Source organism: Pseudomonas sp. DW-iso17 (genome assembly GCF_058725345.1).
This window is the reverse complement of the sequence record NZ_JBZXEA010000044.1, coordinates 8419-66089: the sequence shown is the minus strand read 5'-3', so window position 1 is coordinate 66089 and position 57671 is coordinate 8419. Positions and strand designations below refer to the sequence as shown.

Below are 57671 nucleotides of genomic sequence, written 5' to 3'. Positions count from 1 at the left end.
TCAGCATCACCTTGGGTTTGATCGGTGCTGGGCTATCCGCCAGCACCATGTGGGGCAATAGGGCCAGGCCGAAGGCCAGCGAGACACGGGTCAATGCGTTCATCTACAGCTCCTTGATCAGAATTGATAGCCCACGCCGGCGTAGTAACCCCAGCCGTCTGAGCGTGCGCGGAAGTTGCCTTCGCCGAAATTCAACTCGCTGCCGTCCTCCCAGTTGCCGCCGTTGTGAAAGTAACGGCCGACCAGGGTAAAGCGCAGATGGGTAAACGAGTACAGCAACACGTTGGTGGCCACCAGGGAATTGGCGGTGCGCGCCGGGTTGTCCTTGTGCAGGTCCGAGCCGAAATCGTAGTTGGTGAAACCGATGTAGGTCAGCGAGGCGCCGTTGTCGAACTTGCCGATGGGCACGATGTACTTCATCTGCGCTCGGTAGCCGTCCCAGGAATACTCATTGCTGGCGCCGTAGTTTTCCCACTGGTAGCGCCCGTAGAAATTGGCCGACAGGTTGACCCTCGAATGGGTGTCGATATCGGTACCCAGGCCGCTGTACAGGGTGTTGGCGCGGTTTTCCTTGCGGCTGCCGTGGTCGTAGATCCAGTCAAAGGCCACATACCATTCCTTGAATGGGCCAATTGCCAGGCTGCGTCCTGCGAGGTAGTCGATGGAGATCCGCGGTTCATGCTCCATGAACACCGGCGAGCCATGGTCCCACACACCTTTGTCATTACTGTTACCGATGGTGAGGATCTTCGGTACATCGATATAGCCGTACAACTCAAAGGGGCCCTTGCGCCCGAAGTACTCGTATTCCAGGTAGACGTCATCTTGAGGCTTGGGGCCGAAACTGATGTCTTTGCTGCCGATCAGCGTGAGGTCCTGGTTGAACCACTCGGACAGATACACGCCTTTTTTCGCCGGGGGGTTGGCTTCAGGGCTGAGGGTTTCGCCCTGTGCTGAGTCATCCACGGGCTTTTCCTGCGCCAAAATGGGTGCACTGAGTACTCCCGTAACGGCGGCCAGTAGCAACGAAACGCCAAGACCGGCACGAGGCTTTGAGGTGGGGTGCATTGAAAGTCCTTATTCTTACGCGGTTTAAACCCGATTCGACGGGGAGGAGTGAACTTGGCGGTCAAGTTCGTTCCGCAAACGTTTGCACAGGTTGTACCAACTTGGGTCAATGGCTTGAACTGTTTAGAAAAAAGAGCAATTAGCCGACGCTTTGGTCAGGAAAACACTGGGATTTCTGTCATCCTGATGCGTCACCCTGTGGAGGAACCTTGATGTTCGAACACTACCTGCGTGCCTGGGAGCTGAGTGCTGATGGACAGCCTATCGTCACACCCGGCAGCGACCTGTTGCCGGTCCGCTGGAAAGGCGTGCCGGCGATGTTGAAAATTGCTCATACCCCTGAGGAAAAACTCGGCGGCCGCCTGCTGAGCTGGTGGGCAGGTGACGGCGCGGCACGGGTGTTCGCCCATGACCACACTGCAGTGTTAATGGAACGCGCAACGGGCTCAGGTTCCTTGATGCGCATGGCCCTCAATGGTCAGGACGACGAAGCCAGCCAGATCGCCTGCGCAACTCTGGCCCGGCTGCATGCGCCTCGTGTGTCGCCGCCCGAAGGGTTGGTTGGGCTGGATGAGTGGTTCCGATCCTTGTGGCACGCCGCCGAACAGGAGGGCGGTGTCTTACGCGACTGCGCGGCGACGGCCCGGACATTGCTGGCTGCGCAACAGGAGGTTGTGGTACTGCACGGTGATTGCCATCACGACAATATCCTCGACTTTGGCCCTCGTGGCTGGCTGGCGATTGATCCAAAGCGGGTGATGGGCGAGCGCGGTTACGATTACGCCAATTTGATCTGCAATCCGGACTTGCCGACCAGTAGCGATCCACTGCGTTTCAGCCGCCAGGTTGGGGTTATCGCCCTGGCGGCCGGCCTCTCACGTCCGCGTTTGTTGCAATGGGTGGTGGCTCATGCCGGGTTGTCTGCCGCCTGGTTTCTGGAAGACCAGGAGCGCGAGCGTGCCATGATTGAGTTGCAGGTTGCCCGTCTGGCACAGCAGGCACTGGCTCAAGGGGCGGACGAGTAGGGCGGCGGGTGATGGGCAACCGGGGTGAATAATTGAAGTGCGGCCTGTCGCCGGTACTCACTCGGCGTCTGGTGCATTTCGATACGAAAGTGGCGATTGAAATTCGACAGGTTGGCGTAACCCACCTCAAAGCAGATGTCCGCCACTGACATCTGGCTGTGCAACAGCAAGCGGCAGGCACGCTGCACGCGGAACTTGCGCATCAGGTCGATAAAGCCGTGGCCGGTGTTGCGTTTGAAAAACCGCGAAAAGCCAGGTTCGCTCATGTCCAGCTGCCGGGCGATGTCCGACAGGCGTACATCGCCGGTCAGTTCCCGCATCAGGTAGTCAAGCGCCTTGTTGATACGTTCGGCGCTGCGCGCATCCAGGGTCGGTGCGTAGCACGGGCTGGCCAGGGTCTTGGCCTGTGAGGGCGGGGCGTTCTTCAGCGTATCGAGCAGTTGCAGAAATAGGGTCAGGCGTTGCAGACCATGGGCATTGCCGATGGCCTCCATCAGCCTGGCGGCGTGTGTGGCGGTTGCTCCGGTGAATTCGAGGCCGCGTCGCGCCTGTTCAAACAACGCCTGTAACTCGCCCAGTTCCGGCAGGGTGGTGCGCAGAGCGAGCAGGGCGGCGCCGTCGAATTGGAGCACCACATCACGCCCGTGCAGGTATTCGCCGGGGGCCAGGTCGCCGATCCAGTCGTGAGGCAGGTCAGGGCCGATCAGTGCGACATGCCCGGCGCTGAACGCACCGATATAGTCGCCCGCCACCAGCTTGCCGCTGCCTTGGCGGATCAGGTGGATTTCGAATTCAGGGTGGTGGTTCCAGCGTGCCAGTTCATAGGGATAGTCATGTTCGAACCAGCGAAAACCATGTTCCGGTTCGGTCAGGATCACCTCAAGCTCCGCAGGGCGATGCTCGAACAGGGTGGCGGGGCTGACGGGCATGATGCTGCCTCTTGTGGTGGTGCAATTTTCCCAAAATACCCGCACTGGCAATCGGTGCGCTAGCCCCGGTTTCGCCTGAGGCTGATACTTTTTTGATCCTGTGCCTCAGGTTAAAAAAGTATCAGCCGCGCATTCGCCAGCCGTTTGTGAGGCGGCAGGCCAAGCTGCTGTAATCGAGGCTCAACAACAAAGGTCGGCAAGCTGTTCTCGGCGGTGTTCACCGGCTACCGGCAATAACCTTCACAGGAGCCCCCATGAAACGACTCGAAAGTAAAAGCGCGCTGATCACCGGATCGGCGCGAGGCATTGGCCGTGCGTTCGCCCAAGCCTACATCGCTGAAGGCGCCACCGTGGCCATCGCCGACATCAACCTGCAACAGGCCCAGGCCACCGCCGCCGAACTGGGGCCCCAGGCTTACGCCGTGGCGATGGACGTCACCGACCAGGCCTCCATCGACGCGGCGATCGCCACAGTGGTGAGCCACGCTGGCAAGCTCGATATCCTGATCAACAACGCCGCCCTGTTCGACCTGGCCCCCATCGTCGACATCACCCGCGACAGCTTTGAACGGCTGTTCTCGATCAACGTCGCCGGCACCCTGTTCACCCTGCAGGCCGCAGCCCGACAGATGATCAGCCAAGGGCATGGCGGCAAGATCATCAACATGGCCAGCCAGGCCGGGCGGCGAGGCGAGCCGTTGGTGGCAGTTTATTGTGCGAGCAAGGCGGCGGTGATCAGCCTGACGCAATCGGCGGGGTTGAACCTGATCAAGCAGGGCATCAATGTCAATGCCATCGCCCCCGGTGTGGTGGACGGCGAGCATTGGGACGCAGTGGATGCGTTGTTCGCCAGGCATGAAGGGCTGGCGCCTGGCGAGAAGAAAAAGCGCGTAGGGGATGAGGTGCCGTTTGGGCGGATGGGCACGGCTGAAGACCTGACCGGCATGGCGATCTTCCTGGCGTCGACGGACGCCGATTATGTGGTGGCCCAGACCTATAACGTCGATGGCGGCAATTGGATGAATTAGCGGTTGACGCTGACCCAACTGTGGGAGCTGGCTTGCCTGCGATAGCGTTGGTGGATTCACTCGCCTCATCGCAGGCAAGCCAGCTCCCACCTTTGAACTTCAGCGTTATTGAGAATAGGGTAAGTCAGCAACGCATCGATCCCCGCAGTAAACTGTTCCATACTTCAAGATTTCTACGCTCGCCCGGAGGCGGTCGTACGTGCAGACCACCCGAGAACGACCATGAGCCTTTCGAAAGCTGCCATCGCTTCATTCGACGTCGACGCCCAGAAGAGCTTCACGCCTTTGTGTCCCAACGAGTTGCCAGTGGCCGGTGGCGACGGCATTGGTGCCGAACTCAATTACATGGCCAGTCTCGCCGGCCACCGCATCGGCAGCAAGGACGCCCACACCCCCCACGCACCCTGGGTGGTCGGGCAGCACAGCGAGATGCTGCAACCCACCGGCCTGGCCCATGCCGATGTGACCTGGGTCAGCCACTGCGTGCCCGGCACCGAAGGGTTCACCCTGCTCGATGAGTTGCCCACCCCCTATGACTACGACTACTTCATCTGGAAAGGGGTCGAGCCCGACCTGCACCCCTACGGCGCCTGTTACCACGACCTGCACGACAAACTGTCCACCGGCGTCATCGAGTACCTCAAGGCCCACGGCGTGGCCCGCGTGATCGTCGGCGGCCTGGCGCTGGACTATTGCGTCAAGACTACCGCGTTGCAATTGCTCAAGGCCGGCTTGCAAGTGATCCTGCATTTGCCGGCGTGCCGAGGCATCAGCGAGGAGGGCGGTGTACAGGCTGTCGACGAATTGCTCAAGGCCGGTGCATACATCAGTCGCACCCGCGAAGAACTGGCCCTGATTGCGCAGGGCTGAGCCTCAACGCTCAATCGACCGACTCCACCGCGCATTCCATTGCGGCCGTGCCTGGTTGACCTGGTCCCAATCAATCGAAATGGCGGTCTGCAGATAACTCTGCATGGCCTCCACCCGCGCGCGAGTTTTGTCGGTGGTGGGGGTGGTCGGGTTCGACGGGATCTGGTCACCTTCTTCCAACGCCGGCGCCTGGGCCTCGGCAGTCAGCAAGAACGCTGCGAGCTTCTGCGCCAGTTCCGGCTGGTCATTGCGGGCGATCACGCATTCGGCCACGTTGAGCACCACCGCACCTTCTTTGGGCTGCGCGTACTCCATCGGTATGCCGAGCAGCTTTTGCGTGGCGACCTGGGTCGGGGTCAGGGGGAAGATCGCGGCCTCGCCGGTTTGCACCATCTCGGAGATCTTCGCGGAGCTGGCGATGTATTCCAGCACGTTGGGGCCCACGGTCGTAGGCCAGGCCTTGAAGCCCGGTTCCACATTGCTTTCATCGCCACCCTGGATGCGGTTGAACATCAGGAAACCATGCAGGCCGAAGGTGGAGGAGGCCAGGGACTGGAACACCACTTTGTCCTTGAAGCGCGGGTCGGCCAGGTCCATCCATGAGGTGGGCGCGGCCCAGCCTTTGTCTTTGAACATCTTGGCGTTGTAGCCAAGGCCGGTGACGCCCAGGGTCACGGCCACGGCTTCGTCCTTGATTCGGGCCTTGGCCGGGATCTGTTCCAGTGGCGGGCTCGGCGCGAGCTTGTCGCACAGGCCCATGGAGATGGCGCGGTACATGATGCCGTCGTCGAGGAACATCACATGCATCTGCGGGTTGGCCTGGTTGGCCTGGACCTTGGCAAGAATGTCCGATGAGGTGCCGGGTACGATCACGACCTTGGCGTTATTGGCCTTTTCGAAGGCGGGCAGCACCTTGTCGGCGTACACCCGTTCCATGGTACCGCCGTTCATGCCCAGGTACAGCGTGGGGGCGGCATGGGCCGTGCTGGTGAGCAAGGCGAGGGACAAGCAGGACAACGCGAGACGTGATTGCATGGGGTTTTTCCTCTCAGGCTTGGAAACGACGGATGGAAAACGCTTCGATGGGTTGGCGGCTGCTGCCGTCGCAGACGATCTCTGCCAAGGCTTCACCGACGGCGGGGCCGAGCTGGAACCCGGCGCCGGCAAAGCCGAAGCCGTGGAGCAGGCCGGGTTGGGTACTGCTGGGGCCGATCACCGGTTCGTTGTCCGGCAGGTAACCTTCGGTGCCGCTCCAGGTGCGAATGGCCTGGGCTCCCTGGAGAAACGGGTAGAGTTCGCCGGCATTGCGCAGGATCTCCAGCACCGCCGCCTGGCCCGGCCGGGCTTGGTGTGGGCCGAGGGCAAAGCCGCGCCCGCCGCCGAGGATGCAATTGCCACGGGCGACTTGCCGGGCATAGATGCCGCCGCCCTCGACGCCGGTGCTGACGGTCATCACTCCCCGCAGCGGCTCGGTGACCAGCATTGCCGGGTGCGCCGAGATAATCGGCACCGGCTCGCCCAATTGCGCGGCGACCTTGCCAGCCCAGGCGCCGGCGCAGTTGAGCAGCCAGGGCGCTTGCAAGTGCAGGCCGTTGGCGCAGTGCACCTGGAACAGTCGGCTGTCGTGCGCGATGCGGATCACCTCGGCTTGCTCGTACACCGCAGCGCCATGGCGTTGGGCGGCACGGGCAAAGGCTGGGGACACCAGCCGCGGGTTGGCATGCCCATCATCCGGGCACAACGAGGCGCCCACTGCCACGTCGCCCACCCAGGGAAAACGCTTGCGCAACTCGCTGCGGTCCAACAGCTGCAAGCCCAGGCCAAAGCCACGGGTCTGATCGGCGTAGGCTTGCAGTGCGGCAAAATCCCCGGGGCTGCGCGCCAGCTTCAAATGCCCGCAGCGCACGTATTCACCCTCAATACCAATCAACCCAGGCAGGTCGGCCCACAGTTGGTGAGCGCGCTGGGACAGCGGTAACTGATGCAAGGGCCGCCCCTGGCGCCGCACGCCGCCGTAATTGACGCCGCTTGAGTGCGAGCCACAAAAATCCCGTTCTACCAGTGCCACCCGCTGGCCTTTTTGCGCGAGCACCAAGGCCGCCGAAGCCCCGACGATGCCACCCCCCAAGACGATGACGTCGATCATGGCTGCACCTGCACGCCAAACGGCAGCGGCTTGATCGGCGCCTGGCCACGCAGACGCCCGATCTGTGGGAGGTCGCGGCCGCTGCGCTCTGCTACGATTTCCGCCGCCGCCAACCCGCACATCCGCCCTTGGCAGCGGCCCATGCCGACGCGGCAATGGGCTTTGACCCGGTTGATTTCCCAGTGGCCTTCATCCACCACGGCGCGCACCTCGCCGACGCTGACCTCTTCGCAGCGGCACAGGACCAGTTCGTCCGGCGCCTGCGCGGCCCAGTGCTCGGGGAAGGGGAACGCGGTTTCCAGGCCCTGGCGAAAGCGCTGGATACGCGCCAACTGCCGCTCCAGTGTGGCCCGGCGGTGCGGGTCGACCGCGACGCCGGTATCTTCCAGCAACGCCAGCGCGGCACATTCGCCGGCCATTTGCGCGGCATCGGCGCCCATGATCCCGGCGCCGTCGCCCGCCAGGTACACCCCTTCGACACTGCTGCGCCCGGCGCTGTCACGTTGCGGCAGCCAGGCGCGATTGAGCGGGTTCCAGGCAAACTCACAGCCGAGCAGATCGGCCAATTGCGTTTCGCTGCGCAGGGCGTGGGCGAAGGCCACCGCATCGCATGGCAGGGTCTGTTCGCCGAAGCGAATGCCACGCACCCGTTGGTCACCGTCGATCTGCTTGAGCATTGCGCCCTGATGCACGGCAATCCCGTGAGCGGTCAGCCAGGCGCGGTAATACATGCCTTTGGCCAGGGTCGCCGGTTGCCTGAGCAGCGCTGGCAAGGCCCGGCATTGGGCGCTCAGCGGCGCACTGTCAAGCACCGCCAGCACCTTGGCACCGGCCTTTGCGTATTGGTACGCGACTAAATAGAGCAACGGCCCGGAGCCACAAAACACCACGCGTTCGCCAATCGCGCAACCTTGGTACTTCAAGGCGATTTGTGCCGCGCCCAGGCTGTAGACACCGGGCAATGTCCAGCCCGGCACAGGCAGGATGCGGTCGGTGGCGCCGGTGGCGACTATCACCTGCGCGTATTCGAGGCTGTCGGCGCGCCCGTTATTGAGCATGTCCAGGCGACCGTCCTCGGCGTTCCACACCAAGGTATCGGGCCGATAGTCGATCAAGGCTGCCAGTTCATCCATGGTGCGGTGCACGGCTTGGGCCTTGCGCGCTTCAAACCCGTAGACCTGCCTGGCGGTGCGTTGAAACCCTGAAGGTTGGCGGCGATAAATCTGCCCGCCACCGCGCGGGCTCTCATCCACCAGGCAAGGTGTGATGCCGTGGTCTAGCAACGTGCGCGCCGCGCTGATCCCCGCCGGGCCTGCACCCACAATCACCACCGGCTTCATGGCTGGCGCCCCGGGTCACGGCTGATCGCCTGGCCGTCTTCAAGCTGGGTCGAACAGGCGCGCACCCGCCGCCCATCGGCCAGCCGCACCCAACAATCCTGGCACGCGCCCATCAGGCAAAACCCGGCGCGGCGCTCGGCGCTGAAATCGCTGCCGCGCAGGTGCTCGGCACAGGTCAGCATGGCGGTCAGCAGGGTGTCGCCGAGCAGCCCCGTGGCGGGTTGGCCGTCGAGGGTAAAGGCCAGGGCAGGGCGTTGGGTTTCGCTCAGTCGCTTGAACAAGGCCATCAGTGTTTCCCCACCAGTACGCGGTCCAGGCCGTAGACCCGGTCGAGCACAATCATGGTCGCTGCCGTCAGTGCGATGACCAGCGCCGAAACGGCCGCCATCATCGGGTCGATGGACTCGGTGGCGTACACGTACATGCGCACCGGCAGGGTTTGCGTGGCCGGCGAGCTGACGAAAATCGACAGGGTCACTTCATCGAAACTGTTGATGAACGCCAGCAACCACCCACCGGCCACGCCAGGCAAAATCATTGGCAGGGTGATCTGCCGGAACAGCGTAAAGCGCCCGGCGCCGAGGGATTCGGCGGCCTGCTCGGCACTGCGATCAATGCCGATGGCCGCCGCCAATACCAGGCGCAGCACGTAGGGGGTGATGATCACCACGTGCGCGAGCATCAGCCAGGTAAAGCTGCCGTTTACGCCCATCAGCGCAAACAGGCGCAGCATGGCCACCCCTAGCACCAGGTGCGGAATGATGATGGGCGACAGGAACAGCGCGCTGAAAAAATTGCGCCCCGGGAACGCATAGCGACTGATCGCCAAGGCCGCCGGCACCGCAATCAGGGTCGCCAGCGTGGCGGCGGTGAAGGCCAGGATCAGGCTGTTGTAGAACGCCTGGATAAAGTCAGCGCGTTCGAACACTGCGCGAAACCAGCGCAGGGAGAAGCCCGACGTGGGCAGGCTCAAGGTGTTCTCTGGCGTGAATGCCACCAGGCACACCACCACCAGCGGCGCCATCATGAACAGCACCACCGCTGCATGGAAACCGAGGGCCAACGGACCGTTTCTGGACATGCGCTTAAACCCCCAGGGACTTTTTGTAGCGGCCTTCGACCATACGGTTCCAGCTCAGCATGATCAGCAGATTGACCAACAGCAGCGCCACCACGAGGGTCGCGCCCATGGGCCAGTTGAGTTCCGAGAGGTACTGGTCGTACACCACGGTGGCGACCATCTTCAGGCGTCGCCCGCCCAGCAGACCGGGGATCGCAAAGGAGCTGGCGGCCAGGCCGAACACGATCAATGTGCCGGACAGCACACCGGGCATCACTTGGGGCAATACGATCTTGCGCATCACCGTGGCTTGGCTGGCGCCCAGGGACAACGCCGCCTGTTCGGCTGACGGATCGAGCTTTTGCAGGGAGGTCCACACCGGGATGATCATGAACGGCAGCATCACGTGCACCAACGCGATGATCACGGCGAAGGGCGTATACAGCAGCTTCATCGGACTGCCGCCGAGAGCCTGGATCATTTGGTTAATCAGCCCGTCGGCACCCAGCAGCAGGCTCCAGCCAAACGCGCGTACCACCACCGAGATCAGCAGCGGTGTGAGGATCACTATCAGGAAAATCGAGCGCCACGGCGTGCCCATGCGGCTGAGGATGTAAGCCTCCGGCACGCCGATCACCACGCACAGTAGCGTCACCAGGGCACTGATCCAGAACGTGCGCCAGAAAATCTCGTAGAAGTAGGCGTCGCTCAACAGCGCCCAATAATGGGCCAAGGTCCACTCATCGACCTTCACGCCCACTTGGTAGTCGAACACATTGAACGACAGCACCAGGGTCAAGCCCAGCGGCACGATCAGCAGCCCGGCAAACAGCACCAGCGCTGGCAGCGAGAGCAGGTAACCGCGACTCATGGGTGCACCTCATCGGCGGCCAGTACCCGCAGCAAATCGGCCTGCCATTGCAGGCCCACTGCCGCGCCGCCAGCCAAAGGTGCGCTGCCGTCGTTACTGCGCACCACAGTGATTTCGCCCAGGGCGGTGTGGACGCGGTACAGCCATTGGCTGCCGAAAAAGTAGCGGTCTAGCACTTTGCCTTGCATGCGCCCGGTGCCAGGCTCCACCAGTTGGATTTTTTCCGGGCGCAGGCTCAGGGTCAGTTCGCCTGCGCCGCCGTCGTGACGCACTTGGGGTGCGCCGAGCGCATCGTAGTCGCCGGCCAGCAGGTTGGCCTTGCCGACGAAGTCCGAGATAAACCGCGTGCGCGGGTGCTCATAGAGCTTGTACGGCGCGTCGATCTGGGTCACACGCCCGGCCTGCATCACCACCACACGGTCGCTGATGGACAGGGCTTCGGCCTGGTCATGGGTGACCATCAGGGTGGTGATGCCCACCGCGCACTGGATACGACGGATTTCAAATTGCATCTCTTCGCGCAGGTTGGCGTCGAGGTTGGACAGCGGCTCATCGAGCAACAACACCGGCGGTTCGATCACTAGCGCACGGGCCAGGGCCACGCGCTGGCGCTGGCCGCCGGACAGCTCACGAGGGTAGCGCTGCGCATGCTGGGCCAGGCGCACCAGCTCCAGCACGGTATTGACGCGGGTGGCGATATCGGCCGCAGGCACCTTGCGCATCTTCAGGCCGAAGGCGACGTTGTCGCGCACGCTCATATGCGGGAACAGCGCGTAGCTCTGGAACACCACGCCCAGGCCACGGCTGGCGGGTTTTGCGTGGGTAATGTCGCGACCGTCGAGCAGGATCTGGCCGCCGCTGACGTCGACGAAACCGGCGATCATTTGCAGGGTGGTGGTCTTGCCACAGCCTGAAGGGCCGAGCAGGGAAACGAACTCGCCTTGTTCCACCGCCAGGTCAGTGGCGACCACCGCATCGACGGCGCCATAGCGTTTGCTCAAGGCCTTGAGTTGGAGAAATGCCATGTTTGCGTTCCACCTTTATTCAGTCGCGTCTAAACGCGCTTTCTTGTTTTGGGCAGATGCGAAAAGTGCGGTGCCGGAGCGTTGGCGCTCGATCTCAAGTCGGCTGCCGGTTGTTGTTCAATTCGCCCCTGTGGACGCAGATTAGGACGAAGACTAGGATGGGCGGAAGCTGAAATTTCACTCAACGGACTACTATTTTTCGATTTATTCATTGAGCAGAATTACTAACGAGACTAGGTGTTATGGATTCCACTGAGCGAATTGATGGTGGCAAAGAAGTCGGTGCGGGCAGCGTCTCCCGGTTGTTTGCTGTGCTGCGAGCCCTGGGGGAGGTACCCGAGGGCGGCGAGCGGGTCACCCAGCTCGCCCAACAGGTGGGCTTGTCCCAACCCACCACCCATCGTCTGCTGCGCAGCCTGATGGACGAAGGCATGGTTGAGCAGGATGCACGCAGCAAACGCTATCGCTTGAGTCTGGAGTTCTTCGCGTTGGCGGCCAACGCGGGCAAGACCGGCAACCTGCGCGACCTGGTGCGCCCCAGCCTGTTGCGCCTGAGCGCGTCGCTGGGGGACTCGCTGTTCCTGCTGGCGCGCAGCGGCTTCGACGCCATTTGCCTGGACCGCAGCGAGGGTCCGTACCCGATTCGTACCTTCACCGGCGATATCGGTGGGCGCGTGGCCTTGGGTGTGGGGCAGGGCAGCCTGGCGATCCTGGCGTTTCTGCCGGAAGAAGAGCGCGAGACGGTGATCCGCTACAACCTGCCACGGCTCAAGGACTTCCACCTGTACGACGAAGTGCTGCTGCGCTCCGAAGTGGAGAACGTGCGCAAGCTGGGTTATGCAGCACGCAACACCGGTGTGCTGGAAGGTATGGCAGGGCTGGCGGTCCCCATCCTCAACCGCGACGGGTACGCGGTCGCGGCGTTGAGCGTGGCGACCATCAGCGACCGCCTGGGGCCAAGCCGCTTGCCGATGGTGGTGGAGTTATTGAAGCGCGAGGCGGCGGCCATCGGGCCGCGGCTCAATCCGTTTGACCCGACGTTGCGCAGGCCGTCGCAGACCTTTGGGGGTTAACCCGGGCCTTCACAACAGCATATTGGATCCAGTTACGGTATAACCCTGAGACGCTTTCGTGATTCGAGGCCCCATTTTTCATGCAAAACCCTTTGCAACGTCCGCTGTGGCAAATCTATCTGTTGTTCCTGGCACCGATGGTGCTGTCCAATTTCCTGCAGAGCTTTTCCGGCACCCTCAACGGCATTTACGTCGGCCAGATGCTGGGCACCCAGGCCTTGGCCGCGGTGTCGGGGATGTTTCCCATCGTGTTTTTCTTTATCGCCCTGGTGATCGGCCTGGGGGCGGGCGCCTCGGTGTTGATCGGCCAGGCATGGGGCGCCCAGGAGACCGGAATGGTCAAGGCGATTACCGGTGCCACCCTGACCCTGGGCGCGTTGGTGGGCCTGGTGGCCGCCGTGCTGGGCAGCCTGTTTGCGCGCCCGGCATTGCAGGCGTTGGGCACGCCGGTGGATGTGCTCGACGACGCGGTGGGCTACGCCCAGATGATGATGTTGATCATGCCGTTGCTGCTGGTGTTCATCCTCTATACCCAACTGCTGCGTGGCGTCAGCGACACGATTTCGCCGTTGCTGGCATTGATGGTCTCCACCCTGGTGGGCTTGCTGCTCACGCCTGCGCTGATTCGCGGCTGGATCGGCCTGCCACCCATGGGCATCCAGAGTGCGGTGTATGCCGGGCTGGTGGGTAACGCCTTGGCGATGCTGTTTCTGATCCTGCGCCTGCGCCACAAAAACCACGTGATGGCGCCAGACCGCGAGCTGCTTGCCGCCTTGCGCCTGGACCGCGTTATCCTCGGCAAAGTCCTGCGCATCGGCCTGCCGACGGGCTTGCAGATGGTGGTGCTATCGCTGTCAGAGCTGGTCATCCTGGCTTTGGTCAACGGCCACGGTTCCCAGGCCACGGCGGCCTATGGCGCGGTGACGCAGATCGTCAACTATGTGCAGTTCCCGGCGCTGTCGATTGCCATTACCGCCTCGATCCTCGGCGCCCAGGCGATTGGCGCCGGGCGCCTGGAGCGCATCGGGCCGATCCTGCGCACGGGGCTTGTGATCAACCTGTGCCTCACCGGTGGCTTGATCGTGCTCGGCTATGGGCTATCCCACTGGTTGCTGGGCCTGTTCATCACCGACGACAGCGCACGGGTACGGGCCGAACACCTGCTGCACATCATGCTCTGGAGCATTCTGGTATTTGGCTTCCAGGCGGTGATTGGCGGCATCATGCGCGCCAGCGGGGTGGTGCTGATGCCGGTGGCGATCTCGATCTTCTGCGTGCTCTGCGTGGAACTGCCAATGGCCTATCTGTTCAACGCCCACTTCGGATTGGAAGGGGTGTGGATGGCATTTCCGGTGACCTACCTGGCGATGCTGGTGTTGCAGATCGCCTATTACCGCTTGGTGTGGCGGCATAAGCAGATCAAGCGGTTGGTGTGAGGCTCAGGCCGCGCAAGAGCAACTCCAGGCCTTGCAAGCCTTCCTCCAGCCGTGTGCCCGGGTGTTCATCCCGGGCAATCCACAATGCGGTATTAACCAGGCTGCCGTTGATCAACTGCGCCAGTGCGTGGCTGGGGGCCGTAGGCATCAGGCCCGCTTGCATCAGGGTCTCCAGCAATTGGCGCAAGGACTCCACGCAGTGTTGCTGGGAGCCAGTGTCGCCCAGTACCGCCGGGGCATCCTGCAATACAATGCGCTGGATTTCCGGGTCCTGGGCCATGCGCAGATAGGCGCGACAGCGCTCGCAAAAACCACTCCAAGGCTCTACGGCCTGCTCCGAGATGCGTTGCAAGCGCGCGTCCATCTCGCTGTCGAGTTGAGCGACCACCGCCGCCAGCAGCCCTTTCTTGTCACCAAAGTGGTGATACAGCGCACCGCGCGTCAGGCCGGCACGGGCAGTAAAGTCATCCATCGAGGTATTGGCATAGCCTTGGGTGGCGAAGGCCCGGCGCGCGCTCGCTATCAGGCGGGCGCGGGTGTCTTCGATCATTTCAGCTCGGGCTCGGCTCATGGGCGTCTCTTGGTTAGGTGATTGACATACGCTGCGTATGCGAAGCATGATCTGCCACATACGCGTCGTATGTATTTTGCCCTGATGGATTCAGATAGCAAGCCCAGGGCGTCGAGCAAGAGGTCAAGCAGGATGGCAAACCCCTACGCTGAGTTATTCCAGGTCCCCGGTGCCCGGGCCTTTGTGCTCGCGGGCATGCTGGCGCGCATGCCGATATCCATGACCGGCATCGGCCTGATCACCATGCTGTCCCAGGTACATGGCGGCTATGGCCTGGCCGGTTCGGTGGCGGCGGTGTTTGCCCTGGCCACGGCGATTTGCGCGCCGCAAGTGTCACGTTGGGTGGACCGCTACGGTCAGGGCAGGGTGCTGCCGATTGCCGCGCTGATCGGCGGCGGGGCGCTATTGATGTTGCTGCTGTGTACGCGGTTGCAGGCGCCGAATTGGACGCTGTTTCTGTTCGCCGCGCTGGCGGGCTGCATGCCCAATATGTCGGCCATGGTGCGGGCGCGCTGGACCGAGTTGTACCGTGGCCAGCCCAGGCTGCAAACCGCGTTTGCCCTGGAGTCGGTACTCGATGAGGTGTGCTTCATCATCGGCCCGCCCATTTCGGTGGGGTTGAGCGTGGCGGTGTTCCCAGAAGCCGGGCCCCTGGTGGCGGCGCTGTTGCTGGGGGTGGGCGTCACCACCTTTGTGCTGCAACGGCAAACCGAGCCACCGGTACACGCGCATCAGGGCGCGCACGGTCGTTGGCTGATTGCTTCGCCGTCGGTATTGATCCTGATGATTTTGCTGTTGGCCATGGGCGTGATCGTCGGCGTGGTGGATGTGGTCAGCGTGGCCTTCGCCCAGCATCAGGGCCAACCGGCGGCGGCGAGTATCGTGCTGTCGGTGTATGCCATTGGTTCGTGCCTGGCCGGGTTGGCCTTCGGTGCCCTCAAACTCAAGGCGCCGTTGCCACGCCAGTTCCTGTACTGCGGCGTAGCCACGGCGTTGACCACCTTGCCCTTGCTGCTGGTGAGCAATATTCCCGGCTTGGCCGCTGCCATCTTTATCTCCGGGCTGTTCTTTGCGCCCACGTTGATTGTGTCGATGGCCATGGTGGAGCAGATCGTCCCGGCCAGCCGCCTGACCGAAGGCATGACCTGGCTGATCACCGGCCTGAGCATCGGCGTGGCCATTGGCGCCGCGAGTGCGGGGTGGATGATCGACCACTTTGGCGCCACCAGCGGATTCTGGGTGGCGCTGGCGGCGGGGGCGGTGGTTGCGGGTTCGGCGGTAGTGGGTTACCGGCGGTTGGGATAGTCAGCCAATCGTCGGGCATGGCTCTGGGTAGTGATGCTGCAGAAATTCGTTCAGCGCCTGACGCGTGAGATCATTCAATGTCACTTTCTTACGGTTTGCCGCCAGGGCAGCGGCCAAATGCAAGTCATGCCCGACACGTACGTTGAATGAACCTTTGCACGGTTTCTCCGGCGTGTGCCCCAGGCTTTGGCAGGTAGCGAGATAATCATCCACCGCGCCACGGAAGGCTGCGTCCAGTTCAGCCACAGTTTTGCCTTCATAGCTCACCAATGCCTTGATGAACAGGATTTTACCAAACAGGCAGTTGTCCTCGAGGCTGGCTTCGATGGAGCCGATGTAGCCTTTGTGTTTCAGTTGGTTGTTCACTGAATCAGTTCTCCTGATTTCAATTGTTCGATGATCTGGCGCCGAATGTAGTGTTTCAGTTCGTTGCCGGGGTGAGGCTTGTGCAGGGTGATCATTGCACTGGGGTCGCCCATGTCGAACTTGACCCGGCTTCCGGCCCCTTCAATCTGTGTGTATCCCAATCGGCGTAATAACGTGACGAGCTCAGACCAGGTAAATGCCATGTGCTCATTGAGCAGTTTGGCGAGCAGCTTTTCATTCTTGGACACGGCGTTCCCTGCGTGTAACTAAATGTAGTTGCAAAAAGTGGTATTCGTCAATGCTAGCTCAGCTTCGTGCGGCTTCGCGGGGATTGATGTAACCCCCGATGACAGCCTGTGCGGCGCCCCCCATTCCCCCGCTAATTTTTCCCCGCCCGGTTCGTTTTATAGGGACGACGTGCCTTTGTGCTTCCCGCCTATTGCCCCGGATTCCAAGAAATGAATGCTGAAGACTCCTTGAAACTTGCTCGCCGGTTTATCGGGCTGCCTCTGGAAAAACGCCAACTGTTCCTGCAAGCCTTGCAGAAAGAAGGCGTGGATTTTTCAAGGTTTCCGATTCCGGCAGGGGTGGAGGTGGAGGACCGCCAGGCGCTGTCCTACGCGCAGCAGCGCATGTGGTTTCTATGGCAGTTGGACCCGGCCAGCGGCGCCTACAATTTGCCTGGCGCAGTGCGCTTGAGGGGGGCGCTGAGCCTGCCAGCGCTGGAGCAAGCGTTCGCCAGCCTGGTGGCGCGTCACGAAACCCTGCGCACGGTGTTCCAGCGTCAGGCTGATGAGCGGCTGGCGCAGGTGGCGGTGGAGCCGTCGGTGACCGTCGAGCACCTGGACTTCACCGCCTTGGCCTTTGATGCGCGTGAGCAGGCCGTCAACGCCGCCGCCACCCGTCAATCGCTGTTGCCGTTCGACCTGGAACACGGCCCATTGCTGCGCGTGCAACTGCTCAAGCTTGCCGAGCAGGAACACGTGCTGCTGCTGACCCTGCACCACATCGTCTCCGACGGTTGGTCGATGAACGTGCTGATCGACGAATTCATCCGTTGCTATGACGCCCATGAGCGCAACGAAGCGCCCCAACTGCCAGCGCTGCCCATCCAGTACAGTGATTACGCCCTGTGGCAGCGCCGCTGGCTGGAAGCGGGCGAGCAGGCGCGCCAATTGGAATATTGGCAGGCTCGCCTGGGCGATGAACATCCGGTCCTGGAGCTGCCCACCGACCACCCGCGCCCGGCCATGCCCAGCTACCAGGGCACACGGCATAACTTCGCGATTGCGCCGGCACTGGCCGCGCAACTGCGCAGTTGCGCGCAAAAACACAACGTTACCCTGTTCATGCTGCTGCTCGGTGCCTTCAATGTGCTGTTGCACCGCTATACCGGCCAAAGCGACATCCGTGTCGGTGTGCCGATTGCCAATCGCAATCGCACCGAAGTCGAGGGGCTGATCGGGTTCTTCGTCAACACCCAGGTGTTGCGCACCGAACTGACCGGGCAAACCCGGGTTGCCGAGTTGCTGCAAGGTATCAAGGAGCATGCTCTGGGCGCCCAGGCCCATCAGGAGTTGCCCTTCGAACGGCTGGTGGAAGCGCTGAAAATCGAGCGCAGCCTGAGCCACACGCCGCTGTTCCAGGTGATGTATAACCATCAGCCGGTCGTCGCCGACATCGCCTCGGTCAGCACCGCATCGGGGCTGGAATTGGCCCTGGTGGAATGGCAAGGCCGCACCACCCAGTTCGACCTGACCCTGGACACCTATGAAAAGTCCGGCACCCTGCATGCCGCGCTGACCTACGCCAATGACTTGTTCGATACGCCCACCATCGAGCGCATGGCCCGGCACTGGACCCGCCTGCTGCAAGCCATGGTGCTCGATGGCGAACAGCGCATTGGCGAATTGCCCATGCTTGACGCGGCTGAACAGCAACGGCTGGTCCACAGCTGGAACCAGACCACCGAGGCGTACCCGACCGAGCGCGGGATTCATCACCTGATCGAAGACCAGGCGCGGCGCAGCCCCGATGCACCGGCACTGGTGTTCGGTACCACCACCTTGACCTACGCCCAACTGGATGCGCGCGCCAACCAGTTGGCCCATGCCCTGGGCGAGCAGGGCGTGGGGCCCGACGTGCTGGTGGGTATCTGCATCGAGCGCTCCATCGAAATGGTGGTTGGCCTGCTGGCGATTCTCAAGGCCGGTGGCGCCTACGTGCCTCTCGACCCTGAGTATCCCCAGGAACGCCTGGCCTACATGATCGAAGACAGCGGCATACAACTGCTGCTCAGCCAGCAGAGCCTGCTGGCGTCGCTGCCCGTCGCCGGTATCCAGTTGATTGCCCTGGACCAGCCGGCGCTATGGCTCGACGGCTACAGCAGCGAATCGCCGAACGTGGCCTTGCATGCCCTGAACCTGGCCTACGTGATCTACACCTCGGGCTCCACCGGCAAGCCCAAAGGCGCCGGCAATAGCCATCGCGCCTTGGTCAACCGCTTGAGCTGGATGCAACAGGCGTATGGCCTGGTTGCCAATGACGCGGTGTTGCAGAAAACCCCGTTCAGCTTTGACGTGTCGGTGTGGGAGTTCTTCTGGCCGCTGATGACCGGCGCCCGCCTGGTGGTCGCGGCGCCTGGCGAACACCGTGAACCGGCGCGCCTGATCGACACCATTGGCCGGCACGCCATTACCACCTTGCACTTCGTGCCGTCGATGTTGCAGGCGTTTATCCATGAGCCGGGCGTACAGGCGTGCGCAAGCCTCACGCGCATTATGTGCAGCGGCGAAGCCTTGCCCCTGGACGCGCAACAGCAAGTGTTCGCCAAGTTGCCCGCTGCGGCGCTGTACAACCTCTATGGCCCGACCGAGGCGGCTATCGACGTCACGCACTGGACCTGCATCGACGAAGGCGCCGACAGCGTGCCCATCGGCCGCCCCATCGCCAACCTCGGCACCTACGTGCTGGACGCACAACTCAACCCGGTGCCGGCCGGTGTCAGTGGCGAACTCTACCTGGGCGGCGTTGGCCTGGCGCGCAGTTACCACCGACGCCCGGCGTTGACTGCCGAACGTTTCGTGCCCAGCCCGTTCGTGACGGGCGAGCGCCTGTATCGCACCGGTGACCGCGTGCGCCAACGCGCCGATGGGGTGATCGAATACCTCGGCCGCCTCGATCATCAGGTCAAATTGCGCGGCTTGCGTATCGAGCTGGGCGAAATCGAAGCACGCCTGATGCAGCATCCACACGTGCGCGAAGCCGTGGTACTGGTACAGGGCGGCAAGCAGTTGATCGCCTATCTGGTGCATGCAGGCGAGGCGCCAACGGACCTCAAGGCCTGGTTGCTCGGCAGCTTGCCGGAATACATGGTGCCGACGCATTTCATTGCGCTGCCCAAGCTGCCGGTGACCGCCAACGGCAAGCTCGACCGCAAGGCGTTGCCAGCGCCGGATGCGGCTCAGCCGCAGGCATTTGTCGCCCCCCAAGGCGACCTGCAAACAGCCCTGGCTGCCATCTGGAGCGACGTGCTGGGCGTTGAGCAGGTCGGCCAGGATGATAACTTTTTCGAGCTGGGCGGCGACTCGATCATCTCCATCCAGGTGGTCAGCCGCGCGCGTCAGGCCGGCATTCGCCTGAGCCCGCGTGACCTGTTCCAGTACCAGAGCATCCGCAGCCTGGCGCTGGTGGCGCGCTTCGAGCAGGTCAGCCTGATCGACCAGGGCCCGGTCAGTGGCGAGGTGATGCTGACGCCCGTGCAACACAGTTTTTTCGCCCAACCGATCCCGGCGCGGCATCACTGGAATCAATCCTTGTTGCTGGTGCCCGGTGAGGTGCTTGAGCCTGCACGGTTGGAGGCCGCGCTGGCGCGGTTGATCCAGCATCACGACGCTCTGCGCCTGCGCTTTGTGCAGCAGGCTGACGGCTGGCAGCAGAGCCATGCCGCCGATGTCAGCGAATCGCTGTTGTGGCAATGCCAGGCCAGCACCGACGCTGAACTGGCGGTGTTGTGTGATGAAGCCCAGCGCAGCCTTGACCTTGCCCAAGGCCCGCTGCTGCGCGCCGCGTTGGTGAATTGGGCCGATGGCAGCCAACGTTTGCTGCTGGTGATCCATCACTTGGTGGTGGATGGCGTGTCTTGGCGCATCCTGCTTGAAGACCTGCAACAGGCTTACCGAGAGCAGGTGCTGCCGGCAAAAACCAGTGCCTACCAGCGCTGGGCGCAACAGCTGCACCGCCACGCGCAGACCGTCGAGGAGCAACTGCTGTACTGGAAAGCCCAGTCCATCGACGCCGAACTGCCGTGTGATCACCCCGAAGGCGGCCTGCAAAACCGCCTGGGTGCCAAGCTGGAAACACGCCTCGACGTCGAGCACACCCGCCGACTGCTGCAAGACGCGCCAGCGGCCTATCGCACCCAGGTCAACGACCTGCTGTTGACCGCCCTGGCGCGGGTGATCAGCCGTTGGAGCGAGCAACCTGCTGCGCTCATTCAATTGGAAGGCCATGGTCGCGAAGACCTCTTCGACGACATCGACCTGAGCCGCACCGTCGGCTGGTTCACCAGCCTGTACCCGGTGCGCCTGCATGCCAAAGGCGAGTTGCCCGAGGCGATCAAAGCGGTCAAGGAACAACTGCGCGCCGTGCCCGACAAAGGCCTGGGTTACGGCCTGTTGCGCTACCTGGGCGCGCCACACGCGCAGGAAAGCCTGGCGAACCTTACCGCGCCGCGCATCACCTTCAACTACCTGGGCCAGTTCGACCGTCAGTTCAACGAGTCGGCACTGTTCGTGCCGGCCAGTCAGGGCAGTGGCCAGGCCCAGGATCCAGAGGCGCCGCTGGCCAACTGGTTGACGCTGGAGGGTCAGGTGTATGGCGGCGAGTTGTCGTTGCAATGGGGGTTCAGTCGGGAGATGTTCGAGGCGGCGACTGTGCAGCGGTTGGCGGATGAGTACGCAGCCGAACTCAAGGCGTTGATCGAGCATTGCTGTGCCACGCCGGCAGGCCAGGTGAGCCCGTCGGATTTCCCGCTGGCACGCGTCACCCAGCAGCAGCTGGATGCCTTGCCCGTAGCCGGGCCGGCGATTGCCGACCTTTGTCCGCTGTCGCCGATGCAGCAAGGCATGCTGTTCCACACCCTGTTGGAACCCGAGGCCCAGGCCTACATCAACCAGTTACGCCTCGACATCGAGGGCCTTGATTTGCTCGCCTTCGGGCGTGCCTGGCAGGCTGCGCTGGATCGTCACGACATCCTGCGCAGCAGCTTCCATTGGCTGGGCCTGGACAGTGCTCATCAGCTGATCCAGCGCCAGGTCGACCTGCAACTGCAAGTGATCGAAGACCCCGACGCCGATTTCGACACCCTGGCCCAGGCCGAACGCGAACGCGGTTTTGCCCTGAATGCCGCGCCGCTGTTTCGCCTGACGCTGGTGCGCGGTGCCGGTGCGGCCTGGCACTTTATCTTCACCAGCCACCACATCCTCATGGACGGCTGGAGTAACGCGCAGTTGCTCGGTGAAGTCATCGCTCACTATGCGGGGCAGGCAGTGCCGGCGCCGCTCGGGCAGTTCCGCGATTACCTCGCCTGGCTGCAACAACAGTCCTCGGGCGAAGCGTTCTGGAAAACAGCCCTGGCGGCATTGCCGGCGCCGACTCTGCTGGCGCAAGCGCTGCGCACGCCGGTAGTCGGGGTGGGCATGGCTGACCATCACGTAGCACTGGAGAGCGACTTTACCCGCCGCCTCGGCGAGTTCGCACGCCAGCACAAAGTCACCCTCAATACCCTGCTGCAAGGGGCTTGGAGCCTGTTGCTGCAACGCTACACCGGCCAGGACTGCGTCGCCTTCGGTGCCACCGTGGCCGGGCGTTCCGCACCGCTGCCGGGGATCGAGCAGCAACTAGGCCTGTTCATCAACACCTTGCCGATCATCAGCGCAGCCTCGCCAGCCCAGTCGGCCGCGACGTGGCTCAGCGAACTGCAAGCGCTCAACCTCAGCCTGCGCGACCATGAACATGTGCCGCTCTACGACATCCAGGGCTGGGCCGGCCAGCAAGGCGCGCTGTTCGACACCTTGCTGGTGTTCGAGAACTTCCCGGTCGCCGAGGCGCTCAAGCAAGGCGCGCCGGCCGGCCTGACCTTCGGTCACCTGCACAACCATGAGCGCACGCACTATCCATTGACCCTGGGCATCGAACTGGGCGCCAGCCTGCGCCTGGAATTCAGTTATGACCGTGCCCAGTTCAGCGAGGCGCACGTGGCGCAGTTGAGCGCCAACCTGCAACACCTGCTGGCGCAATTGCTCGCAGACGCTCACATGCCGCTGGGCAACCTGCGCCTTCTCGACGCCCCTGCGCAACGGCAGATGCTCGCTCTGAGCCGCTCAGCCGCAGCGCCCCAGGCCAACGAACGCGTGCACCAGCGTATTGCAGCCCAGGCCGAGGCGACGCCAGACGCCCTGGCTGTACAGGCCGGTGATGCCAGCTTGAGCTACGCCCAGTTGAACCAGCGTGCCAACCGCCTGGCCCATCGCTTGTTGGCGCTTGGCGTCGGCCCCGGCCAACGGGTGGGCCTGGCTTCGCGGCGTGGCCCGCAGTTGATCGTCAGCCTGCTGGCAGTGCTCAAAAGCGGGGCGGCCTACGTACCGCTGGACCCTGAATACCCAGCGGAACGTTTGGCCTATATGCTCGCCGACAGCCGCCTGGACGTGTTGCTCAGCGAAACCGGCTTGCTCGCCGACTTGCCTTTGCCCCGCGGCCTGACCCGCGTGGATTTCAGCACCAGTGGCGACGAACTGACCGGCTACCCGACGACCAATCCGCCTAATCACGCGGCGGCGGCTGACCTGGCCTATGTGATCTACACCTCTGGCTCCACCGGCCAGCCCAAGGGCGTGGCCATCGACCATGCCGCCCTCGGCCAGTTTTGTGACAGCGCCACGCTGTACAGCCGACTGAGCGCCGAAGACCGCGTGTTGCAGTTTGCGACCTTCAGTTTCGATGGTTTTGTCGAACAGTGCTTCCCGCCCCTGTGTGCGGGCGCGGCGTTGATCATGCGTGGCGATGAACTCTGGGATGCCGGGCAACTGGCGCAAGAGATTGTCGAGCAGGGCGTGACCCTGGCCGATTTGCCCGCCGCCTACTGGTACCTGTTGGCGCAAGAGTGCGCCGAGCACCGTCGCTCCCTGGGCAAGCTGCGCCAGGTGCATGTGGGCGGTGAAGCCATGTCAGTGGAGGGCGTGCGTGCGTGGTACGCCGCGGGCTTGGGCAATGTGCGCCTGGTCAACACCTACGGGCCGACCGAAGCCACGGTGGTCTCCAGCGTGCATGAGTGCCAATTGGCCGATGCCAACGACGCCTACGGCGTGCCAATCGGGCAGGCGATTGCCGGGCGCGGCCTGTATGTACTCGACAGCGGTTTCGAACTGTTGGCCACCGATGGCGTGGGCGAGCTGTGCATTGGTGCCGAGGTTGGCTTGGCGCAACGCTATTTCGACCGCCCGGCGCTGACCGCCGAGCGCTTCTTGCCGGACCCGTTTTGCGCCACGCCCGGTGCGCGGCTTTATCGAAGTGGCGACCTGGCCCGGTATAACCCGGCGGGTGCGCTGGAGTACGTCGGGCGTATCGACCATCAAGTGAAAATTCGTGGCCTGCGTATCGAAATGGGCGAAATCGAAGCCAGCCTGCAAGCCTTGCCCAACGTGCGGGAAGCCGCCGTGCTTGCGCAGCCGAGCGCGACCGGCGTGCAGTTGGTGGCGTACGTGGTGCCCGCCGAAGGCCAAGCGCTGGAGGCACAGGCACTGGCGGCGCGCTTGCGCCCGACGTTGCCGGACTACATGGTGCCGGGCCATTGGGTGTTCCTCGATGCCTTGCCGTTGAACCACAACGGCAAGCTCGACCGCCGTGCGCTGCCCACACCCGACCTGAACCAGGCCAGCGCCGCCTACGTGGCGCCGCAAAGTCCATTGCAAATCCAGTTGGCGGCGATCTGGCAAGCAGTGTTGCAGGTCGAGCAGGTTGGCCTGGAAGATCACTTCTTCGAACGCGGCGGCCATTCCTTGCTGGCCACCCAAGTGATCTCCCGGGTGCGCCACGATCTCAAGGTGGAAGTGCCGTTGCGGGCCCTGTTCGAGCAGCCGACGCTGGCAGCCTTTGCTGCGGCTTGCGCAGGTGTGCAGGTCGATACGGCGCCCGTGATCCAGGCAGTTGGCCGTGACCAGCCGCTGGCGTTGTCCTTTGCCCAGGAGCGGCAGTGGTTTCTCTGGCAATTGGACCCCACCAGCGCGGCCTATCATGTGCCCATCGCCTTGCACCTGCGCGGTGAACTCGACATCGCGGCGCTGGAGCGCGCCGTTGAGGCCCTGGTGCAGCGCCATGAACCGCTGCGCACCACCTTTGTGGAGGCGGGCGAGCACACTGTGCAAGTCATCCACCCAAGCCTGGCCGTGCCGGTTGAACAACAAAAGGTCGACGTCGGCGCTATCGAGCAGGCGGTCACCGAAGAGATCCAGCGCCCGTTCGACCTGCGCAACGGCCCGCTGATGCGCGTCAAGTTGCTGATCGTCGCGCCTGATCACCATGTGCTGGTCATTACCCAGCACCACATCATCTCTGACGGCTGGTCGATGCAAGTGATGATCGACGAGTGGGTGGCGCTGTACCAAGGCAGCGCAGGGTTGCCGGCCTTGCCGATCCAGTACGCCGACTACGCCCAGTGGCAGCGCGACTGGATGGCGGCTGGGGAACAACAACGCCAGCTCGATTACTGGTGCGCTCGTCTGGGGCACGAACATTCGTTGCTGGACCTGCCCCTGGACCATCCACGCCCCGCAGTGCAGAGTCATCGTGGCGCGCGCCGCCAGATTCATCTGGAGCGTGCGCTGCTGACTGAACTCAAGGCCCTGGCCCAGCGTCAGGACGTGACGCTGTTCATGCTGTTGCTGGCCTCGTTCCAGACCTTGCTGCACCGCTACAGCGGCCAGGCACAGGTGCGTGTCGGCGTACCGGTCGCCAACCGTAATCGCTTCGAAACCGAGCGACTGCTGGGCTTTTTCGTCAATACCCAGGTGCTGCAAGCTGACGTGCACGGGCAGATGCCGTTCGACCAGTTGCTGGCCCAGGTCAAGCAGCGTGCCCTGGAAGCGCAGGCCCATCAGGACCTGCCGTTCGAGCAGCTCGTGCAAGTGTTGCAGCCCGAGCGCAGCCTCAGCCATAACCCGCTGTTCCAGGTGATGTTCAACCATCAGGACAGCCTGCGTTCAGCCCCGGTGCAATTGCCCGGCCTGGCTTTGCAGCCCGTGGATTGGGCCGGTCACAGCACTCAGTTCGACCTGAACCTGGAAACCGAGGAATCGGTGGACGGTCTCTGGGCCTCGCTGACTTACGCCACGGATCTGTTTGACGTGGCGACCGTGGAGCGCTTGGCCGAGCATTGGCAAAACCTGCTGCGCGCAGTCCTGCAGGATGCCTCGGTGGCCTTGGACGACCTGGCGATGCTCAGCCCGTCGCAATGGCAGCACATGGTGCACGACTGGAACCGCAGCGACACCGACTACCCACGCGAACGCTGCGTACACCAGTTGTTTGAGGCCCAGGCCGCGGCGCAACCCGACGCCATCGCGCTGCACTTCAATGACGAGCACCTGAGCTACGGCGAACTCAACCGTCGCGCCAATCGGCTGGCCCATCGTCTGATCGACATGGGCGTCGGCCCGGACGTGCTGGTGGCAGTACACGTGGAGCGTTCCTTGGACATGGTGGTTGGCTTGCTCGCGACCCTCAAGGCCGGTGGCGCCTATGTGCCGCTCGACCCACAATTCCCGGCAGAGCGCCTGGCCTACATGCTTGAAGACAGCCGCGCCCGGGTATTGCTGACGCAACCGCACCTGCAGGGGCACCTGGCGCAGCCGCACGGCGTGCAGGTGCTGATGGTGGAGGAGGCCGGCACAGCGCAGCACAATCCCCAGGTTGCCGTGACACCGGAGCATCTGGCCTACGTGATCTACACCTCTGGCTCCACTGGCAAGCCCAAAGGGGTGATGGTTCGTCACAAGGCGCTGTGCAGCTTCACCAGCGGCATGGCCGGCACGTTGAGTATCGGCCAGGATGCGCGGCTGTTGTCGCTGACCACCTTCTCGTTCGACATCTTCGCCCTGGAGCTGTATGTGCCGCTGAGTGTCGGCGGTACCGTGTTGCTGAGCACCCAGGCAACGGCCCTCGACCCCGAGGCGATCCTCGATCTGGCCCAGCGTCAGGCGGCGAATGTGCTGCAAGCCACGCCTTCGACCTGGCGCATGTTGCTCGACAGCCCACGGGCTCATTCACTGCGTGGCATCGCCTGCCTGTGCGGTGGCGAAGCGCTGCCCGTCGATTTGGCCCAGCGCATGCTCGACCTGCAAGGCCCGCTGTGGAACCTCTATGGCCCGACGGAAACCACCATCTGGTCGGCGGCTCATCGTTTGCATCAGGCATTGCCGTTCGTTGGACGGCCCATCGCCAATACCGGCTTGTTCATTCTCAATGCCGGTCTCACGCCATGCCCCCAAGGTGTGTCCGGTGAGCTGCTGATCGGTGGTGTCGGCCTGGCGCGCGGTTACCACGGGCAGCCGGCGCTGACCGCCGAACGCTTCGTGCCCAACCCGTTTGGGGCTCCGGGCGAACGCCTGTACCGTACCGGCGACCTGGCACGCTATCAGGCGGACGGCGTGGTGGAATACATCGGCCGTGTCGACCATCAGGTCAAGGTCCGGGGTTTCCGTATCGAGCTGGGTGAAATCGAAGCCTGCCTGCGTGAGTTCGACGGCGTACGCGAAGCCGTGGTGCTGGCCGATAACGACCGGCTGATCGCTTACCTGGTCAGCACCGCGCCGCAGGCACCGCAGGTGTATAAAGCCGCGCTGCGCGAGCGTCTGCCGGACTACATGGTGCCCGCGCAGTGGCTGTTCCTCGACAGCCTGCCGCTGACCCCCAACGGTAAGCTCGACCGCAAAGCACTGCCCAAACCGGATGCCAGCCTGTCGCTCAAAGGCCATGTAGCGCCCGTCACCCCGCGCGAGCAGCAGGTGGCGGCGATCTGGGCCGAGGTACTGGAATTGCCCCGTGTGGGCCTCGACGATCATTTCTTCGAGTTGGGCGGGCATTCATTGCTGGCCACGCGGGTGGTGTCACGGGTGCGTCAGGCCCTGGCGCTGGAGGTCCCACTCAAGGCCTTGTTCGAACAGCCGCTACTGGGTGATTTCGTGCAGGCCTTGGGCGAGGAGGGCGTCACCGCGCCGGCGCTGATCAAGGCCGATCGCACGCAGCCACTGCCGCTGTCTTATGCCCAGGAGCGCCAGTGGTTCCTCTGGCAACTGGACCCGGCCGGCGCCGCGTATCACATCCCCAGCGCCTTGCGGTTGCACGGGCCGTTGGACCTGACCGCGCTGCAAGAGAGCTTTGATAGCTTGCTGGCTCGCCATGAAAGCCTGCGCACGTATTTCCGTCAGGACGCCACCGGCGCGGTTCAAGTCATTGACGCCCAGGGCCGGGTCGATATCGAGCAGGTCGACAGCGACTATGCCGGCCTCAAGGCGCGGGTCGCGCAGGTGGTCGCCCAGCCTTTCGACCTGCTGCGTGGGCCGCTGCTGCGGGTTACCTTGCTGCGCCTGGCCGAGGACGACCACGTGCTGGTGCTGGTGCAGCATCACATCGTCTCTGACGGCTGGTCGATGCAGTTGATGGTCGAGGAGTTGGTGCAGGCGTATGCCGCTAACAGCCAAGGCCAGGACGTGCAATTGCCGGCGCTGCCGATCCAGTACGGCGATTATGCCGTGTGGCAGCGCGGTTGGATGGAGGCGGGGGAGCAGGCGCGTCAACTGGCCTACTGGCGCGAGCAGTTGAGCGGCGAGCAACCGGTGCTGGAGTTGCCGTTCGACCATCCGCGCCCGGCACAGCCAAGCCATCGCGGCGCACGCTTGGGTATCGAGTTGCATCCGGAGTTGTTGGGCAGGTTGCGCGCATTGGCGCAGCACGCTGGCGTCACGCTGCCGATGCTGCTGTTGGCGTCTTACCAAGCGTTGCTGCATCGCTACAGCGGCCAGGAAGATGTGCGCGTGGGCGTGCCGATTGCCAACCGCAATCGCCTGGAAACCGAGGGGTTGATCGGCTTCTTCGTCAACACCCAAGTGCTCAAGGCCGATATCCACGGGCAAATGAGCAGCGAGCAATTGCTGCACCAGGTGCGCCAGCGTTCCCTGGAGGCCCAGGCTCACCAGGACCTGCCGTTCGAACAGTTGGTGCAGGCATTGCAACCGGAGCGCAGCCTTAGCCTGAGCCCGTTGTTCCAAGTGTTGTTCAACCACCGTGTGAGCGCTGCCGACAGCCATCTGCATCGCCTGGCCGACCTGCACGTCGAAGTCCTGGATCTGGACGAAGGCGTGGCCCAGTTCGACCTGGCGCTGGATGTGGAAGAAAGCCCGACGGCCCTGCGTGCCTCCCTGAGTTATGCCACCGACTTGTTCGCCGTGGCGACCATCGAGCGCATGGCCGGGCATTGGCAGAACCTGTTGCGGGCAATGGCGGTCGACCCACAGCAGCCCATCAGCCAATTGAGCCTGCTGGGCGAGGATGAGCAGCAGCAGATTCTTGAGCTGTGGGACCAGACCGACGCCGGTTTTTCAGCCGAGTGCCTAGTGCACGAATTGGTCGGCGATCGCGCCCGGCAAACCCCGGACGCAGTGGCGGTTAAATTCGACGCGCAAACCCTGACTTACGGTGAACTGGATCGCCAGGCCAACCGCCTGGCCCATGCCTTGATCGCCCGTGGCGTCGGCCCGGAAGTGCGGGTGGCCATCGCCATGCCGCGCAGTGCCGAGATCATGGTGGCGTTCCTGGCGGTGATGAAAGCCGGTGGCGTGTATGTGCCGCTGGATATCGAATACCCACGTGATCGCCTGCTGTACATGATGCAAGACAGCCGTGCGCAACTGCTGCTGACTCACAGCCGGGCGTTGCAGCAACTGCCAGTCCCCGAGGGTCTGGATACCCTGGCGATTGATCGCACCGAAGAGTGGGCCGGTTACAGCGATACGGCACCGGATGTGGCGCTGGACGGCGACAACCTCGCCTACGTGATCTACACCTCCGGTTCCACCGGTTTGCCCAAGGGCGTGGCGGTGGCTCATGGGCCGTTGGTGGCGCATATCATCGCCACTGGCGAGCGTTATGAAACCTCACCGGCCGATTGCGAACTGCACTTCATGTCGTTTGCTTTCGACGGCTCCCACGAAGGCTGGATGCACCCGCTGATCAACGGCGCCAGCGTGTTGATCCGGGACGACAGCCTGTGGCTGCCGGAATACACCTACGAGCAGATGCATCGCCATAACGTGACCATGGCGGTGTTCCCACCGGTGTACCTGCAACAGTTGGCCGAACATGCCGAGCGCGACGGCAACCCGCCGGCGGTGCGGGTGTACTGCTTTGGCGGTGATGCCGTGGCTCAAGCCAGCTACGACCTGGCGTGGCGCGCGCTGAAACCCAAATACCTGTTCAACGGCTACGGCCCGACCGAAACCGTGGTCACGCCGCTGCTGTGGAAGGCACGCAAGGGCGACCCCTGTGGCGCCGTCTACGCGCCGATCGGCACCTTGTTGGGTAACCGCAGTGGCTACGTGTTGGATGCGCAACTGAACCTGCAACCCATCGGCGTAGCCGGCGAGTTGTACCTGGGCGGCGAGGGCGTGGCCCGGGGTTATCTGGAACGTCCGGCGTTAACCGCCGAACGCTTCGTGCCGGACCCGTTCGGCAAGCCCGGCAGTCGCGTATATCGCAGCGGCGACCTGACCCGCGGGCGTCCGGATGGCGTGGTGGATTACCTGGGGCGTGTGGACCATCAGGTGAAGATCCGCGGTTTCCGTATCGAACTGGGGGAAATCGAAGCGCGCTTGCGTGAGCAAACCAGTGTCGGTGAAACCGTGGTGGTGGCCCAGGAGGGGCCGACCGGCAAACAACTGGTGGCCTATGTGGTACCGGCCGACGCCAGCCTGGCCGACCAGGTTGAGTTCCGTGACACCCTGCGTCGTGCCCTGAAAGCCGACCTACCGGACTATATGGTGCCCAGCCACTTCGTATTCCTGGCGCAGATGCCGCTGACCCCCAACGGCAAGCTCGACCGCAAGGGCTTGCCGCTGCCGGATGCGAGCCAGATGCAGCAGCAGTACCTGGCCCCGCAAACCGAGCTTGAGCAGCAGATCGCCACGATCTGGGCCGACATCCTGCACCTGCCGCAAGTGGGCCTGAACGACAACTTCTTTGATGTCGGTGGCCACTCCTTGCTGGCGATCCAGATTACCTCGCGGGTGCAGGCCGAGCTCGGCCTGGACGTACCGTTGATGGAACTGTTCCAGACTGAATCGCTGCGCGCCTACGTGCAGGCCGCAGCCACTTTCCGCGCCGGCAGCGTGGAAGATTTTGATGACCTTCGTGACTTTTTGAGCGAACTAGAGGCGATTTGAACCATGCTTTCCAACCCTAATATCGACCTGGTGTCGCGCTTTCTTCGCTTGCCTCTGGAGCAGCGCCAGCAGTTTTACCAGCGCCTGCAAAGCCGGGGCATGAGTTTCGCTCAACTGCCGATTGCTCCCACCCGCCACGACAGCGACACACCGACGTTGTCTTACGCCCAGGAACGCCAGTGGTTCCTTTGGCAACTGGACAAGGACAGCACCGCCTATCACATCCCAGGCGCCCTGCGTTTGCACGGGCACTTGGACCTGGCAGCGTTGCAACGCAGTTTCGACAGCCTGCTAGCCCGGCATGAAAGCTTGCGCACGCAATTGGTCGATGACGGTCAACGCCTGTGGCAGGCAGTGATGCCGCAGGCACGGGTGCAGATCCAGCAGGCGCACGTCGACCAAGCGCAGTTGATGGCGCGGGTGGAAGAGGAGGTGGCGCGGCCGTTCGATTTGCACCAGGCCCCGTTGTTGCGTGTGACGCTGTTGCAACTGGCCGAGGATGAGCATGTGCTGGTGATGGTGCAGCACCACATCGTCTCCGATGGCTGGTCGATGCAGGTGATGGTGGAGGAACTGGTGCAGCTCTACGCCGCCCATAGCCAGGGCCATGACCTGCAACTTCCGGAGCTGCCGATCCAGTACGCCGACTACGCGCTGTGGCAACGCGGCTGGATGGAAGCCGGGGAACAGGCGCGCCAACTCGCATATTGGCAGGCCCTGCTGGGCGGCGAGCAACCGGTGCTGGAATTGCCGCTGGACCGTCCGCGCCCGGCGCAGCAAAGCCATCGCGGTGCAAGCCTGCAGGTGCATCTGCAACCGACGCTGGTGGCGGGGCTCAAGCGCCTGGCGCAGCAAGAGGGTGTGACCGCGTTCATGCTGCTGCTGGCGTCGTTCCAAGCCCTGTTGTATCGCTACAGCGGGCAGTCGGATATCCGCATTGGCGTGCCGAACGCCAACCGTAACCGTGTCGAAACCGAGCGGCTGATCGGCTTCTTCGTCAACACCCAGGTACTCAAGGCTGACCTTGACGGGCAGATGCGCTTTGCCGAGCTGCTGCAACAAACCAAACGCCGAGCCCTGGAGGCCCAGGCCCATCAGGACCTGCCGTTCGAACAACTGGTGGTGGCGTTGCAGCCCGAGCGCAGCTTGAGCCACAACCCATTGTTCCAGGTGATGTTCAACCACCAGACCGATGCCCAAGGCGGCCGCGAAGGCCAGCAGTTACCGGGCCTGCGTGTGGTGGAACTGGACTGGGACAGCCAGACCACCCATTTTGACCTGAGCCTGGACACCCATGAATCCGCCGACGGGCTTTGGGCCGCGCTGACCTACGCCACCGACCTGTTCGACGCCGCCACCATCGAGCGCTTGGCGCAACACTGGCAACACCTGCTGCAGGCGGTGGTGAGCGCACCCCGCAGCCGCCTCTGTGAACTGCCAATAGTGGGTGCCGCTGAGCAACACAGGATGCTCCAGGACTGGAACACCCCGGCCGGTGTCACCCCCTTTGAGGCTGTACACCGGCTGTTTGAAGCCCAGGCTGATCAGCAGCCGGAACGTCAAGCCCTGGCCCTGGATGAGCAGACCCTCAGCTATGGGGAACTGAACCGTCAGGCCAACCGCCTGGCGCATTATCTGCTGGCTCAGGGCGTCGGCCCTCAAGGGCTGGTGGGGATCGCCGTGGAGCGCTCCTTTGCCATGGTGGTCAGCTTGCTCGCGGTGCTCAAGACAGGAGCGGCCTATGTGCCGCTGGACCCTGAGTACCCCCGCGAACGCCTGGCGCATATGCTTGAGGACAGTGGTGTGGGCCTGGTGTTGACCCAATCCCACCTGCATGGGCGCCTGCCGTTGCCGGCCCAGGTGCTGGCGGTGGACATCGACCGGGTCCAGGCGCAGTTGGCGTTGCGTGCCGACGATAATTTGCCGGTTGAGGTCGAGCCCCAGGGCCTGGCGTATGTGATCTATACCTCCGGCTCCACAGGCAAGCCCAAGGGGGTTGCCATCAGCCATGCAGCACTGAGTGAGTTCGCTGGCATCGCGGCGGATTACTCGCAGTTGGTTGCCCAGGACCGAGTGTTGCAGTTTGCCACCTTGAACTTCGACGGTTTCGTCGAGCAGCTGTACCCGGCGCTGACCCTTGGTGCCACCGTGGTACTGCGTGGCCCGCAGTTGTGGGACGGTGCCGAGCTGTATCGGCAGATCATTGCCCAGGGCATTACCCTGGCCGACTTGCCCACGGCCTACTGGAAGCTGTTCCTGCAAGATTGCCTGGCAGCAGGCCCAAGGACCTATGGTGCCTTGCGCCAGATCCATATCGGCGGCGAAGCCATGCCGTTGGACGGCCCGCTGTTGTGGCAGCGCGCCGGGCTCGGCCATGTGCGCTTGCTCAATACCTACGGGCCTACCGAGGCCACCGTGGTTTCCAGCGTGCTGGACTGCACTGACCCGAGCGCCGTCAGCGCCGGCGGTGCCAGCCCCATTGGCCGGGCGCTACCAGGGCGTGGCCTGTATGTGCTGGACCGTGACCTGAACCTGCTACCGCTGGGCGCCGTGGGTGAACTCTATATCGCCAGCGCCAATGGCTTGGCCCGTGCGTATTTGCAGCGGCCGGGCCTGACCGCCGAGCGCTTTGTCGCTGACCCGTTCAGCCCATCCGGCGAGCGCCTGTACCGCACCGGCGACCTGGCGCGCTATCGCGCCGATGGTGTGGTGGAGTATGTCGGGCGGGTCGATCACCAGGTCAAGGTCCGTGGTTTTCGCATAGAACTGGGTGAGATCGAAACTGTGCTGCTGGCCCAGGACAGCGTGCGTGAAGCGCTGTTGCTGGCTGCCGACAACCAACTGCTGGCCTACCTGGTACCTGCGCAGACGCTGTCTGAAACCGAGCGCGCCGAGGTGGGCGAACAGCTGATGGCCACCTTGCGCGACCACCTGCCGGACTACATGGTGCCGGCGCACCTGATCTTCCTCGAGCGCATGCCGCTCAACCCCAACGGCAAGCTGGATCGCCAGGCCCTGCCCAAGCCAGATGCCAGCGTGGAACAACAGGATTGGCGGGTGCCGGTCACCCCGTTGCAACAACAGGTGGCGGCGATCTGGGCGGCTATTCTGGGGGCCGAACGGGTGGGCTTGAACCAGCACTTCTTCGAACTGGGCGGGCATTCCTTGCTGGCGATGCAGGTGGTGTCACGCATCCGCCAGACGCTGAGCCTGGAAGTGCCGCTCAAAGCCGTGTTCGAACACCCGCGGCTGGAGGCGTTTGTCGCGGCCATGCAAGCCCAGGAGAGCTCATCGCCAACGGCGCCGGCCCTGCTGTCGGCCGGGCGCGTGCAGCCGTTGCCGCTGTCTTACGCCCAGGAGCGACAATGGTTTCTCTGGCAACTGGAACCCCACAGCGCGGCGTATCACATTCCCAGCGCGCTGCGCCTGAAAGGGCAATTGGACCTGGCTGCGTTGCAACGCAGTTTCGATAGCTTGCTGGCGCGTCATGAAAGCCTGCGCACCCATATCCGCCAGGATCACGACGGCGCGGTGCAAGTGATTGAGCCGCCAATGTCCTTGCCGATCACCCAGGCCGATGCCGATGAAGCCCAGCTCAACGCCAGGGTGCAAGCGCTGATCGCCCAGCCGTTCGACCTGCAAGAAGGCCCGTTGCTGCGTGTCACGCTGTTGCGCCTGGCCGCCGACGAGCATGTGTTGGTGTTGGTGCAGCATCACATCGTCTCTGATGGTTGGTCGATGCAGTTGGTGGTCGAGGAACTGGTGCAGTTGTATGCCGGTTACAGCCAGGGCCAGGACGTGCAGTTGCCGGCGCTGCCGATCCAGTATGCCGACTACGCCGTATGGCAGCGCAGCTGGATGGACGCCGGTGAGAAGCAACGTCAACTGGCCTACTGGCGTGAGCTGTTGGGCGGTGAGCAGAGCGTGCTGGAGTTACCGTTCGATCACCAGCGCCCGGCTGTGCAGAGCCACCGCGGCGCACGCCTGGCATTCGAGCTGACGCCGGAACTCACTCAGGGGCTCAAGGCTTTGGCCCAACAGCAGGGCGTGACCCTGTTCATGTTGTTGCTGGCATCGTTCCAGACCTTGTTGCACCGCTACAGCGGCCAGGAAGAAATACGTGTCGGCGTGCCGATTGCCAACCGCAATCGCAGCGAGACCGAGCGCTTGATTGGCTTCTTCGTCAACACCCAGGTGCTCAAGGCCGATGTGCATGGGCAGATGAGTGTCGAGCAGTTGCTGCAGCACGTTCGGCAACGCGCCCTGGAAGCCCAGGCCCACCAGGATTTACCGTTCGAACAACTGGTCGAAGCCCTGCAACCTGAGCGTAGCCTGAGCCACAACCCGCTGTTCCAGGTCATGTTCAATCATCAGACTGACGTCGGCCAGGCTCAGGTTCAGCACCAATTGCCAGGGCTGCGGGTAGAAGGGCTGGATTGGGACAGCAAGACCGCACATTTCGACCTGGACCTGGATATTCAGGAGTCCACCGAAGGTATATGGGCCACCTTGGGTTATGCCCAGGACCTGTTCGAAGCCAGCACCGTGCAACGCATGGCGCGTCACTGGCAGAACCTGCTGCAAGGTATGGTCGCCAACCCACGACAGCAGCTCAGCCAGTTAAGCCTGCTGGACGCGACCGAACAACAACAGATCCTGCAACTGTGGAACCGCACGGAGTCTGGTTTTTCGGCCGAGCGCCTGGTGCACGAATTGGTCGGCGATCGCGCCCGCGAAACTCCGGACGCAGTGGCGGTGAAATTCGATGCTCAAACCCTGACTTACGGCGAACTGGATCGCCAGGCCAACCGCCTGGCCCATGCCTTGATCGCCCGTGGCGTCGGCCCGGAAGTGCGGGTGGCCATCGCCATGCCGCGCAGTGCCGAGATCATGGTGGCGTTCCTGGCGGTGATGAAAGCCGGTGGCGTGTATGTGCCGCTGGATATCGAATACCCACGTGATCGCCTGCTGTACATGATGCAAGACAGCCGCTCGAAATTGCTGTTGACCCATTCGGCCGTGCAACACCGGTTGCCGATCCCGGACGGCCTCGACATCTTGGCGGTGGATCAGGTGCAAGCCTGGTCGGATTACAGCGATACGGCCCCGGATGTGGCGCTGGACGGCGACAACCTCGCCTACGTGATCTACACCTCCGGCTCCACCGGTTTGCCCAAGGGCGTGGCGGTGTCACACGGCCCGCTGGTGGCGCATATCATCGCTACCGGCGAGCGCTATGAAACCTCGCCGGCCGATTGCGAGCTGCACTTCATGTCGTTCGCTTTCGACGGCTCCCACGAAGGCTGGATGCACCCGCTGATCAACGGCGCCAGCGTGTTGATCCGGGACGACAGCCTGTGGCTGCCGGAATACACCTACGAGCAGATGCATCGCCATAACGTGACCATGGCGGTGTTCCCACCGGTGTACCTGCAACAGTTGGCCGAACATGCCGAGCGCGACGGCAACCCGCCGGCGGTGCGGGTGTACTGCTTTGGCGGTGATGCCGTGGCTCAAGCCAGCTACGACCTGGCGTGGCGCGCGCTGAAACCCAAATACCTGTTCAACGGCTACGGCCCGACCGAAACCGTGGTCACGCCGCTGCTGTGGAAGGCACGCAAGGGCGACCCCTGTGGCGCCGTCTACGCGCCGATCGGCACCTTGTTGGGTAACCGCAGTGGCTACGTGTTGGATGCGCAACTGAACCTGCAACCCATCGGCGTAGCCGGCGAGTTGTACCTGGGCGGCGAGGGCGTGGCCCGGGGTTATCTGGAACGTCCGGCGTTAACCGCCGAACGCTTCGTGCCGGACCCGTTCGGCAAGCCCGGCAGTCGCGTATATCGCAGCGGCGACCTGACCCGCGGGCGTCCGGATGGCGTGGTGGATTACCTGGGGCGTGTGGACCATCAGGTGAAGATCCGCGGTTTCCGTATCGAACTGGGGGAAATCGAAGCGCGCTTGCGTGAGCAAGCCAGTGTCGGTGAAACCGTGGTGGTCGCCCAAGAGGGGCCGACCGGTAAGCAACTGGTGGCCTATGTCGTACCACTGGACCCGACGCTCCTGGATGATGCTGTCGCTCAATCCACCGGTCGCGAAACCTTGCGGCGCGCCTTGAAAACCCGCTTGCCGGACTACATGGTGCCGACGCATTTGATGTTCCTTGAGCGTATGCCGCTGACCCCCAACGGCAAGCTCGACCGCAAGGGCTTGCCGCTGCCGGATGTGAGTCAGATGCAGCAGGTGTATGTGGCGCCCGAGAGCGAGTTGGAGCAACAGGTGGCGGCCATCTGGGCCCAGATCCTGGGCGTGGAGCGTGTCGGTCTGGCCGATCACTTTTTTGAATCGGGGGGGCATTCATTATTGGCGATGCAGGTAATTTCGCGCCTGCGTCAACTGTTGGGTCGGGAAGTACCCCTCAGAACAATGTTTGAGCAACCGCGACTGCAGGGGTTTGTCGAGACCCTGTGCAACTCCCATGAATCACAGGCAAGTGTGCTTCAGATCCTGCCGGTCAGCCGTCAACAGCCGTTGGCGCTGTCTTATGCCCAGGAGCGCCAGTGGTTTCTCTGGCAATTGGATCCGCACAGTGCGGCCTACCATGTACCCAGCACCTTGCGCTTGCGTGGCTGGCTGGATCATGCGGCTTTGCAACGCAGTTTCGACAGTCTGGTAGCCCGTCATGAAAGCCTGCGAACGCAGGTACATCAGGACGAAGGGCAGGCCTTCCAGATAATCCGTGAAAACGGCACTGTGGCCATCCTTCATGAGCAGGTCAATGAGGCGGACCTGCAGCGTCGGGTAGAGACCGAGATCGCGCAACCTTTCGATCTGCAGCAAGGGCCGTTGCTGCGCGTAACCTTGTTGCGCCTGGCCGAAGACGACCATGTGTTGGTGCTCGTGCAGCACCATATCGTTTCCGATGGCTGGTCAATGCAGGTGATGGTGGATGAGTTGGTGCAACTTTATGCCGCCTACAGCCAGGGCCAGGACCTGCAACTGCCGGCATTGCCGATTCAATATGCTGACTATGCCCAGTGGCAGCGTGACTGGATGACGGGTGGTGAACGCGATCGGCAAATGGGTTACTGGCAGGCTCTGCTTGGCGGTGAGCCGTCAGTGTTGGAGCTACCCCTTGATCGGCCGCGACCTTCGGTGCAGAGCTTTCGTGGTGCAAGCCTGGAGATCAAGCTTGCACCGGCATTAGTGGCGGGGCTCAAGGCCCTGGCGCAGCGTGAGGATGTCACGCTGTTCATTGTTTTGTTGGCGTCGTTCCAGGCTCTACTGCACCGCTACAGCGGGCAGCAGGATATTCGCGTGGGTGTGCCTATTGCCAATCGTAACCGGGTCGAAACCGAGCGCCTGGTAGGTTTTTTCGTCAACACCCAAGTGCTAAAGGGCGATTTCGATGCGCAGATGACGGTCACCCAGCTGTTGCAGCAGGCCAAGCACCGGGCGTTGGACGCCCAAAGCCATCAGGACTTGCCGTTCGAGCAATTGGTCGAAGCCCTGCAACCTGAACGCAGCTTGAGCCGCAATCCGTTGTTTCAGGTGCTTTTCAATCATCAGAGTCAAGCGCGTCTAGCCAGTACGAGCCAGCAACTACCCGACCTGAGGATTGAAAGCTTGGAGTGGGGCACGCAAACCGCTCAGTTCGATTTGAGCCTGGACACACAGGAAACCGTCGATGGGCTATGGGCAACCCTGACTTATGCGACCGACCTGTTCGATGCCGCCACGCCCAATCGCATGGCGCGCCATTGGCAGAACCTGTTGCAGGCCATGTTGGATGACCCTCACCAACGTGTCGCTCAGCTACCGCTATTGGAACCTCTTGAGCATCAGGTGATAGTCGAACAGTGGAACGACACGGCGCAGGATTATCGGTTGGAAGACAGCGTGCAGAGGCAGATCGAAGCGCAAGTGCGGCGCACACCGAATGCCCAGGCTTTGGTGTTTGGCGCTCAGACACTGAGTTATACGCAGTTGAATGCACGAGCCAATCGATTGGCGCACCGCTTGATCCAGGCCGGTGTCGCGCCTGATGTGTTGGTAGGTGTGGCGATGGAACGCTCCATTGAAATGGTGGTAGCACTTCTGGCTGTGCTTAAGGCAGGTGGCGCCTATGTGCCGCTGGACCCGGACTACCCGCGCGAACGCCTGGCCTACATGCTGCAAGACAGCAACGTACCGCTGCTGCTGACGCAGGCGCATTTGTTACAGGCCTTACCGGTCAGCGCGCCCTCGCACTGTCTGGTGGTCGAGCCCGACGATCACTGGCTGAGCGAGTATGCCGATACCGATCCTGATGTGGCCGTAGACGCGGAAAATCTCGCTTACGTCATTTACACCTCCGGTTCCACCGGCCAGCCGAAAGGGGCGGGTAACCGCCACTGTGCGTTGACCAATCGGCTGCTATGGATGCAACAGGCTTATACGCTCGGCGCCGAAGATACGGTGTTGCAAAAGACACCGTTCAGTTTTGACGTATCGGTATGGGAGTTTTTCTGGCCCTTGATGACCGGTGCACGGCTGGTGGTAGCGGCCCCTGGAGATCATCGAGATCCATCGAAGTTGGTGGAGTTGATCAATCGGCACCAAGTGACCACCCTGCATTTCGTGCCTTCCATGCTGCACGCATTCCTGCAGGATTCACAGGTGGCCAGCTGTCAGGGGTTGCGCCGTATCATCTGTAGTGGCGAAGCCTTGCCGGTGGGGGTGCAGCAACACGTATTCGCCGAGCTGCCGAATACGGGCTTGTTCAACCTGTATGGACCGACTGAGGCTGCGATTGATGTGACTCACTGGACGTGCGTCGATGAGCATCGTGACAGCGTGCCGATTGGCAGACCCATTTCCAATCTGCGCACTTACGTGCTGGATGCGCAGTTGCAGCCAGTCGCGGTGGGCATTGCGGGCGAGTTGTACCTGGGGGGCGTCGGGCTGGCACGCAGTTACCATCGACGTCCCAGCCTGACCGCAGAGCGGTTTGTACCGTGCCCGTTCCAGCCTGGCACGCGGTTGTATCGTACCGGCGACCGGGTGCGACAGCGCAGGGATGGCGTGATCGAATACATTGGGCGCCTGGATCATCAAGTAAAACTACGCGGTTTGCGCATAGAGCTGGGTGAGATCGAGGCGCGCTTGCTGGAGCATCCACTGGTGCGCGACGCCTCGGTGCAAGTGCATGAAGGCAAGTATCTCGTTGGGTATGTGGTGCTGCAGGATTCGACACTCGCCTGGCGTGATGCACTGAGCACTCATTTATTGGCACATGTGCCGGACTACATGGTGCCTGCGCAGTGGGTACTGCTGGACCATATGCCACTGAGCCCCAACGGCAAACTGGATCGCAAGGCGTTGCCTGCGCCGGATTCAAACTTGCACGAACGGCACTTCGTCGCAGCGCGCAATACGCTGGAGCAAACACTTGTAGCCATTTGGCGCGAAGTCCTGGAGCTTGAGCAGGTGAGTGTCGAAGATAACTTCTTCGAGTTGGGCGGGCATTCGTTGCTGGTCTTGATGCTCAAGGAGCGCATCCGCAAAGCTGTTGGCGTGGAGCTGTCGGTGAGTCAGTTGATGCTCAATCCGAGCGTCGCAGGGCAGGCGGCTTGCCTTGAGGGAAGCGCTGGCAGTTCGTTGATCGTGAGACTCAACAGTCAAAGCCGTGGAACACCGTTGTACCTGTTCCATCCCAGCTATGGCTCGGTGCATTGTTACAAGGCGATTGCCCTTGCGTTGCGTGAGCACAGGCCGGTGATGGGGGTGATGTGTCGCGCCTTGGCCGAGGAGGGCAGCGAGGTGCCAGCCTGGGCTGCAATGGTCGAGGACTACACGACGCAATTGTTGAAGGCTCAGCCCGAGGGTCCGTTCCGTTTGGCCGGTTGGTCGCTGGGGGGCAACCTGGCGATGGAAGTCGCCTATGGCCTGGAGCAGGCGGGCCGACAGGTCGAGTGTGTTGGCTGGATCGACGCATCCCCGCCGCAGTGGGTCAAGCCGTTTTGGGATACGGCGGTGATGGTTGACGAAAGAGATATTTCTGCCAATGAACGGCGTGTGGAACTGTTGGAGGTGATGTTCCCTGAGTTCTCCCAGCAGATTCATGCCCACTGGTCCGAGCTGCAATGCTTAGAGGCTGCAGAAGGCGAGCAATGGACTGCATTCAGCCACTGGGCCGAGGAAACCCTGGGCTCGCGTTTTGGCGAGCTCAAGGATGAGTTGCTCAGTGGCCACGAAGCGCAGATTTCCTGGGAGGTTGACCGCATTCTCGGGCAGCGCCTGCACGATGCCGACTTCAAGGCGATCAAGGCACCGATAAGTTGCTGGTGGGCGACCTTGAGTCGTACTGGGGTACATCATCAATTGATTGAGGCGAGCATGCTGGAAGTTGCCGTGCAATCAACGATCGAGCGCTCAGTGTTGATCGAGACCAGCCATGACCGATTAATCGATAACGCAGAGTTCGTCCATAGCTTCGCTGCCGCGATGAGCTGACCAGAGGCCAATATGAAAAGCCCCCAGTCACCTTGAGCGACTGGGGGCTTTTTTATGGCCCTATCTATAATTCGGACAAACAAACCGCCCCGGGCAGTCATTGCCTCGGGGCGTCTGATCCTGCTTTAGAAGTCCCAGCGAGTGCTGAGCATGAAGTTACGGGGTTCACCATAAGCGGCAGAATTGTAGAAGCCGATGTTGGTGTAATAGGACTTGTCGAAAACGTTGTTGATGTTCAGCGTCGCCGACACGTTTTTAGTGAATTGATAACGGGTCATCAGGTCCACCAACCAGTACGCTTCTTGAGAGAACTCCTCGTAGCCACCACGGGGAGAGTTATAGATATTCTGCCAGCCAACGCTCTGCCAGCGAGCGCCACCGCCAACGGTCAACTTGTCAAGATTACCCTTGAGCTTGTAAGTGGTGTACAGGCTGACCTGGTCTTCGGGTTCGAAAGTGGAAATCTTGACGTCTTTGTCGTCACGCACAATCTTGTGGGTATAGCCAGCCTGGAGCTGCCAGCCCGGAGCCAGTTCGCCGGACATCTCCAGCTCGTACCCCTTCGTCACGGCCTGGGTGCCTTTGAACGCGTAGTTCGAGGGGGTAGGTTTCAAGTTGTTGTAGTCATCGTCCGAAACGGAACGGTTGTCTTCATGGATCTCGAAGTAGGCCGCACTGGCGTTTACACGACCATCCAGGAAGTCGGCCTTTACACCCAGCTCCCAATTCTGGCCTTCGTCCGGCTCAAGCAGCTTGTTGTCCCTGTCGCGGTTATAGCTTTCCTGGGGCATGAAAATATCGGTGTAGCTGGCGTAAACCGAGTAGGTGTCATTCAGGTCGTACACCGCACCGACATAAGGTACGAAGCGTCCTGACTCGCGATAGGTAGGGTTGTAGCCGGTCACCGTGTAGTTGACTACCCGGCCACCGAGCAGCAGCTTCAGGTCGTCAGCAAGGTTCAGCCGTGTTGTCATGTACATGCCGGTCTGGCGGACGGTGTCGTCGATTTTCGATTGTGGTTTGCCCCAATCAGGTTGCGGTGCGTTGCCGTGCCAGTTATTGAAGTCCACCAGGTTGGGGGCGAGGTTCCAGTAGCCATTGCCATTCCATTCCGAAGCGCTGATGGAACCGCCGAATACCAGTTCATGCTCCCTGCCTCCCAGGCTGAAGGGGCCGCTTACATACAGATCGGCGGAGTCACTGACGGTTTCACCGGTGTATTTGCCCGAAGTCAGCTGTGACTTACCATCCAATCCCGGGGTGTCACCCTGAATGGAACCCATGAGTGCGTGGTAGCCGTTGATCTTGTGATCCAGTTGCAGTTTGGTTATCCAGCCATCCCCCAGGTCGTGCTCCAACATGGCGAAGACGGTGCGGGTGTATTGCTCCCAACTGCTCCAGTCGGCCGCGTTGTTGAACGAGCGCTTGACGTCGTTGCGATTACCCTGGGCGTCGATCAATGGGAAACTGCCCGACCAGGATGAGCCTTTCGGCAGGCTGTCCTGATAATCGCCGCCGACTGTCAGCAGGGTATCGGGAGACAGGTCGAACTCCATGATGCCGTAGTAAGTCGGGCTTTTGCGCTCGTAGCGGTCCATGAACGAGTGTTTGTCCTGATAGGCGGCGACGGCCCGGCCACGGATATTGCCGGTCTCGGTCAGCGGGCCACTCACATCCAACTCGCTGCGGTAGTTGTCCCACGAACCGGCACCCAGCGTGGCATGACCTTGGAACTCAGAGGTCGGCTTTTTGCGTACCAGGTTGATAGTGGCCCCCAGTGAACCAGCACCGGTCAGCAGGCCAGTCGCGCCCTTGAGTACTTCAACACGGTCGTAGATCGCCATGTCGCTCAGCGTGTTCCCCGCCGAGTAAGCCACGTTGCGTGCGGTGGAAGGGATCCCGTCATATTGGAAGTTGTTGATAGAGAAACCACGAGCGTAGTAGTTGCTGCGCTCGGTATCGAAGGCTGAAACGGTAATGCCCGGCGTGTGGCGCATCACGTCGTCGACACTGTTCAGGCCAAAGTCGTCCATGTGCTGACGCGTGACCACGGTCACCGATTGCGGGGTTTCCTTGGGTGTCAGGACCAGGCGCGTTGCGGTGGCAATCGAGCCTGGCGTATAGGAGCCGGTATTCTCGGTGACGTTACCCAGCATGTTGCCAGTGACTTGCGTCGGGCTCAGCTCCAGCCCACCACCACTGCCAGCAGCAGTGACAGTCAAGGTGTTGCCGTTGAGGTTATAGGTGGTCTGGCTACCGGCCAGCAATGCATTGATGGCCTGCTGCGGCTGCATCTTGCCCTTGACGGCGGGGCTGTTCTTGCCCTGCACATCGCCCGGGCTGTAGAGCACTTGCACATTGGTCTGGCGGCCAAATTCCTGCAGTGCGCTCCCCAGCGACTGTGCAGGAATATTCAACTCGATCTCCTGGGCCTGCACATAGCCTGCAATCGGCATCGACACAGCCAACGCCAGGGTACTGGGCAAGAGGTTGATGTTCAGGGCCCGGCGCATGGATAGCGCTTTGCTCAGGGGGCTGAGACCGAGTCGTGCTGGCATGGATGCTTTCTCTTCTATGTTTTAAGTGGGCAATTCTAAGTGTTTATTGAGTTTAGTTCTCATTACCACTAGTGAGACGTTCCTACTTCGCAAAACCGGAAAAAATTATTCCGGTACTTCATGCAGGCTCCATCTCATGCACCACCTGACCGGCGCGCAGGCGCACCAAATGATCGGCGATGTCGAAATAACGGTCGTCGTGGCTGATCACGATGATGGTTTTGCCCAGGCGTTTGAGGTCCGGCAGCAGCTCGGTGTAGAAGATGCGGCGGAAGGCCGGGTCCTGGTCGGCGGCCCATTCGTCGAATACCAGTACCGGGCGCTCCTCCAGCCAGGCATTGACCAGGGCCAGGCGCTTGCGTTGGCCGGTGGACAGGTCAGTGGTGCTGAACACACCGTCCTTGACGCTGACCTTGTGCGCGATTTCCAGGCGCTCAAGGTATTGGGTGGCGCTGTCCAGGGACTGGGTGGCACTGCCTTGTACCAGGTCATCGAACAGGTAATAGTCGGAAAACACCGTGGTGAACAACTGGCGATAATCGTCGCGCTCTGGGTCGGTCACCGCTGTACCGTTGAGCAGGATCTCACCCGCCTGAGGCGGATACAGGCCCAGCAGCAGCTTGATCAGGGTGGTCTTGCCGCTACCATTCTCGCCCACGACAAACACGATATCGCCTTGCTTGATGCTCAGGTTGATCGGCCCCAGGTGGAACGGTTGGCTGCCTTCAACCGCTGGCGGGCTGTAGCTGACGCCGCGCAGTTCGAGGCTGTTGACCACAGGCTTCGGCGCTTCACTGTCGTCCATCAACAAGTGGGGCTCGGGCGAAGAAAAGCGCTCCGACAGTTCGCTGATGCGCCCAAAGGCAATCTTCGCCTTGCCAACCACGGGCAAATAGCCCAGCAGGTGTTCCAGCGGGCCTTTCATATACAGCAGTACCAGCACGAAGCCGGTAATCACGGTGGGATCGGGGTTGGGATTGTAGGCCTGCATCGCCAGGGCCAGGCCGATGACCACGAAGAACAGCATCGAGCCAAAGGTCTTGGCCAGGATATAGATGTTGACCGAACGCACCTGGATATCGCTGATGCGGTCTGCGGTTTCCTGGATGCGGTGGGTGTTCATGCGAAACCGCCGCGGGCGGTGCATGCGCAGTTCCTTGGCGCCAGAAGCAATCGCATTGTAGTAACGCTGCAATTCATCTTCGTGGCTGCGGGCCAGATCGAAGCCCTGAATGCCTTTGCCACCGGCGATGAATTGCACGGCGCTGCCGATGATGATTGCGACCACCATCATCAGGAACATCGGCACGGACAGGTAAGCCAGGTAACCCAGGCATCCCAGGGTAACGGTGGCGGCGATGGCCAGGGGCGTGAAGGCAAAGGAAAAATCGCTGATGGTGTCCACGTCGTGGGTCAGCACCGGGATCAGGCGGTGAGAGCGATATTGCTCGATCTGCCCGATGGGCGCTGACAGCACTTTTTCACCCAGGTCCTTGCGCAGGGCGGCAATGATCCGTTGCCCGACGTAGTTGGTGCCGATGTCGGAAATGATCGAGCTGACCAGCGCCACCACGCACAATGCGGCGAAGGTCAACACCACACCCTGGGTCATGCCCCCCGCCGAATGCAGGGCATTGTTAATCGTCGCCAACAGCAAGGTAATGGCCAGGCCGCCCGCCATGCCAAGGGCGACGGACACCGTCACGATGGTGCGAAAGGGCCTGAGCAATGCGAGCAAACCTTTGAAGGCGCCGCGCTTGGGGTCGGTCATAAATACTTCCCGGAAAGTGAAAAAGAGGGGGCTGGGCACACAGACCCTTACCCATGACAAACGAAGCTGTGGCGTGACTATTTAGCGCGGCGTGCCGGGCGGTGGCAGTGGGCGATAAATTGCCCGGGGCCTGGTTCGTTCTTGTTCTGTAGGCGCACGTGTATCAATGCCGTGCGTGACCCTTTGAGCGAGAGCGAAACACATGACGAAAAAGAACCTGGTGTATGTCTGGTCCCTGAGAAACGCCGCCGCCGACAAGGCGGGGCAACCGGTGGCCTATAAAGACCACGAGCGCTATATGAAATCGGTGCTGGAGTTTCTGGTGGGCTCGCTCAACGACACGTCGCTGGGCGAGGCTTACAACCTCGTAGGCGTGGTGTATGACGACGATGAGCACAACCCGCGGGACCAGCAGTTGGTGGCGGACTATGGCTTTGCTTACCAGCCGGGTCGCCAGTGGTTGTACCCGGCGGATTTGCGTGTGCAAGGCACGTTGGTCAATGACCTGCTGCTCAGCGTGCCGTCGACCTATCGTCGCCTGCCACGGGGCAGCGCCGAACATGTCGCCGGCAAGCAGGATTTCGAGCGTCGGCTGCATGACACCCTGGTGGAGTTGAAGGCTGACATCGTGGTGCTGGATGGTTTGCTGGTGATCCTCGACGAACTGGTGCGCCCGGGTGCGCCGTTTGCACGGCGCATCATGAACATTCATCCGGGCATCACCCGCCTCGAGTCGCCTTACGAACGCCGTGGGGCGTACGCCACCTGGAATGCGCTGTACGGCGCACGTGGGCAGGCGATTACCGACTGGGCAACCAAGGCGACTCAGGCGTGCGAGCCGTTGTATTGGACCGGTGCGTCATTCCACTACGTGGATAACGGCATCGACTCGGGAGAGGTGTTCCACGACGTGCTCAAGACCGAGATTTCGCCCGAGGACACCATCCTTGAGTTGCGCTGGAACAACTTCAACAACAGCCTGTTCCCGGCATTGCATGAAGGCTTGGAGCTGTTGGCCAAACAAGGCTGAACCCTGTAGGAGCGAGCAAGAACTAGGCGTCCCCCTCGCTCCTACAAGGTATTAGAGTTCGCGTACTACCCGGAACCCAATCCAATCCCCCCGTGTTTGCGGGTAGATGTTGTTGCGATTGCCCGAGCGTGAAAACACCGGCGCCTCGCCCCAGTCATTGCCGCGAATCTGGTAGGCCTCGCAGTTGGGCTCCACCCAGGCACTGCCATCAGTTGGCGCGCCGACGTAGTTCGGATGCTCGCAATCAGCCACCCGCTCATACACATTGCCGTGCATGTCATACATGCCAAAGGCATTCGGTGGGTAGCTGCCCACGGGCGACGAATAGCTGTAGCCGTCCGCCGGGCCGTAGGTGTTGGCGTGCTGGGCGATGCTGTAGCCCTTGCCTTCGTCGAACGGGAAGGGGAACGGGCCGGTGGTGCCGGCGCGGGCGGCGTATTCGCGTTGGGCTTCGCTGACCATCTGGTACGTGTGCCCGGTCTTCTTCGACAGCCAGCTCACGTACTGCTTGATGTCGTCCATGTCCATGCACACCGCCGGCTGACGTGGCCCCTGGGGGTAGCGCGGCTTGCTGGCGATGCATTCGCGGCCGGGGCGGTCGTCGCCATTGGCGATCTTGACTCCGGTCTGGCGCACGTAGCTGTCCCATTCGCCGGCGGTGATGTGGAAGCGGCTCATGGCGAACGGCTTGGCGAAGGTCACGGCATGCATGGGGCCTTCGTCGGGCTCGCGGCCCACTTCGTCTTCCGGGGTACCCATGGTGAAGGTGCCGGCGGGCAGCACCACCATTTCCGGGCAGTCCTTGCAGTCTTTGAAGACCTTGCCCGGTTGTGGGGCGGCGGCATGGGCCAGGCCGGGCAGCAGGGCGCCGCACAGGGCGGTGAGTGCCAGTGCGGTGAGCGGTTTGAGTCGGGATGGCGTCATGGAGGCGTCTCGTTCAAAGGGAAAAGGGGTCATAACCGCTGGCTCAGCAGGGTCATGAAGCGCTGGATCTCATCGGAGTTGTTAAGCAGGCCCGGCGAGGTGCGAATCACCGGGCCAACGTCACGGTCCACCGCGTCCACCACCACGCGGTTTTTCATCAGGTAGGCCGCGACGGCATCGCTGTCCTGGTTCTTGACCCGAAAGAAGGTGAAACCTGCTGACAGCTCGGGGCTGCGCGGCGTGACCAGTTCGATCTGCGGGTGGGCCAGCAGTTGGTCCTTGAGTTCGGTGTTGAGGGCATGGATGCGTGCCTGCACCGCTGCCTTGCCCAGTTGCAGGTGCAACTTGAAGGCTTCGTCGGCGGCCCAGCGATGTTCGAAGGCGTGGTAGCCGCCTGGCGTCATGGTCGTGGCGAAGTTTTTGTCTTCGGAGAAGGTCGGAATCATCGGCGTGACGTATTTGTTTTCGGTCTCGCGGGCGCACACCAGGCCGGTGCCCCGCGGGCCGAACATCCACTTGTGGGTGCCAGCGATGAAGAAGTCGCAGTGCATAGCGGGGAAGTCGAGGTCTTCCACGCCGAAGCCGTGCACACCATCGACGATATAAAGCAGTCGGTCCGGCTCGTCGCGGTTGCGGTTGTGTTCGTCCACCAGCTTGCCGATCTCACCGATGGGCAGTTTTACGCCGCTGCCGGATTGCACCCAGGTCATGCCCAGTACACGGGTGTTGGGGCGAATGTTGCGCTGGATATTGCCCAGCACTTCATCGGCCGAGACCTGATTGGGGTTTTTGAACAGGCGTATCTTGCGAACCTGGGTCTGCTCCTTGCGTACCCGGAAGTCCAGGCTGAACTCGGTAGCGTAATGCTCATGCACCGTGGTGAGGATTTCCTGGTCGGCGCGCACCTTGATCCCGCCATAGATCATCGCCAGCCCTTCGGACGTGCTGCCGGTCAGGGCGATCTGCGCTGGCGTGGCGTTCAGGTAGCGGCCGGCCCACTCGCGTACCTGGCCCTCACGCTTCCAGGTTTCCTGCAGGTCCCAGTCCATGGCCAGGCCAGGGTTGCGGTCGATCTGTTGGCGGTAGCGTTCGATGGCCTCGCGCACGGGCCTGGGGTGCGAGGCCACCAGGAAGTTGGAAAAATGCAGGTAATTGGGGTCCTGGTTGAACAGTTGTTTCAATCCCGTCCATGGGTCGTTCGTGGCGGCGGCGACTGCCTGAGGCAGCAACGCGGTGCCCAGCGGCAGGCTCGCGGCAAAGACGCCGGCCTGCTTGAGAAATGTACGGCGGTCGGTCATGGACTTACTTCGTGGTGGTTAGCGGTTGGCCAAGGGTTTGGCGGCTTTTTGGACCTGGTCCCACACCCGCAGGAAGTTGCCTCCCCACAGCTTGGCGATATCGGCTTCGGAGTAGCCGCGCTGGATCAGTTCGGCGGTGACGTTGCGCACTTCGCCGACGTTCTCCCAGCCCTGGAGGCCGCCGCCGTCGTTGAAGTCCGAGGCAATGCCGACATGATCGATGCCGATCTTGCGCACGGTGTAGTCGATGGCGTCGCCGAGGTCCTTGAGGGTGGCCTTGGGCTCTTCCTCGAGAATGCCGTACAGCGCGCTGGCGTATTGGCCGAAGCGTTGCTCGGGCCAGGCGGCAATGATTGCATCGCCGGGCATCAGGGCCATGGCCAGATTCGGCAGTGGCGGCAGGTCGAACCGTGCGCGCAAGGTATTGAGCTTGTCCTGGGTCGGCTGGCTCAAGGGGCGCAGGTAGGCGGGGAAGCCCACCACCTGCACCACGCCGCCACTGTTCTTGATCAGTTGCAGTTCCTTGTCGCTGAGGTTGCGCGGGATATCCACTGACGCCCGAGGCGCCGAATGGGACGCCACCATCGGCGTGCGGCTCAACTGCGCGACCTGCTCCAGGGCCTTGGTCGACATCTGCGACACGTCGATGATCACCCCCAGGTCATTGAGGCGATGCACCGCTTGCTGGCCGATCGGCGACAGGCCTTCAAGGGCGTCGGGGGAGTCATTGAAAAACGGCAGCGGGCGCGACGAGTCGGACCAGGCGTTATTGCCGATGTAGCTGAACCCGAACATGCGCATGCCGCGTGCGGCCCACAGGTCCAGCTGGTTCAGGTCATTGCCCAGGGGGTAGGCGTTGAGCATGCTGATAAAAATCGCGAACTTGCCTTCGCCGTGCAAGCGGCGCATATCGTCCGGGGTGTAGGCGATGCCCACCTGGTTGGGAAAGTCGCGCACCATGCCGGAGATGATCTTATAGCGCACCTCCTGCTCGTGGCGGGCCTCTTCGACAAAACCATCGGTGGGTTTGTGCGGAGCGTTATCGCCGTTCCAGATTTCCGGCCAGCCGAAGATCGTCAGCGCGGCGCCCGACAATCGGCCGCGGGCGGCCTTGGCCAGGTCGAACTGGCCGCTGCCATCCTTGTCGGCCTCATTGCCCGCCGTGCCGAAATCCAGGGGCAGGGTGATGTGGCTGTCAAATGACAACAGGCGATCCTGCATTTCATTGGCCTGCTTGATCACCTCCAGCGGGTAGCCGGCGTTGCCCTTGAACCACTGATCCCAGACCAGCAAGCCAGCCCCGGCGCCGATAGCCAGGGCCAGCGGCAGGCCGATATACAGCGCCTTTTTCGAACGTGATTTTGTCATTGCCATCTCAGTCAGTTGAGGCCTTTGCTATCAGGGAAGGACGAGCGATGACGGGGGAAATTTAGGTGGCGGGGGCAGGGCGGTAAATTTCATCGGGTTGCAAACGTTCTAGCTCTGATCAAGCCGTTTCCTAAGGTAGCCAATGACAATCTCTCGACGTGGGTTCATCGCAGGCCTGGCGCTGACCGGTGCAGCGGTGCCTGCGGCCTTTTATGCCCATCGCGAGTTGACGCGGGAAGACGAGTTTCCCATCACCCCCGGCGAAGCTACGGTCGACCTCGCTGACACCCAGGGCCAGCACCTGGCGAACACCCTGCGGGGCGTCTGGAGCCTGCGCCTGGAAGGCCGCGATGCGGGCCTTGCGGGCCTGCCGCTGCAAGGCTTGGAGCTGCTGCTGGACATCGCTCCCCGTGGGCGTGGCCTGCGCGGTTACCTGGACACCGCCGAGCAGCTGCGTGCGGACGGCGAGCCGCGCTACCGCGTCTTGGGTGATGTGCTGACGGGCGAGGGCGCCGTGCTCTATTGGCGCTTGATCGACCGCGATTCCGCCGGCGGTGTGCCGGCCTATGAATTCAAAATGACCCTAGATGAAGTCTGGGCCGATTTCAGCAATGCCGGCAGCGCCACCCTCAGCGGGCACATCCTCGATCTTGAGCGGCCCTTGGCGCTGAACGAACGCGACAACCGTTTTATCGCCCACAAACAACTGTTCCCCGAAGCCCGCCAGCGCATCGGTCTCAACCCGACCTTGCTGGCCTGGCTGGTTTCCCCCGAGCATCGGCTGTTTCACCAACTGTGGCACGCCACCCGCGATCAGTGGCACAAGCTCTCCGAAGAAAAACGCGAGGCCCTGCGTGGCATCGGCTGGCAACCGGGGCCCCGTGGCCAGGAGCGCGACGCCCGCGGCAAGCGCAAGGACCGCAATGGGTCGGGCATCGACTTCTTCTTCATGCACCGCCACATGCTCGGCACCGCACGTTCCATGCAGGACTTGCCCTCCTGGCCGCAATTTCCCGAGCCGCAACCGCCGTTGGAGCGTGATCGCCTGGGCTTTGTGCGCTACTTCGACAACCACGACGGTTTCGCGCTGCCGCCCTGTTGGTCAGCGCCGGATGATGCCGACTACACCCAGTGGGTCAGCGATATCAAGGCCGCCCAGACCTACCACAGCAATTTCCAGGTGTGGGAATCCCAATACCGCGACCCGCGTTACCTGGCCAAGTTGACCCTGGGCCAGTTGGGCTCGGAAATGGAACTGGGCCTGCACGACTGGCTGCATATGCGTTGGGCCTCGGTGCCCCGCGACCCGTCCAACGGCGCCCCGGTACCCTTCGCCCGTGACCCCGCGGACTTTGCCCCACGTTGGTATGCGCCGGAGAACGACTTTCTGGGCGACCCGTTTTCATCCCATGTAAACCCGGTGTTCTGGCATTTCCACGGCTGGATCGATGACCGCATCGAAGACTGGTTTCGCGCCCACGAACGCTTCAACCCAGGCGAGGTGAGCCGCCTGGAAGTCAACGGCGTAGCCTGGTTTACACAGGGCCGCTGGGTTGAAGTAGGCGACCCTTGGCTGGGACCGGACACCCATGGCTGCAGTACCACACCGGGGCTGCAACGAGGGCGTTCGATGGAAATGGATCCGGAAGTCATGAAGCTGGCCCTGCGCATTACCTTCGGCGCCGATGAGGACGTGCTCAAGGGGTTGTTCAAGCGCGTGCCGCGGCGGCCGTGGTATGCCCGACATTTGAAGGTCACGCACACGCTTTAAAACGTGTTGCAGGCGCTCTAGGTGACCGATATCGCTGCCGAATACAGCCCGCTGACACTTCGAGGATCCCCTATCTTGTTGATCAGGTATAACTCGTTGAATTCAGACACCGTGTACCCATCGGCCTTTTTGAGCGGCTGGAACAAATGGCTGGTCTGGCCACTATTGAGTGCACGCTCCATACCGCTGCGCATGTCCGCCTCCTTGGAGAATTTGACGAGCCCGAAGTTGGGGTCATAGTAAAACCAGATCTTTTGGTCCTTCGTGATTTTGACGCCAGCGGTAACACCGTGCTTTGAATTGCTGATAAGAAAGGCTTTGGAGGTGGTGGCCGTTGCCAAATCCGAGATGATCCTGTCGCAGGTCGCACTGCGGGTGAGCTGCCCAGAGTGAAAATCATCTCTGAGGGTGTTTTGAAATCTCTCCAGGCTGTCGCGGAACCTTTCAGTATTAGGGTGTTTGGGGTGCGCCAGACTGAGGAAGAAGTTGCTGATCAAGGTGTTTTCCGAGCCATCGAGCATGGCCATAGCCATGGTATTCGCCAACGCGGCGCAGCCGCCCTCGGATGCAACGTTGACCTGGCTCAGGTAATACCCTTGCGGCATGGCGATCAAAGTGCCATGGGCGGCGGTCATGTCATCAGCGAATTTTCTGCTTAGCTCTAAGCTGGTTTCCATTGCTCGTTTTTGCAAATGCTTGAACAGAGCCCCGACTTCGGCAGACGTCAGCTTCGGGTCCAGTATCAGTTCGCGCAATTGATGCATTTTCATTGTCGGTGAGAAGCCGTTGATCCCGTCCGGAGCCCCCCTTGCGAGCGCCTCTTCGAACTGCAATTGTTCTGGCGTCGCGGGCTTGCCGGGCAATGGCTTTGTGGGCGGAATGAGCTTTTCGTAGAGTGTTTTGACTTTGCCTGGCAGCGCCTCCAGCTCGTCGATACGCCTGGACAGGCTACCCAGTACCTCGGGTGACGCGGTGGCGTCCGTGGCCAGTTTTTTCAACTGAGTGATGCCCAGCTCTGCTGAATAGCCAGAAACGCTGGCCGGGGCGAGCGTGTTGTACCCCTGATTGAATGCCGCGTGGCCTGTGGTGGTTGCTTTTGCTGCGTCAACTGCGTCGTTGAAGGCCTCCGGTATGGGTATGCCGGGTTTTGCCGGGTTGAACCAGTTGGCGACCCACTCGCTGAGGGTGCCGTTGATTTCACCCTGGGTTGCCAGGACTCTCGGCGTGAAGCCATTCACCGGCGTGCCGTAGGGTTGACGGGTGATGGGGTCGTAGTGGTGCCACTGATCGTTTTTGAATACCACAACACTATCAACCGAGCGCCCGCCGGAGGTGATCGAACCGAGCAATGCATTGCCATGCTCCTGGCTGATAGCCTTCAACCAATCATGGGCTTTATCCGTGTTTCGTATGTTGGCCAGCCACGCGGTGCTTTTGGTCAACCCTTTGCTCAGCAGGTTTGCGCCGCCAATGGCCAGGTCAGCCAGCCCGTCCAGAGGGTTGAAGTTGCTCAAGGTGACCATGCCGATGACTTTGCCCGTTCGCGCGACCTTGGTGGCAAGGGATGCGGCACTGCCGGCGACCTTGGTGAGTTTGCCGATATTGGCCGCGCCCGCTGTGAGAAAGCCAAGCACATCCAGGGCCAAGTCAAACCCGCCCTCGACGTTGTTGCCTTTTTTAAAGTTTTCAATTGCCGAGCGGAAAGGAATCAAGTTCATGAAGAAATCGTTTACCTGATTGATTTTCTCGTTCGCCAGGTCCTGGGTCGTCTGCCCTCTGGCGTATTTCTTGATATCCGGGTCATCGAGATTGAAATGCTCAACGAAGGCATCAGCAATGTCTTGCGTGCGGTCGGTAGCAAAACTATCAATAGCTGCGTCCGTTGCGCCGGCGCGTTCGTTTGCGTGGTCGGCACTGACGCTTTTGGGGACGAACACGCTGGTGTTGAACGCTACATTCGCCTCCCTGGATTCACGTTCTTTCAGCGCCCACATTTCAATGGGCACGATTTCGCCTTTGGTCGGGTCGATACGGTAGCCGCTGGATTGCCCGTCGCGTTCAATTTTCACCAGCAGGTTTTTTTCATACACCGGGTCGGACTTGCTCCAGAAACCCAACTCAGTGGATGAGTTTCGATAATACGTAACTTTGCCGTACTCAAAGTTTCTACGGTCTTCCAGGGGGAGCTGCGCGATCAGGTGTTTGACCGTCGTGGCGAGGGCGATCTTTTTCTTCTTGATCGTTTCCTCAAAGCGCTTTTCGAAGTTATCGCTCACACCAAATCGGTAGCGGGCGTTCAAGTCGTTGATCGGTACACGTTTGTTCGCGGCTTCAAAGAGATAGGGCAATCTCAGATCCATCATTGCGATGTCGAGCATCGAATGCAGGCCGGGTAGCCATGTGTGTGCCTTGTTCTGCCCTCTGCGCGGAATGTTGCTGGTCTTGATCAGTTTTTGTTTGAACAGATCACCCAGGTCGCCATACCGTTCCACCAGTACGGCCATGGCCATCTTTTCTCGGGTGGGCAGTTCCAGATCCAATGCGGCAGAGGCGCCTAGCATGTCCTGCTGTCGGGCTGTGAAGGTGGTTTTCAGGGTTTCCAGCTCTTGCACGGTGTATTGCGTGTCGTCCTTGCGGGCAATTACGTTATGGCAAACCCCCCAATCTACCAGCGCTGCTGTACGAGCTTGCGCAGCCGCCTCGGGTTGCGCCACCCTTGCATGTTCGCCTTCCTGCATCACTTGGGCAAACGTCATGTTCGGGACTTTCCCCGGCGTACTCGCTTCAATGCTCGCCACGGTAATGACCAGGTTCAGCCAGGCTGGGCTGCCGTGCCTCACGGAGGGCGGTATGTCTTTGATCAGGTAAACAGGGGCCTTCCTGGCCAGCAACACATACGCAGCCACTTTGGACAGCACAGGGCTGATCCTGCCACTGTCGACCAAATGCTTGCTCAACGTATCCAGCACTGTAGACGCGGGTTTGCCCCAGTGGCGCGCGTGCGCCAGGTCAAACCCCGCCACGTTATTACGATGAGGGGCGGTAATGGATTCGGGGTCCAGTTGCAACTGAATGGCAGCCATCAGGTAGTCGGTGGCGCTGTTGGCAGTGGCGATACCGCCGGATTGCTCCTGCAGGTGTTTACCCAGCGTTTGGCCTGCGGAGGAACTGAGCAGGGCCTCCAGTGCTTGCGCGGGGTCACTTTGTACCTCGGGGGTTAGCGGGTGCTGGGCCAGCAAGGCATCCAGGGCGTTCAGGTAGTCAGACCTCATGGAGATAATGCGTAGTCGGCTCTGCTCAGCCTGGCTCAGGGGTATTGACCACGACAACGCGCCACCAAAATTACCCATCGGCTGCGTCAGGGCTTCCTGTTTCACCGTCTTTATCAGCTCGGTCAGCGAAAGTTGGGTGGTAGGTATCGGCCAGCCCTTGGCCCTGATAAAGCTCTCCAGTGTCGCGCCTTCACTGGGGCGCACAGGGAACGATGAGTCAGGATGAATATCCAGGGGGGCTCTCAAGGCAGCCAGTATCGCTTGAGGCGTGGTGTTCACATCCAATTGCTTCGCGATGTCTCCGAGTTTCGTGGTCAGCGTTTGCAGGTCGTGTCTGTCGCCGAACCCTTCCTTGTAGGTTTTCGGTGCAGGCGCGTGCGTCGCGCCAGCCAAGGCAGGGGGAGTGGTTAGCGGCTCGATCAGCGGTGGCTGGCGAGGTGGCCCATCGGGCTTGGTAGAGTGGAAAGGGACGTCATACCAGTGGGGGTTGGCTTGCTTGGTCGTACTGAGCATGGGCGGGGACCTGTAAGGCGAATATCCAATAGGCAAGTTTCCTGAGGAGTGCGTCTGAATTTCAGACGCATTGTTGGGTGAAGGAAAAAGCTGCGAGAGTTCCGCTCGGGCAAAGGATGGAGTGTGACCAATAGCGACATGCGGTTAGTCGCGTTTCGGTGGTCTGGACACCCTTCAGGCTCGCTCTTGTTCCCGTAATTGCGCACTCATCTCATCGCAACTGCATGACCAGTCGCTGAGCCATTGCGGCATCGGCGGCGAGGTGTCGTCCAACCCCAGCTCGCGGACGAACTCGGAAGGGGGCAGGGTGCCCTTGGCGGAGCGAAACAACCCACGCATCACCACCACGCCGACCACTCGCCCATTGCTGACGAAACGGTGCTCCATCAGGTTCCACTTGTGGTCCCAGCCGAGAATGCGAGTGTGCACTTCGAATGCTTCGAACAGCTTCAATTCCCGGCGAAACTTGCCCCAGGTATCGCCGACTATCGGCATGGCCTTGTGGCGCAGGGCCACGCGAAAGGCGCCGGTGCGCAGCACAAAATCCATGCGCGCCACGTCGGCCAGGGTGAAATATCGGCCATTGGTGACATGCCGGTTCAGGTCCAGATCCAGGGGCCAGACCCGCATGCGCACCACTGTGGTGGCCAGGCCATGGACCGGTTTGCGCCAGGGGCGGCGCAACAGCATATGCAGTAATCGAAACCAGAGATTCATAAAGACGCCAGACAGTTGATCAATGGCTGCACTGTACGGAGCCGGAATCGGCTAAGGTAGATGCGTAAATGACTTATTACATGCGAAAAGTGCAAGCTGGAGTTTTTACATGCACGTCACCTTGCTCCTGGCGGACCAATGCTCCGCTGCCAGTGCCACCCTGGCCATGGAAATGCTCAGCGCGGCCAATCTCTTCGCCGACAGCCCGCCCTTCGAGGTGACGCTGGCGTCCCTGGACGGCCTGCCGGTGACGGCGTGGGGCGGGCAATGCCTGCAAGTGCAGGGTTCACTGGCGCAGATCGCGCATACCGACCTGGTGCTGATTCCCGGTTTTCTCTTTACCCTCAAAGAAGCCATGCCGACGTTCGCCACCTACGGCCCCTGGTTGCGTGAGCAGCATGGGCAAGGCGCTGTGTTGGCTTCGATGTGCACGGCGGCGTTCATGCTGGCCGAGACGGGGTTATTACACGGCTTGCGTGCGACGACCCACTGGGCATTTGCCGGGTTCTTCCGGCGTCGATATGCCCAGGTCAGCCTGGATGAGCGGCAGATCCTCTGCGAAGAGAATCGGCTGGTCACGTGCGGTGGCGCCACTGCGGCGATGGATTTGATGCTGCACCTGATCCGCCGTTTCGGCTCGCCGGAGCTGGCTCATACCTGCGGCAAGTACTTGCTGATCGATGCCGGGCGCACCGAACAGTCGGCCTATGCGATGTGGTCGTTGCCCAAGAGCCACGGTGATGCGCAGATCCTGCGTGTGCAACATTGGTTGGAGCAGCACTTTGCGCAGTCGTTGGTGATCGACGAGGTTGCCCAGCGCTTTGGCTTTGGCGTGCGTAATTTCAAGCGGCGCTTCAAGGACGCCACGGGCTCTACACCGATTGGTTATCTGCAGAGCCTGCGTCTGGAGCGAGCCAAGCAGATGCTTGAGTCGACACGTATGACGCTCGATAGCATCACGTATGCGGTGGGTTATGAAGACAGTAATTCGTTTAGGCGGTTGTTTCAGCAGCGGGTGGGGATGCTGCCGGCGGCGTATCGCAAGAAGTTCCTGATCGCCCAGGGTGTGAAGACGACCTGATACACCCACGATCCCAATGTGGGCGTTGGCTTGCCTGCGATGGCGGCCTGACAGCGTGTGATGTAGAGACTTTGCAAATCGAAGACGAAAAAAAACCGGCTGATCAGGCCGGTTTGGGGTGTCCCGCCAACAGTGCGGGGTTATACGTGGGTGCTCAGCAGACGCTCGGCACCCCCTTCAGCGAGACCACGTTCCTGCAAGCGATCAGCACCGCCTTCAGCCAGACCACGTTCCTGCAAGCGATCAGCACCGCCTTCAGCCAGACCACGTTC

At 61.9% G+C, this 57671-nt stretch carries 31 protein-coding genes (1 of these 31 running past the window's edge); 11 read left to right on the top strand and 20 right to left on the bottom strand.

Annotated elements, in window-relative coordinates; translation table 11 throughout:
• Both AC4PS6_RS22605 and AC4PS6_RS22600 read right to left on the bottom strand, forming a co-directional pair.
• Window positions 1-103 carry the beginning of a purine-nucleoside phosphorylase gene (locus AC4PS6_RS22605; RefSeq protein ID WP_014718841.1) on the bottom strand. The gene continues 929 nt to the left of window position 1, outside the view, so the window shows 103 of its 1032 coding nt (coding positions 1-103); it begins with the start codon at window positions 101-103; its stop codon lies beyond the left edge, outside the window.
• 14 nt (window positions 104-117) lie between these two features.
• Window positions 118-1068: a nucleoside-specific channel-forming protein Tsx gene (locus AC4PS6_RS22600; protein WP_032872109.1), complete on the bottom strand. Its 951-nt coding sequence runs from the start codon at window positions 1066-1068 to the stop codon at window positions 118-120.
• A 212-nt stretch (window positions 1069-1280) separates the two neighbouring features.
• Between AC4PS6_RS22600 and AC4PS6_RS22595 the strand changes: the two genes are divergently transcribed.
• Window positions 1281-2093 (top strand): aminoglycoside phosphotransferase family protein, encoded by an 813-nt coding sequence (locus AC4PS6_RS22595; RefSeq protein WP_130175123.1) that lies wholly within the window; start codon window positions 1281-1283, stop codon window positions 2091-2093.
• Here the strand turns inward: AC4PS6_RS22595 and AC4PS6_RS22590 are convergent.
• The gene (locus tag AC4PS6_RS22590; RefSeq protein ID WP_014718838.1) at window positions 2075-3022 is read right to left on the bottom strand and encodes an AraC family transcriptional regulator; all 948 of its coding nucleotides are present in this window, start codon (window positions 3020-3022) and stop codon (window positions 2075-2077) included. The genes AC4PS6_RS22595 and AC4PS6_RS22590 overlap by 19 nt on opposite strands.
• A gap of 254 nt (window positions 3023-3276) precedes the next feature.
• On the opposite strand from AC4PS6_RS22590, the gene AC4PS6_RS22585 reads away from it, so the two are divergent.
• Both AC4PS6_RS22585 and AC4PS6_RS22580 read left to right on the top strand, forming a co-directional pair.
• The gene (locus AC4PS6_RS22585; RefSeq protein WP_014718837.1) at window positions 3277-4050 is read left to right on the top strand and encodes an L-iditol 2-dehydrogenase; all 774 of its coding nucleotides are present in this window, start codon (window positions 3277-3279) and stop codon (window positions 4048-4050) included.
• 222 nt (window positions 4051-4272) lie between these two features.
• Window positions 4273-4920, top strand: a complete 648-nt coding sequence (locus AC4PS6_RS22580) for a nicotinamidase (protein WP_014718836.1) — start codon at window positions 4273-4275, stop codon at window positions 4918-4920.
• Window positions 4921-4923: 3 nt separating this feature from the next.
• Here the strand turns inward: AC4PS6_RS22580 and AC4PS6_RS22575 are convergent, their stop codons facing one another.
• Genes AC4PS6_RS22575 through AC4PS6_RS22545 form a run of 7 tightly spaced genes read right to left on the bottom strand, consistent with a single transcriptional unit; the run spans window position 4924 to window position 11362 of the window.
• On the bottom strand, window positions 4924-5955 hold the full coding sequence (locus AC4PS6_RS22575) for an ABC transporter substrate-binding protein (RefSeq protein ID WP_019816825.1): 1032 nt from the start codon (window positions 5953-5955) through the stop codon (window positions 4924-4926).
• Window positions 5956-5968: 13 nt separating this feature from the next.
• On the bottom strand, window positions 5969-7066 hold the full coding sequence (locus AC4PS6_RS22570; RefSeq protein WP_282398817.1) for an NAD(P)/FAD-dependent oxidoreductase: 1098 nt from the start codon (window positions 7064-7066) through the stop codon (window positions 5969-5971).
• Window positions 7063-8406, bottom strand: a complete 1344-nt coding sequence (locus tag AC4PS6_RS22565; RefSeq protein WP_019816826.1) for an FAD-dependent oxidoreductase — start codon at window positions 8404-8406, stop codon at window positions 7063-7065. The genes AC4PS6_RS22570 and AC4PS6_RS22565 overlap by 4 nt, the downstream gene beginning before the upstream one ends.
• The gene (locus AC4PS6_RS22560; RefSeq protein ID WP_019816827.1) at window positions 8403-8693 is read right to left on the bottom strand and encodes a (2Fe-2S)-binding protein; all 291 of its coding nucleotides are present in this window, start codon (window positions 8691-8693) and stop codon (window positions 8403-8405) included. The genes AC4PS6_RS22565 and AC4PS6_RS22560 overlap by 4 nt, the downstream gene beginning before the upstream one ends.
• On the bottom strand, window positions 8693-9487 hold the full coding sequence (locus tag AC4PS6_RS22555) for an ABC transporter permease (RefSeq protein WP_020303062.1): 795 nt from the start codon (window positions 9485-9487) through the stop codon (window positions 8693-8695). Before AC4PS6_RS22555 ends, AC4PS6_RS22560 begins: the two co-directional genes overlap by 1 nt.
• Window positions 9488-9491: 4 nt before the next feature.
• Window positions 9492-10337 (bottom strand): ABC transporter permease, encoded by an 846-nt coding sequence (locus tag AC4PS6_RS22550; protein ID WP_336826958.1) that lies wholly within the window; start codon window positions 10335-10337, stop codon window positions 9492-9494.
• Complete coding sequence (locus AC4PS6_RS22545; RefSeq protein WP_014718829.1) at window positions 10334-11362, bottom strand: ABC transporter ATP-binding protein; 1029 nt, start codon at window positions 11360-11362, stop codon at window positions 10334-10336. The genes AC4PS6_RS22550 and AC4PS6_RS22545 overlap by 4 nt, the downstream gene beginning before the upstream one ends.
• Before the next feature lie 242 nt (window positions 11363-11604).
• Between AC4PS6_RS22545 and AC4PS6_RS22540 the strand changes: the two genes are divergently transcribed.
• Both AC4PS6_RS22540 and AC4PS6_RS22535 read left to right on the top strand, forming a co-directional pair.
• Window positions 11605-12435, top strand: a complete 831-nt coding sequence (locus AC4PS6_RS22540) for an IclR family transcriptional regulator (protein WP_019816829.1) — start codon at window positions 11605-11607, stop codon at window positions 12433-12435.
• Between the two features lie 80 nt (window positions 12436-12515).
• Window positions 12516-13871: an MATE family efflux transporter gene (locus AC4PS6_RS22535; protein WP_032896782.1), complete on the top strand. Its 1356-nt coding sequence runs from the start codon at window positions 12516-12518 to the stop codon at window positions 13869-13871.
• On the opposite strand, the gene AC4PS6_RS22530 is transcribed toward AC4PS6_RS22535, so the two are convergent.
• Window positions 13855-14442, bottom strand: a complete 588-nt coding sequence (locus tag AC4PS6_RS22530; protein WP_032872112.1) for a TetR/AcrR family transcriptional regulator — start codon at window positions 14440-14442, stop codon at window positions 13855-13857. The genes AC4PS6_RS22535 and AC4PS6_RS22530 overlap by 17 nt on opposite strands.
• Before the next feature lie 132 nt (window positions 14443-14574).
• Here AC4PS6_RS22530 and AC4PS6_RS22525 point away from each other — a divergent pair, with 132 nt between their 5' ends.
• On the top strand, window positions 14575-15747 hold the full coding sequence (locus tag AC4PS6_RS22525) for an MFS transporter (RefSeq protein WP_336826957.1): 1173 nt from the start codon (window positions 14575-14577) through the stop codon (window positions 15745-15747).
• On the opposite strand, the gene AC4PS6_RS22520 is transcribed toward AC4PS6_RS22525, so the two are convergent.
• Window positions 15748-16113, bottom strand: a complete 366-nt coding sequence (locus AC4PS6_RS22520; RefSeq protein WP_014718824.1) for a type II toxin-antitoxin system HicB family antitoxin — start codon at window positions 16111-16113, stop codon at window positions 15748-15750. It lies immediately after the preceding gene.
• Window positions 16110-16361 (bottom strand): type II toxin-antitoxin system HicA family toxin, encoded by a 252-nt coding sequence (locus AC4PS6_RS22515; RefSeq protein ID WP_014718823.1) that lies wholly within the window; start codon window positions 16359-16361, stop codon window positions 16110-16112. Before AC4PS6_RS22515 ends, AC4PS6_RS22520 begins: the two co-directional genes overlap by 4 nt.
• A gap of 210 nt (window positions 16362-16571) precedes the next feature.
• Between AC4PS6_RS22515 and AC4PS6_RS22510 the strand changes: the two genes are divergently transcribed.
• Both AC4PS6_RS22510 and AC4PS6_RS22505 read left to right on the top strand, forming a co-directional pair.
• Window positions 16572-30605, top strand: coding sequence for a non-ribosomal peptide synthase/polyketide synthase (locus tag AC4PS6_RS22510; RefSeq protein WP_336826956.1), 14034 nt, complete (start codon window positions 16572-16574; stop codon window positions 30603-30605).
• Window positions 30606-30608: 3 nt separating this feature from the next.
• A complete protein-coding gene (locus AC4PS6_RS22505; protein WP_336826955.1) occupies window positions 30609-41096 on the top strand; it encodes an amino acid adenylation domain-containing protein in 10488 nt (3495 codons plus the stop codon).
• Between the two features lie 125 nt (window positions 41097-41221).
• Here the strand turns inward: AC4PS6_RS22505 and AC4PS6_RS22500 are convergent, their stop codons facing one another.
• Both AC4PS6_RS22500 and AC4PS6_RS22495 read right to left on the bottom strand, forming a co-directional pair.
• Complete coding sequence (locus tag AC4PS6_RS22500; RefSeq protein WP_173877515.1) at window positions 41222-43654, bottom strand: TonB-dependent siderophore receptor; 2433 nt, start codon at window positions 43652-43654, stop codon at window positions 41222-41224.
• A gap of 118 nt (window positions 43655-43772) precedes the next feature.
• Entirely contained in the window at window positions 43773-45425 is a 1653-nt protein-coding gene (locus AC4PS6_RS22495) for a cyclic peptide export ABC transporter (RefSeq protein WP_019816834.1), read from the bottom strand.
• A 202-nt stretch (window positions 45426-45627) separates the two neighbouring features.
• Between AC4PS6_RS22495 and AC4PS6_RS22490 the strand changes: the two genes are divergently transcribed.
• Window positions 45628-46455 carry a formyl transferase gene (locus AC4PS6_RS22490; RefSeq protein ID WP_014718818.1) on the top strand — a complete coding sequence of 276 codons (828 nt, stop codon included), beginning with the start codon at window positions 45628-45630 and terminating at the stop codon, window positions 46453-46455.
• 51 nt (window positions 46456-46506) lie between these two features.
• Here AC4PS6_RS22490 and pvdO read toward each other — a convergent pair whose 3' ends face one another.
• From pvdO to pvdM, 3 genes are read right to left on the bottom strand one after another with little or no spacing between them, the layout of a single operon-like run.
• The gene (gene pvdO / locus AC4PS6_RS22485) at window positions 46507-47379 is read right to left on the bottom strand and encodes a dihydropyoverdine dehydrogenase (protein WP_014718817.1); all 873 of its coding nucleotides are present in this window, start codon (window positions 47377-47379) and stop codon (window positions 46507-46509) included.
• Between the two features lie 29 nt (window positions 47380-47408).
• Window positions 47409-48677, bottom strand: a complete 1269-nt coding sequence (gene pvdN / locus AC4PS6_RS22480; RefSeq protein ID WP_020303054.1) for a pyoverdine-tailoring periplasmic protein PvdN — start codon at window positions 48675-48677, stop codon at window positions 47409-47411.
• An 18-nt stretch (window positions 48678-48695) separates the two neighbouring features.
• Window positions 48696-50045, bottom strand: coding sequence for a pyoverdine-tailoring dipeptidase-like protein PvdM (gene pvdM, locus AC4PS6_RS22475; RefSeq protein ID WP_019816836.1), 1350 nt, complete (start codon window positions 50043-50045; stop codon window positions 48696-48698).
• 142 nt (window positions 50046-50187) lie between these two features.
• Here pvdM and pvdP point away from each other — a divergent pair, with 142 nt between their 5' ends.
• The gene (pvdP, locus tag AC4PS6_RS22470; protein ID WP_336826954.1) at window positions 50188-51816 is read left to right on the top strand and encodes a pyoverdine maturation tyrosinase PvdP; all 1629 of its coding nucleotides are present in this window, start codon (window positions 50188-50190) and stop codon (window positions 51814-51816) included.
• Window positions 51817-51833: 17 nt separating this feature from the next.
• Here the strand turns inward: pvdP and AC4PS6_RS22465 are convergent, their stop codons facing one another.
• Both AC4PS6_RS22465 and AC4PS6_RS22460 read right to left on the bottom strand, forming a co-directional pair.
• Complete coding sequence (locus tag AC4PS6_RS22465; protein WP_492181004.1) at window positions 51834-55601, bottom strand: Mcf1 protease effector domain-containing protein; 3768 nt, start codon at window positions 55599-55601, stop codon at window positions 51834-51836.
• Window positions 55602-55775: 174 nt separating this feature from the next.
• Window positions 55776-56318: a thioesterase family protein gene (locus AC4PS6_RS22460; protein ID WP_014718812.1), complete on the bottom strand. Its 543-nt coding sequence runs from the start codon at window positions 56316-56318 to the stop codon at window positions 55776-55778.
• A gap of 109 nt (window positions 56319-56427) precedes the next feature.
• Here AC4PS6_RS22460 and AC4PS6_RS22455 point away from each other — a divergent pair, with 109 nt between their 5' ends.
• Window positions 56428-57399 carry a GlxA family transcriptional regulator gene (locus AC4PS6_RS22455; RefSeq protein WP_014718811.1) on the top strand — a complete coding sequence of 324 codons (972 nt, stop codon included), beginning with the start codon at window positions 56428-56430 and terminating at the stop codon, window positions 57397-57399.
• The last annotated feature ends 272 nt before the right edge of the window (window positions 57400-57671 follow it).

What these genes read in the sequence shown, in the direction of transcription:
- AC4PS6_RS22595 (WP_130175123.1), top strand. Translation starts at nt 1,281, where the DNA reads ATGTTCGAACACTACCTGCGTGCCTGGGAGCTGAGTGCTGATGGACAG.
- pvdO (WP_014718817.1), bottom strand. Translation starts at nt 47,379, where the DNA reads ATGACGCCATCCCGACTCAAACCGCTCACCGCACTGGCACTCACCGCC.
- AC4PS6_RS22565 (WP_019816826.1), bottom strand. Translation starts at nt 8,406, where the DNA reads ATGAAGCCGGTGGTGATTGTGGGTGCAGGCCCGGCGGGGATCAGCGCG.
- pvdP (WP_336826954.1), top strand. Translation starts at nt 50,188, where the DNA reads ATGACAATCTCTCGACGTGGGTTCATCGCAGGCCTGGCGCTGACCGGT.
- AC4PS6_RS22590 (WP_014718838.1), bottom strand. Translation starts at nt 3,022, where the DNA reads ATGCCCGTCAGCCCCGCCACCCTGTTCGAGCATCGCCCTGCGGAGCTT.
- AC4PS6_RS22505 (WP_336826955.1), top strand. Translation starts at nt 30,609, where the DNA reads ATGCTTTCCAACCCTAATATCGACCTGGTGTCGCGCTTTCTTCGCTTG.
- pvdN (WP_020303054.1), bottom strand. Translation starts at nt 48,677, where the DNA reads ATGACCGACCGCCGTACATTTCTCAAGCAGGCCGGCGTCTTTGCCGCG.
- AC4PS6_RS22585 (WP_014718837.1), top strand. Translation starts at nt 3,277, where the DNA reads ATGAAACGACTCGAAAGTAAAAGCGCGCTGATCACCGGATCGGCGCGA.
- AC4PS6_RS22570 (WP_282398817.1), bottom strand. Translation starts at nt 7,066, where the DNA reads ATGATCGACGTCATCGTCTTGGGGGGTGGCATCGTCGGGGCTTCGGCG.
- AC4PS6_RS22530 (WP_032872112.1), bottom strand. Translation starts at nt 14,442, where the DNA reads ATGAGCCGAGCCCGAGCTGAAATGATCGAAGACACCCGCGCCCGCCTG.
- AC4PS6_RS22575 (WP_019816825.1), bottom strand. Translation starts at nt 5,955, where the DNA reads ATGCAATCACGTCTCGCGTTGTCCTGCTTGTCCCTCGCCTTGCTCACC.
- AC4PS6_RS22465 (WP_492181004.1), bottom strand. Translation starts at nt 55,601, where the DNA reads ATGCTCAGTACGACCAAGCAAGCCAACCCCCACTGGTATGACGTCCCT.
- AC4PS6_RS22545 (WP_014718829.1), bottom strand. Translation starts at nt 11,362, where the DNA reads ATGGCATTTCTCCAACTCAAGGCCTTGAGCAAACGCTATGGCGCCGTC.
- pvdM (WP_019816836.1), bottom strand. Translation starts at nt 50,045, where the DNA reads ATGACAAAATCACGTTCGAAAAAGGCGCTGTATATCGGCCTGCCGCTG.
- AC4PS6_RS22555 (WP_020303062.1), bottom strand. Translation starts at nt 9,487, where the DNA reads ATGTCCAGAAACGGTCCGTTGGCCCTCGGTTTCCATGCAGCGGTGGTG.
- AC4PS6_RS22525 (WP_336826957.1), top strand. Translation starts at nt 14,575, where the DNA reads ATGGCAAACCCCTACGCTGAGTTATTCCAGGTCCCCGGTGCCCGGGCC.
- AC4PS6_RS22500 (WP_173877515.1), bottom strand. Translation starts at nt 43,654, where the DNA reads ATGCCAGCACGACTCGGTCTCAGCCCCCTGAGCAAAGCGCTATCCATG.
- AC4PS6_RS22550 (WP_336826958.1), bottom strand. Translation starts at nt 10,337, where the DNA reads ATGAGTCGCGGTTACCTGCTCTCGCTGCCAGCGCTGGTGCTGTTTGCC.
- AC4PS6_RS22535 (WP_032896782.1), top strand. Translation starts at nt 12,516, where the DNA reads ATGCAAAACCCTTTGCAACGTCCGCTGTGGCAAATCTATCTGTTGTTC.
- AC4PS6_RS22460 (WP_014718812.1), bottom strand. Translation starts at nt 56,318, where the DNA reads ATGAATCTCTGGTTTCGATTACTGCATATGCTGTTGCGCCGCCCCTGG.
- AC4PS6_RS22580 (WP_014718836.1), top strand. Translation starts at nt 4,273, where the DNA reads ATGAGCCTTTCGAAAGCTGCCATCGCTTCATTCGACGTCGACGCCCAG.
- AC4PS6_RS22510 (WP_336826956.1), top strand. Translation starts at nt 16,572, where the DNA reads ATGAATGCTGAAGACTCCTTGAAACTTGCTCGCCGGTTTATCGGGCTG.
- AC4PS6_RS22455 (WP_014718811.1), top strand. Translation starts at nt 56,428, where the DNA reads ATGCACGTCACCTTGCTCCTGGCGGACCAATGCTCCGCTGCCAGTGCC.
- AC4PS6_RS22495 (WP_019816834.1), bottom strand. Translation starts at nt 45,425, where the DNA reads ATGACCGACCCCAAGCGCGGCGCCTTCAAAGGTTTGCTCGCATTGCTC.
- AC4PS6_RS22490 (WP_014718818.1), top strand. Translation starts at nt 45,628, where the DNA reads ATGACGAAAAAGAACCTGGTGTATGTCTGGTCCCTGAGAAACGCCGCC.
- AC4PS6_RS22600 (WP_032872109.1), bottom strand. Translation starts at nt 1,068, where the DNA reads ATGCACCCCACCTCAAAGCCTCGTGCCGGTCTTGGCGTTTCGTTGCTA.
- AC4PS6_RS22560 (WP_019816827.1), bottom strand. Translation starts at nt 8,693, where the DNA reads ATGGCCTTGTTCAAGCGACTGAGCGAAACCCAACGCCCTGCCCTGGCC.
- AC4PS6_RS22540 (WP_019816829.1), top strand. Translation starts at nt 11,605, where the DNA reads ATGGATTCCACTGAGCGAATTGATGGTGGCAAAGAAGTCGGTGCGGGC.